Genomic DNA, 57,671 nt, shown 5'->3' on the forward strand with positions numbered 1-57,671 from the left:
ATACCCTCTCGTTTTTCAGACTGTGGGCAGCTTGAATCTTTTCTTCTGATGTTGTCCAGAGAGTGCCATCAATACCAGCTGTCTTACTTCCTTTAGATGTTGTGACCCGCCTCACTGCCAGCAATTTTGCACTGTTAGAATTAACGAGTAACCATTGCAGTGATTTAACTTTGCCGTACTGTTTATCACTTACTGCCTTTGCGATACGCATTTGCAGTCCATATACGTTCTTCTCAATACGGGACCAATAAATCTGGTTCCAGTCTGTATTTGAAAGGGCTGTGTCAGGTGCACCAGATATCAAAGCATCTGTCATTTGCTTTCCTCACTTCTATGAATTCTACAAACTCTTTCGCAATGAAAGACCAGTTGGACGTCAAGCTTCTTTTCAGACCAGGTATAAACCTGTATCCGATTCGTTACAAATCGGCTTTTGCTTTTTCCAACCTCCCAATCCTGCACTCTCATAGGTAGACCTTACGATCTACTGTCTCCGTAGTGGAGAAGAATACAGGGTTCCCAAGTTCCGTTGTTTGAGTGATGCTGGGTTAGGTGTCTGCTCTCGGCCGGAAAGAAACTAGTCGTGTAGGATGCGTGTGATTCTCCCAACTATCTTCGTACCTTTTGGTTCAAGCGTTTCAGCCAATTGCGCTTGTTGCGAATTACGACCTTTATCACAGATTCACTTATGTTCACCATACCAGCTACCTTGTAGTTATCCCGAATTTGGCTATCAGGTAGACTTTGATCCTTTCGGGCGTTATCATCTCACTACGAGCTCTTCACCCGTAGTTTCACTACTTTGTCAGAGAGGCTTATTATCTCCCCTAGGTTCATCTGACGACACAGATGGTTTTCGGTTACCCGATTAACAACTCAAAACAGCGACTTAGCTTGTCGCACCACACCTTTTCGCATTAGAATGCTAATTTGTAACCTATTGATTTATATTACTTAAATACGGCATAAATGAAGTGTAAAGAAAAATATTTTCCATAGGTTTAAAAACAATCAAAAAGGAGCGTAAAAGCTCTTTTATATGGCCATTATATAACCAATTATTTGCATCACAAATGCATCTTAGTGCATCACTGGTAGCGCTATTTGTTTTTCCTATACAATACTAGACTGTGTTATTGGTGCATCTTATAATGCATCAATCACTTCATCATATTTGCATCACCAAATATAAATTTAAAAGGATATTTTATGCCTAGAGTGACTGTTACCGTACCGAATGATCTCTATAAAAAGCTGACCAAATATGCTGGGGATAATGATGATTCTCTTTCTTATACCATTACCAAAATGACAGAAATCGGATTGATGGTGACTGAAAGTCAGCAGAATCAAAAAAGCCCAGAAGACAAGTATTCTGACATTGAAAAACATTGCTTTAAGCTCATGATTCAAATGAATGCCTTATTAAAAAATATGGCATCCAAGCAACTGGATTATGGCCAGGATGAATTTAAAAAATTAATGGATTTATCAATTAGCAAATACCAAGAATTGATGGGAATTGCGCCAGAAGAGCTTTAAAAATTTAAAGCTCAATATCCATTTCCTTTTGATTACGTTGAAGCTCTTTTGTTTTCTCGATTTCAAATGATCTTTGATGTGGTTCCTTACCTTTATTGGTATTTAAATAATCTACATTATAATTTTTTGGCAAGATGGCTTTACCCAATTGATTTTTAATCTCGATAAAATTATTAACATATTGTTCTAATTCGAGTGACTTTTCATTGTTCAGGCGAACCGCTATTTTATGAATTTCAGGGTTTATCTCGTTTAATCCAAGCTGATGTTTTACCTGGTTTAATCCTTGAGAACAATGTACATCATTCCAATCCGTTTTTTCTCGGCCAGGCAGATTTTGAGGCATAATTATTTTTATATCTAAACCCTCTCTCATTAAGGCTTCTTTTGCTTCTTCAGTTATTTTTGCGGTATTATTTTTGGAAGCCAAATCGTTATCTCCCGCAATAATCACCTCACTTGGGTAAAAGCTTTTAATAAGTGCGCTTAAATTTTTCAAGTTCGACAAACCAAAGGAAACCAAAACCGTAGCTTTTGGATTTGCCATGGCAATGGTTGCTCCTGTTTCAGGGCCTTCTGCCAAATACAATGGCGATCGCTTTTCACCCGTTTGCAAGACTCCTGCGCTGCCTTCTATTCTCCCTTTGGATAATTTCGCATTTTCCATAAAAGTATTTTTCTTAGCATTTTTTTCATCCAAATAAATCCGTTGGACGCCGGTTATTTCTCCTTGTTTGTTCTTGGCCGCTATCAATAAAGCGGGTATTTTATTAATTTTATCGTAGAGTGTTCCATTATCATCGATTGCTTTCCACAAAGCGCCCTTAGGCCAATACAAAACATTTAATTGTTCTGGATGCTCTATACCACGATGTTCTTTTAAATATTTTTTCTGCTAGTGTGCCAAAAATTGACATGCCGCCTTTGAGGATACTTTTTGCCGATATTATTTTGTTCTTTTCTTCGCGTAATTCGCTTAAATCGTTTAACTTCTTTTCTCTCTTCATTGGAAGAACACTGGTTAAGCCTGAAATACCAGCAATGATTGCCCCTTCCTTCAATGCATCCTGGAATGAAATCCCTCTTTCTTGCATCAATGCTGACAGTGGGTTACCTCCACAGCCTTCTGAAAAGTCATACCAAGAGCCCGCTTTACTGCCTTTCAAGGAAACAATAAGTCCGCCTGAGTAACGCATTTCCCTAGACGTTATTTTCTTTGGTGCGCCAAAAATAGCACGATACGTTTCGATAGGATTTGCGATCAATACTTCTGTGATTTTGGCTGCATCATAAAATCCTTTTGATTCGTTTAATTGAGCTTTGTAAACAATTTTATCAAGCACAGATGCTTTATAGGTATTATCTAATTCATATTGACTTAATAGTGATTTCTCATTTTTTGTAAATATCAGCGGTGATTTTTGTATTGTTTCAATAGCTTCTTGATATAGCGATCCATTTTTAGAAACGCGCTGCAAATCATTTTTAAATACAGCCCATGCTTTATGCCATTGGGTTGACTCCTTATGATTCATGCCTTCTATACGACGTTCTAATTGATGAAAGAGATTAGCTTTAGTTTCATTTAATTGATTAACGGTTTGTAATCTCGCCTTGTGCTGTCTTGCGTGCTGCTCTATTTTAAGTGGATCAAGTTTTTCCCGAACAAGCAAACCTTGAATGTCTGATTTTTGATGAATGACATAGGCAAGGCTATCTCGTTTTGCCGTTAATTGTTGTGCCTGGATAAACTTCTGCTGATTAAGTGGTAGGTCTTGCTCATTGTCGGAAAAAAAAGCTTTCCAGAGGTGACTGGCTCTTTGGCCAGTTATTTTATAGTCCATGCATTTAAAAAAATCATCTTTCTGCGTTTCATTCAACTCACTGATGAAGGTACGCCTCTCTTCAATCCGCATCAGGGTGTTTAGTACTTTGGTGCTAATGCCAAGCTCTTTGATAAATGGATAATGTCCTTTAATATCCGAGGCAATTACTAAAGCGGTTTCTCTTCTCTGCTCAAAGTTGGACGTAGCTTGTTTAAATCGTATAACCACTTCTCGTTTGTCATGGCTAGCTGCTTGTTGTTTGATTTTTTCTTTGTCTATCTTGAAAAAGTGCAAGATCTTGTCAAAAGAGTTGTTATTATGAACCGTTGCAGCAATTTGGTTTCTTAAGGCAGAGGCCTCTCTTTGCGCTTGCTCAATAGCCTCTGGAATTTCTTTCCCTTTTTCTAACGCATAAAGCATACTGGCGAAATGAATAGCTAATTCTTTATTTAGTGACTGATACGTTTTGATGGTATCAAAAAGAATTTTTTCTTGAGAGTTTAACCCCTCTTTAAAGTGACTCTCTTCATATCTTTTAGCATGTTGATTAATTTCACGCCATAACTCATCAAGTGGTCTTTTTGTCTTTTCACTCAGACGAATTAAATGGGGATGTACAGCTTTAGATTGGGTTTTAAGGAAAGCTGCAAACGTTTCTTTTGTTTTAAATGATTCTTCACTGAAAAACGAAGCCACAGTACATGCCATTTGATGCTTTTCAGCGTGAATGCTTAAGTTTTTAAGCCTGGCTCGTGCCCGTTCCTCCCCTTTTTCAATGCGGTATTGGGAAACACCCAATCGATTAAGTTTTCCGATGGAAAAATGATTCAGATAAGGCCTGTACCCTTCAATATGTTCAACAATTTTAAAAGCAAGGGCATCTCTGATTTCAGCTTTGCCCCAGGCTTTTTCTCTTTGTAAAGAATCTCGATTCCCTTGATGAATCGATTTCCATGCTTTTTGTGTGTCGGAGCAAGCCTCAAAATACGCTTTGACAGTTAAGACCTTTTTTCGCTCCTCATTATCTAAGCTCTTTAACAACTTCATTGTGGCAAATTTAAATGCGTCTTGCCGTATTGCACTTTCAGAAACAACCAGCTGATTTCTAGCCATTCGTTTGAGATGATCGCTTGTCACGATTTGCCAGGCTTTAATGCAAGCTATCGCTGTTTTTTGCTTATTTTTTGCATCCGTATATTGGTGTATTAAAGCTTGTTTTTCTGTCATTATTTCTTGATTGAAACTTTTTTTATCCGCAACAGTTGCCACATCAATGGCTTTCGGATTGGCTGAAAATTTATCTATGTGCATTTTTAGCGTGGTACTGTTTACATAATTGAGAGCGGATTTTTTAGTGTCGTCATTGAACTCAAGGGCTTTTAATAATTGGTTTCTATCATCGGTAATTAAGGTCATTCGGGATATGGCACGCGAAATTTGAACATAATAATTTCTAAGTGTTGCAGAAAATTTGTTGTAAGACTCCATGAGTCCCAAGGCATAGGTTTTATCCTTGCCCTGTACCTTCATATTGGTCAATACATAGCCATGGTCAAGATGCTGTAATTCCTTTGCATCACGAGAAAAGGTTTTTACTTGTTCGTCTTTTTCAAACTTCAACGTTATATTCTGTTCATCAATGGCAATGACAGAAGCTAAGGATGAATTCACAAGACCTGACTGGTTGTTATTGCGTGTAATTAACACCTTATCTTGTACGCAAAAGGCAAGGGAGGTTGCCTCATAAAATTCAATGGGGCGATTTAAGCCCGCACGCGAAGATGTATAAATAGGTAAATCCTTTAAATGAAGAACAACTGACTTACCTTCAGCAGTCAGCAATGGTACGGTTTTATTTTTCCGATGTTTTTCAGTCATGACGTTTACCGTCAGATAGTCACCTGGACGAATGCCTGATCTGGCTAGTTTTAGGTTGAACCGGAGCACATCACCCTGCTGATAGTATTGGGTATGATGATGTTGGATTTCTTCCATCGCGCGAGCCTTTAAAGTGTTAATCACATGTTCTTTACCTGTCAATGCTCCCTCTTTTTTTAAACCATCACGCATTATTTGGGTAATATCACGACGGTTCGCATGGGTCGGCGCAAAGACCAGTGTTTTCTCACGAACCTGTTGGGAGAGATTTAGCCAGTGATGGGCTATAGCCTCAATACGTTCATCATGGGATTTAAATTCTCTCACTTCATCAAGTTTTTGCAGAGAGTCGTATAAATCTCTACTAATTGCATCGCGTACCGATTCTTTTGTTCTGGCGTTGGTTTGCCGAATAATATCGGTCATTTGAATTGTATATATCCCATATTCCTGTGCCTGACCAAAAATACGGCCACATTTGACGCTTGATAGTTGAGAGTCATCGCCGGTTAACAAGAGTCTTGCCCCTTTTTGCTCAATTAATTTGATAAGTTCATGGCCTTGAGTGGTAGATAGCATAGAAGCTTCGTCCAGAATAAACAGGATATTTTTCAAGGAGTTTTTAGGTGCTTTCAAAAGCTCTTGGTGCACTATGGGAAACACATCTGAGCGAATGCCGGCTTTCTCACGAAGCTCGTTGACCGCAGAGCTTGTAACAGCCATTCCTCTTAGTTTAAATCCTTTGTTGCTTGCTAGCGCTTCAGTTAATTGAAGCATGGTGGTTTTTCCAGTACCCGCATAACCCTGAATTGCATTAAAGCGGTCGGTTGAGGTAAATACATGCATCAATGCATTTTTCTGGGAAACTGTTAAAGGAAATGGAAAGTTTTCTTCATAGGCAATCTGTGCTTGAAGTACTGCATGGGTATTGGCCATGGGTTTTAATATGCCTTGATTAGATTCAATGCGAGCAAGCGTTTCTGTTTCTAATGTTAATGCCCATGGGGTAGTGAACATGGAGCATCTCGTCATGGGATCGGTGGCCTGATAAAGTAATCCACTCTTAACGTGAGCATCAATCATGGTATCAATTGCCTTAATCGGAACAATCGTTCGTCCTGAGAGAGTATGTTTAAGCGCGGCTTCCTTTAGTTGCCTTAACTCAAATACACTGGTTTGCTGAGAAAGAGTTTCTATGGCAACAAAAACAGCTTCCTTAGCCTGCAATGAAATCAAGTCTTCCTTTCCATAAAAGCGCTCAAATAGTTTTGCTTTAATTGATGTAAAAAAGCCAAAGGCTTTCGGTTCTAGGTCAGCCTTGCGTGAAGTAACAAAAGCATACGCATCAAAGCCCAGCAACTCTGCCCGCTTTTGCCAATCTGTTCGCAACACATTGATATCATGTTCCTCTTTAGCACTTCGAGTTAATAGTGTGGCTTTGCTTGCAAGTCTTGCGCCTTCCCATCCCTTTTCCTTCATTTTTTCTTCAATATCAGCGCGCCGTGTTGAAAATTCCTTTAATACCCCTTCAGGCACGCCATCAATTTCAAACATCCCTTTTCCAACATCCCGCAGCCGATAACCTTGCTCTTTTAATAAATTAGCAAGTTCAGTGCGGTATAAAAGACCGGCATAACTCACATGTTGTTGCAATTGTTCAATTACTCCAAAATTTCCATTTATATCAGAGGCAAGCGAACGCGCTTTGCCATCCTCAGAAGTAAAAGTAATGTTCATGGTGACGCCATGCGTATGCAGTGCTGGATCGTTTGCACGTGAGGAGGGTTGCCTAAATGCAGCTACCACTAAATTACCGGTATCTACATAATGTACTTTACCACCAATAACCACGCGAGCTTGCGCAAATTCTTTTTCAATAAGACCGATGGCTTTTTCAACAGCCTTGTCATGTAGTTGAGAAAGCATGCTGTCCGCTCCAAGTCCTGACAAAATGGAAACACTTTTAGGCGCTGAAAAAGTCATGTCAAAGCCAGGGCGGTGTTCTCCTTTCTTATTCTTTAAGACTTGACCATTAGGAAGATGTCCTTCAAGAAAAGCTAGCATTTGCTCTTTCTCAACAATACCTGTTAGCCCAAGTCGTTCGCTACCCTTACCTAACCATCTTAAGGCTTCGGCATCACCTGCATAATAATTAAAAGCAGCTGTATAATAATCGGCAGCGCCCTGCGCTGATTTAAGCGGTTGTACACTTAACATCTTATCTCCTTGTTTCTAAACTTCAAATTCCACTTCAATGGGCTGTTTGTTGAGGTGTTTGGGGGATCCGCCTGTTTCGGCTTCCTGATTCGCGCTTTCTTTAACAATGTTTTGTAATACTTCATCGATAATGAATTGACGCTCAACAAACCCTTTCAAGTGTTTAGGTCTATCTTTAAGTTCGAGCGTCAGTTGCGTGATGGGATAACTTCCAGGAAGGCGAACAAAACACTTTAGATCCTCTAATTCCAAAATTTGTGGATAGGAAACAATGGGACGTGTAACACGCTGGCTGCCAAGCGAGATTCCATCACGAATACTATTAGCTCCATAAGAATAATTTTCTCGTGACTCTTCAATTTCTTCTTCTCCCAACTCGCTGGCAACCAAACGCGCCATATCTGCACTTGGGCTTCTAAAGAAAAAACGGGTGTTCAGCAGGTCAAACAATTCCTTAGCGCCGCCTGATTGACCATAAACTTTGGTGAGCTGAGAGAAACTTTGCATCCCTAATAAAAAGCAACCTCCGAATTTTCGGACTTCTGCAATGGTCTCTCCTAATAGTGGTAATTTGTGAAGGCTTGGCAATTCATCGCAAATGAACCAAATCCGCCGATCTGGATTAGGCGTAAGGCTTAACAACGTAAGGGAGGCCATGGCTAGCCACATAGACATTAAAGGCTTTAATGATTTATGTTGTTCGCCATTGGATGAAATAAAAAGCCAACCACTGTCCTGTTCATTTAATATGTAATCGCGAATAGAAAATGGGCTTGCCCCTTCTGAATTAAGTCCTGATAAGGTAGTAAGAGATTTTAAATAAGTGGTAATAACTGAACGAATGGAAATAGCCGTTTTTTCAATTTTACCGCTTACTAGAGTTGCAGCAGCCGTTCCTTTAAGATAATCCTCTAAATGAGAAAACTCACCGGTCAACAGCAATTTGAGCAGTTTCTCAACGGATCGATCTTTGTCTTTTCGCATTTTAGCTGCAACCGAGGAAAATACGGTTCTTGCAGCATTCACCCAAAAGGGATCAGAATCACCATGCATCGGAATAAGGCTTTCTGCCATGTTTTCAAAATCGGAATCCCGAGGTGCTTCAAGCCACAGATCCCAATTAGGACACCTCGCATCAAATGGATTTAGAATGACATCCTGATTTGAATCAAAATAATGCGGAATAAAGGCACATCCCTTATCATAGACAATAACCCTATCTCCCCTCTTGCGTAAGGCATCCATAATTTTCATAATGAGCTGACTTTTTCCAGTACCTACGGTTCCATGCACCAACAAATGTTGAACTTCGCTGTTCGCTTTGAGCGGAAACCCATCAATAGTGATATCAGAGTTTTCTTTTTTCTCTAGGATTTGTTGGATTACATTTTCCTTTGTGTCAATACGGCTGCCACGAATAAACTGATTAGCACGTTGCGCTTTTCCCCTGCGAATAAAATAAAAGGCAAGACAAAGTCCCAAAACAAATGAAAGTACGAATGCTGCCAGGGAAGATTTTCCTAGTAGATCCACTATGTGATCGGCATTCTCTTTGTAATAGGGATAATGCAAAATTGTATCCACGCTTTGTTGATAGTTTTTTCCGTGAAAGGGAAGCGTGAAGGTATGCTTTTGTCCTACGAGATTTAAGAAACTTGCATAGTAATAAGCAATGGCTTGGTGGAATTTTTCGGGAGATGTAACCAACCAGGTAATTAAGCCGGTTAATACGACCCAAAGAAAAAGGCAAACCCAAGCAAGCGTTTTAGTAATTTGATCCCACATCCGCAGATTGTGAAAGCTGATTTGCCCGCCGCGGAAGCATTGGGAAATAAACTTGAGGATTTTATTGATATTTCGGCAGAAAATATCAAAGAATCAAATTATATTGCTGTAATTAGTACAAGCAATTTGACGGAACCAGATCAAACTAAAGTATTAGGTTTTATTGAAAATGAGCACGATTGGAAGAAAAATACAGTTGGCTTCAAAGTTGATAGAAATTTTGATTGTAAGATATTGAATAATGAAAGCATTGTTATTGCTTCCGTAGACTCATTATCAACATATCAAGATGGAGATACAGTTCTTTTCCTATTTAATAAAAAATATATGATTGGCACCATGCATCAAGGCTTTATTAAACCAATTGATAACCTACTATTAAAAATAGACGTAAAAAATGCCTCGATGGTCGGCAAAGTTATGAATATAGAAACTAAATATATTAAGGACAAAAATACTGTGGTTTCTATTCTAGAAAAATTTAATTTAGGCACCTTATCTAATCTTATTAGTTCGCTCAGCCAGTCACTCCAGTCACATCCTGCTTAGAGTATATATTATTCGATTCATCATAATTTATTTCCCATTTGATAGGCGAGAAATCGGTATTCCAATCGATAATATCGCTTTTTTCTTCTCTTTTGATAATAGTGATTAAAGGTTTTGTAATAATTGAATATACAACTATTTCATATGTAATTTTAGTAAAATAGGACACCAAAATAAATTTCATCATGTATTCCATAGGCCATATCCCATAAAACGACAGGAAACAGAATAGTGTTGTATCCGTTATTTCTGAGATAAGGAGAGACTGGAATATTCGTTTAAATAATGACCTCCCCTTATTCTTTATTTTTAATTTCTGAAAAATAAATGACGATATGAAAAAAGAAACTGAAAATGCAATAGTCGAGGCAACGTATGTTCTAAGCATTCTTGAAAATACGGTTTCAAAATCATGTTGAAATTTCCAAAATGGTGATGGCGGCAAGATAATCACCAAATAGATGCAAATATCAAATAATACCAATGCAGCAATGCAAGACAGTAATATTCTTCGGGCGTTTTGATACCCATAAATATCCGTAATTATATAGTCAAATATGTAACTGAACGGATATAAAAGCATCGCTCCAGTTATTGTGAATCCGCCTATGCTTATTAACTTTGTCGAAAGTACGTTGCTTAATAAAATTATGGTAACAAATAAAATAGCAATTAAAACAAGATACTTATATCGTGGTAAAGCGTTTGCCAGGCTTAGCTTATTTAAAGTTTTAGATGCGAAAATTGTTCCAATAAGATATCCATCTTTTCCCGAGAAATTATTCATAAACTCAGGATTATCTACAACATCTTCGTAGTCCAATGTTGATGGCTTTTTATGACCACCATCTATGGGGCTATACAGTAAATTATTATTTACAAAATCGATATTTAACTTATATTTATACATTTTTTCTTAAGGCTATATAGTAGTAAGGCGCAAAACTGTATTCATCGATATAATTTATACCGTCTTTTTCACTACCGAGTGCTAAATGTGTCCCTAAATGCTTAAACCCTATTTGTTCTGCAAGGCGAATAATAAAATTCTCACTCCAATAATAATCATTAATTTCACAATCTATAGCTAGAAGCTTTATTTTAGCAAGATCACCATCCAAGGAAGGAGCCCTTCCAATTCCTTTAACGGTTAAGTAATTTCGAGTATAAAGATTTTTAGTGCCACTTATAATAATTACATTCCCATTTTTTTCTAAGGAATTAAAACATTTCTCCAGCTCTGTTTTTATTTCCTCTTCGGTAGATAAATGAAAAAACATTAAAATTGAAAAGATAGCGGTATATGTTCCATACGGGTATAACGTGTTTTCAGACGTATTTTCGAAATACATCGAATTATCTTTGAGGCTACTATTTTTCGCATTGTTTAATGCATTTTGATCTATATCGCATCCATTTATTTTTTTACAAAAAGTACTTAAAAAATTAGTTGATCTACCAGAACCACAGCCCAAATCTAAAACATAATCCAGATTTGTATCATATTTTGCAGCAAATTCCTCAACATCTCTAAATGCAAGAAATCCAGTACCAGTGATACTACTCTTCCCATACTTCTTAATTTGATCATCGCTAAACTTCAACATTTATTAAAATACCTCTTATTTATGATGTTAAGCTTCCTGCAAATGTCCCACCCCACATTTAATTAATACCCCGCAAATGTCCCATCTTTAAAATTAATCTTTCTAATAATCCTATTCAATTAATTCAATATAATCTTCCATAGATATAATGTTTCCCACTCCACTTTGTTTATTCTCTCTTATGAAACTATGAAAGCATCCTTTGGTTGCAGGGTGCTCTAACCTATGTTTTTGATACCAATTCTTGAGAATACTACTTTGAGTTTTTATATAATTCTCAAATTCACTAATTAAATCGCTTTTTTGATCTTCCGTTAAATTTGTAAGGTAGTTATTTACCTTCTTATTAACATATTGCCTGTAACGTTCTGTTTGCGCTTCTTGTTTTTCTTTCTTTTCTTTTTCTTTCGCTTCTGAGATCTTGCGTCGTTCATTGATTAATGCTTTACTTGATTTACTATGCTTATAATCTTTTTTAAGTGCTTCAATCAAATATCCAGCGAGCCCTCTAATCTTCCCCGCTATAAAACTTTCTGATTGAGTGATTATCTCCACTTTCTCGCGTATATAGTCGTTATCATATTTTGCATATGTCTCTTCAATCATTTGAGTTGAAAATCCAAATGTATTAATCAGAAGTTGCTTTAATTCTTCATCAATCGACAAGTTATTTAGGGGAATAGGGGATTCATCAACATTTTTTTCTAACTTGAAACGTATTCTTGTGACTTTTTGATTAACTCGTTCCATTTCAGGAAAAATACGAATGGGCGATACTGTGTTTACCTCATTCACCCCAACATCTAGAACTCTTTTCTTAAAGTCTTTAAACACTTGATATTTACCATCAAACACTCCCATTAGCTTTCTAAAGATATCTAGTGGAAACCATGGTGTTTGCGCTAGCCCTTTGTAGCGAATACAGTTTTCATACAGCGCCAAACCATAGCCTGATTTGAATTTTGAAATCAGTTCAATGTTTATTTGGCCATAAATCTCAGGTTGATACATAAGATCTTTCATCACCTGGCTGTATTCATAGATGCAAACCCCATTTGAAAGTTCAGCAGATGCCAATATTGAGCTAGCCTTCCATTTTTTTTCTTGTCCAGTGGAGCAATCTATAACGTTCCATTCGATAGCTATTGTTATTAGTCCGATCAAGGCTTCTTTGAGCTTTGCAGTATCTTTGCTATTGTAACCAATCAGTTGATATAAATCTTTTCCTTTGATTTCAAACTGTTGTTTGTATGGAAGATCTGGATAAGCATTAAAGAGCAAAGCATTAAACAGCTTTCGCTGCACCAATGACAAATTATTAGAGCAATGTATCGCGTTAACATGTTTTTTGAGTTCGGGACTCTTATTATTTATTGCTATGCTTCCCATACGTTTCTCCATGCTACCTAACAAGTAATCCGAGTACTCGGATTCACTCTCAATCCGAGTACTCGGATTCTGCAATAATTTGTTCTAAATAATTAGAAACGTGCTTACACATATCTTCCACATTCACAAAACTAGCAATATCTTTGTTTAGTACAATCGATGGAAGCCCTCTATAATCTGACTTGAAGGTAAATAGTTTTTTTCCATTTTCAGAGGTGTAAGACTTGGCATTACTTGAACTTTTAGATTCAGCTTTGTGTTGTAATGTCTTCTCTTCAAATATCTTCTCTAATTTAGCCTGTGAAGTGATTGTTCTACCTAACTGATTAGCAATAGAAAGCATCTTGTTATAGTTGTCTTTAGACTTATTAATTAATTGAACAATCTTTACAGCAAGCTGTTTAGAGAGGGCGTGTATATCTGGAATAGCACGCACAATATCCTCTGGAATTTTTGAATAAGCCATTAATTCATTAAATGTGGAATAGGAAATACGTAATTTTTCCGAAAGTTCTTTTTCGGTTTTAAATACATTATCTGACAACAATCGTCTATAAAGCATCGCATTGGAATAATTACTAACATCATTTCGTAATTTGTTCTCAGCATCTTGAGATGCAATCGCATCTTGTACATTGGGAATATCTTTTCTAATTACAAGAAAAGGGATCCCAAGCCGCATACAAGCAATATGCCTTCTTCGACCAAAAATTACTTCATACTTTATTTTCCCATGAGGATTAGGATGATTTCTCACTAAAGCAGGCTGTAATTGTTTGTTTGATTTAATAGAATCAATTAGTCCATCAATATCACCTAACTCGCTTTCTTGGCGGTTAGCGTATTTCCATGGTTCGCATTCTTCTGGGTTTACATAAATTAATTCCTGCTCAGCAAATTCAATCCCAGCCTGAGTTTTAAAATAAGATGGAGTTTTAGGGGCCGCTTGTTTTAAAACAACTTCCTCATCAGCAGCTTCTATTTTTTTTACTTGTCCACTTTTCATTAGCATGCCTAATGGGCCAGAATTATGAACGTTTCGCTTACTATTATCCATGTCACTCTCCACTTACAAAGGATGCTTTAGATTGCTTTTCCCAGATTTCTTTAAAGTTATTAATAATTTCGAGGTTCACATCATCTAAATGTTGCAAAGCTCTGCGGTAAGCTTCACGGCTGCCACGCGGTTTTGAAACATCATAAATGGTTCCAATTTCATTAGCTGCTTTTGCCACTTCAACGGTTTCGCACATATGATTTGTGAGAATATATCTACCAAACTGCTCTCGCATCATATTTTCCATCTGTAATGCTTCGTTACTTCCGCTGTGTTTAGAAATAAGTATTCGCAAATACTCCAATTTTTTGGAAGGTAATTCTTTAAACATATTTCGTAAGGTAGCCGTGTACATAATAAAACTTGAATAATCGTTCATACTTGGAGGAATAGGAATAATGATTCCATCGCAGGCAATGATTGCGTTGAGCGTTAACAAACCAAGATTAGGGCCGCAATCGATTAAAATAACATCATATTGATTTTTAATAATCTTTAATGACTCTGATAAGCGAATAAAAGGAGAACCTAAGCGCTCATGGTTGTTTTCTTTTTCGTTAGGTAAAATCAGATCACAATCTTGTATAGCCAAATTAGCAGGAATGATATCCAGACCATCAAAATGCGTTTTTAGTATTACATTTTTGATGTTGTTAGGATTTGAGATTAACACATTGGTTATTGTGTCTTCGTAACGAAGTTCCAAATCTGGGATTAATCCTGAACTAATTAAAGTTGCTGTTCCTTGCGCATCGAAATCTAACAGAAGAACCTTTAAACCTTCGATAGCAATCTTTTTTCCTAAATCTACTGTAGTTTCAGTTTTCCCAACCCCGCCTTTTAAATTAGAAACAGCTATGGTTAAGCATTTCGAACCCTTTGGTCTTTTGTATCGAGTTTCTGCCTTATCTCTAAGCGCATTAATGGCAGCCAATGTATATTTTTTTACCTTTCTGCCATTTTCAGAGTCTTCGATTACTACGCCTGGTATATCATCTGAAGATTCTAATAATTTTCTGAATGTAGGATCAGAAACCTTTACCATTTTTGCGGCTTCAATTGCTCCCCAAGTTCTTGGTTTTTTTCTTTTTTCGGGATTAATTACAAAATTTCTTAATGTCAGTAACATTTCGTTACCCGCTTGATAGAACTTATCCATTAACTGTTCTGGATGATCTGTACCATACGTAATGATTTGAGGATCAAGCATGATTTCCCTTTTATTAAAAAAATTAATTTTCACATTTTTTATAATTTATCTGTGATTTATTGAAAATGCAACAGAAAATTAAAATTTCTATTTACTATAGAAACACAACGTGTTTTAATTTTTTTAAGATCATTTTATTAGTTGTTTAGAAGTTTAATAGGTCAATGTTCTTAAGGTTTGTAAGAGAGTCTGGGGGACATTTACGGGAATTGTGAGGGACGTTTACAGGGTTGGCTGCGGCGTTTACGGGATAGGGTGAGACGTTTTCAGGAAGTAAAAATAAGAAAAATAACTGATGGTGCGACGTTTACAGGTAGGGTGGGACGTTTGCAGGGATAATTGAGGAGAGACACTTGTGTCAAATTTAGAATTGAAGGGATTGAAGTTGCTTCGAGCCTTAGACAATTCATTCCAGGATGGAGAATCTATACCCAGCGAATCGATAACTCATTTAGCTGTTGAGTTATTAAATTCTGGAAAATATCAGCCTAGGAAACAATTTGATGAATCTATCTTAGACGAGCTCGCAAACTCCATAAAAGCCCAAGGGATTATCCAGCCACTTATTGTTAGAAAGATTGCAGAAGAATGTTATGAGATTATTGCTGGTGAGAGACGTTGGCGAGCAGCAAAAAAAGCAGGATTAACTTATGTGCCGGTTATTATTAGAAATATTGATGATAATGTTGCTCTCGCATTTTCACTGATTGAAAATATTCAACGTGAAAATCTTAATCCGATTGAAGAGGCGTTAGCATTAAACCGTTTTCGCGAAGAGTTTGAAATGACTCATGAGGACATAGCACAAATGATAGGGCGCTCTAGAGTTTCGATTACTAATACGCTTCGCTTACTATCCTTGGATTCTAGAGTAATAGAGATGTTAAACGAGGGTAAGATTGATATGGGGCATGCCCGATCACTTTTGAAACTTTCGTCAGAACAGCAATATCAGGTTGCATGCACCGTCATTGAGAAACAGCTGAATGTGCGTGACACGGAGGCATTAGCAAATCGATTGAAGTCATCAGGGAATGAGGGACGTGAGAAGACTTTTTCTTTAGCTACACCACATGACAAGTGTGAGGAGTGGAGTACCTATCTATCTCAACAATTTACAACAAATGTTTCTGTAAAAGTAAATACTGAGGGTAAGGGAAAAGTGATTATCGAAGTGAATTCCGCTAGCGAGGTTGATTGGTTGATCAAGCTAATGAGCGGAAGAGGATAGTTATCCACAAAATCTGTTGATAACGTTGTGTGATATTCGTGGGTTATAATATAGTTAAGCCTTTTAATGAGAAAAAAGAGCGTGTTTAATTTTTGGATTAATGATGAGACCATTGCGTATTTTTATCAGTAGCGTACAACAAGAATTTAAAGAAGATCGTCTAGAGTTATGCCGCTGGTTGAAAAATGATCCCTTAATGCGTCGTTTTTTTGATCCATTTTTATTCGAAGAATTGCCTGCCCATGATAGAAGAGCAGATCAAGTTTATCTGGAACAAGTACGTGCCTGTGATATTTATATTGGTCTTTTTGGCAATGATTATGGCTTTGAGAATGCAGAAGGTGTTTCCCCTACTGAGGAAGAATACAACCTAGCTTCCGAGGAACACAAGACCCGATTAATTTTCATAAAAGGAAATGAAGAAAGTAAACGCCACCCTAAAATGAAAACCCTTATTACTCGTGTAGGAACTGAATTAATTAGAAGGCGTTATCAATCTATCTCCGAGCTTATCTCGGGTGTTTATGCTGCCTTAATACATGATTTAGAGGAACGAAAATTAATTAGAAATAGCCCTTTTGATGCCGCCCCATGCAGAGGAGCAACATTATTAGACTTGGATGAAGAGGGAATAACAACTTTTTTACGCCGAGCAAAACGCGGACGCGGATTTCCATTGTCTGTCGAGGCGACTTCTTTTGAATTATTGTCCCATTTGAACTTGCTGGATGACGATAAGCCTACACATGCAGCAATGTTACTTTTTGGAAAACAACCACAACGGTTTGTTATGTCATCCGAGGTAAAATGTGCTCATTTTCATGGTACAGAAGTAGCTAAACCCATTCCCTCATATCAAGTATATAAAGGCACCTTATTTTCACTGGTCGATCAAGCGATTGATTTTGTAATGTCCAAAATTAATCTTTGGGTGGGAACCAGAGAGGGAGGGGCCGAAGTACCTGTTGCCTATGAAATTCCGCAGGAAGTTGTGGCAGAAGCGATTGTCAATGCCGTTGCTCATCGTGACTACGATAGTAATGGAAGTGTGCAAGTTATGCTGTTTGCAGATCGATTGGAAATTTGGAATCCAGGTGGACTTCCTCCATCATTAACCTTAGAAAAATTACGTCATCCACATGGTTCTGTACCAAGGAACCCTTTACTTGCTGAACCTTTGTATTTAACGAAATATATCGAGCGCATGGGAACTGGTACAGGCGATATGATTCGCCGCTGCCGTGAGGTTGGACTGCTAGAGCCTGAATTTTCTATATCTGACGGATTCAAGACAACCATTTGGCGTAAATCATCATCATCGACGACCGGACAAGTTACCGGACAAGTTACCGGACAAGTTACCGGACAAGTCGATCCATGGATTGAGCGGGTACTCAGAGCATGCGAATTAAAAGGAGAGCTGAAAAGTATAGAACTGCAAGAGGTTGCTGGGATCAGGCATCGTGAGACTTTTCAACGCAATTATCTTGATCAATTGCTCAGGGATGAGTTAATCGAGCGTACTATCCCAAATAAGCCTAAAAGTAGATTGCAAAAATATCGCTTGTCCCAAAAGGGAAAAATTTTATTAGAAGAGTTATCTAAAAATAAAAAATAGAATTAAGCAGGTGTTAGAAAAGAGAAAGAGATAAAAATAATTATTAAAGTGACTTTGTTTGAATGATTTCCTGTTTAAGTGAGCAGTGTTTAGAAAATATCAACGAAGGGCAATTTTTATGCCTTTAAGTAAAAAAATTAACTTCCATATTTTAGTTTTAAGCGTTGTTCTCACTATAAGCAATGGTTTTGGTTACATAAAAAACGTCGTTTCATTAAGCGCCATTAAAATGCGTATATAATAACTCTGTATATTAAATAATCATTAAGCATAGATAGATTCGATATTAAAAGGGAAGATCAGCCAAGCCAAAACGGTAAGCCAGGGTATCATTTAGAAAATAGCCATATTAGCAATGCGTTTCAGGCGATCCGGGTTATCTTCAACATAAATTGCGGTAGTAACAATGTTGGCATGACCTGCAAGACGAGAGACTGCTTTTATATCAGCGCCTTGCTCAATTAGTCGGGTAATGAAAGTACGTCGACCAGAATGGGAGCTTGCCCCAATGATTCCTGCCTTATCATAGAGTGACTTGAACCATTTTTGCAAACTATTAGGCGTAAAGCGACTTTTACGTTGGGTCTGAAAAAAGGGTTTTTCTAGTGCAACATGTTTTAGAGTATCCAGATGTGCTTGGAGTGCTTTGCGGATTTTTTCATTGGCAAGATAAGCATAACGCTGTTTTTCACCTTTGGTCATTGAGCGCTTCAAACAAATCTCTTCAAGTAATTGATAGTTGTAATCGGCTACATCTGCAATAGTGAGAGAGGCAATTTCTTTCACTCGAAGTCCAAGTCCAAAAGAGCAAAAAATAAGTGCTACATTTCTAATAGCAAACTGCCCATCTTTGGCAACAATAAGCAGTCGCTTAAACTCCGTCTCACTTAAGACCCTGGCTTTTCCTTCTTTTGGCATAAAAGACTCAATATTTTCCTGTTTTAATGATATTCTAAATAAATTAGGCTGTCTTGGCAAAAGCAAAAATAAAACTGTTGTTTATAGTAGAACTTTAGTATGAATACACTCATCGATGCAGCAATAAAATATCTTTCCAATCATTATTGCAGTGAAAAAGAACTCATAAGGCAATTGGAGAGGGATTTTTCGCATGTGCCCGAGTTAGATGCTCAGATTCATGCAACCATAGCTCGCCTTCGGGAATTACATTTAATTAATGATAATCGTTTGGCTGAATCATTAAGTGCCCGTTATATCCATAAAGGGAACCGTTTTATTCAACAAATATTAAAACAAAAGGGCGTTAAAGAAGAAGTGATTGAGCAAGTCTTAGAACATATTGAACAGGAAGAAGTTCGCGCTCTGGATGAAGCTCGGAAAAAATTGCGTGGGTTTAAAAATGAGGCCGATGAGGCGATAAACACAAAATTGGCTCGTTTCTTAAGTGGCCGAGGTTTTTCCCATGCTACGATAAAAACCGTACTTAAACAGTTAAGTGAAGAACAGACCACTTAAAGTTTTAGATAGTGTAGTGGATGAGTACAACAATCATTTGCATCCTTAAGAAAAGAATACAGTAAATTAAACTCTGAATGAAATGATAAACTTACAACGCATCATGATTATTGGTCGACCAGGAAGTGGTAAGTCCACTTTTTCTGTTAAGTTGCAAAAGAGTCTAAATATTCCCTTGTTCCATTTAGACAAATATTTTTTTATTGCCGATTGGGTGCCACGAGAATATGAGGATTTTTTGTCACTCCAAAAAGAATTAGTTGCTAAGCCTTGCTGGATTATTGATGGTAATTCCAGTAAATCATTCGAGATACGTTATCGCGAAGCCGACATGTGTTTGTACTTTAATTTACCCAAGTGGCTATGTTATTGGCTGGTATTTAAGCGCTTGTTTTATAAGGCTTCAGAAATTGATGATAGAGCCGCTGGTTGCAATGAAACGGTACGATGGTCGCTATTAAGTTATATGTGGAACTATGAACAACGGATTAACCCTTTATTAAACGTCTTAAAGAACCAATATCCAAAAGTGAAATTCATTGAGCTCCGTAGTCCATATGATGTGGCGCACTTGATGCGTGTGCTTACACATAAAGAAGAGTACAGTATTGTGACAGGATTTTAATAAATGATGCCGACGAATGTGATAATACTCTTGATGGGTATTGCAGGTACTGGTAAAAAAACTATAGGCGAGGCAATTACAACACTGGCTCCTCAGTTTCGATTAGCGCATCACCATGCTTGGATCGATCCGGTTCTAAAACTTCTAGGGAACGACGCTCAAGTATTTTGGTCTCTTGATGATAAAGGATGGGCAGCGCTTAACAAGGTCCGAGATGTGATTTTTGATACGATGACTAAGGTTTGTTCTAAAGAAACGAGCTTTGTTATTACCTATGAGCTTTTAGCGAATAACTCTTGGCATCAGGAATTTTTTAATCAAGTACAAACCGTTGCTCAAAAACGGGAAGCCGTGTTTGTTCCTGTACGATTGATTTGTAATGATGCAGAGCTTGTTAAACGTTTAACAAGTTCAGATCGAAAAGGCTATTTTAAAACACAGGATGAGGCACTCATTACAAAAAGACTGTTTGAAGAAGACGTTTATTTTAGCAAAGAGCTGTATGAAATGACTCTAGATGTGAGCTGTCTTTCCGCAGAGGAGTCAGCGCGTCGTATTTTGGATTGGACTTCCTTAGTTTATGGGAGTAAAAATCAGAGTCTTGAATTTAAACCATTGGGTCAAAAAGATTTGAACTTAATGACCCAATGGTTTGCAGAGCCTACAGTGAAACAAGGGTACGCACGAAATCAACCGTTTTCTTTGGAAGATATTAGTGCAAAGTACGCACCTCGCATTGAAGGCATGGATCCAGTCCCGAGTTTTATTATTTATTTGAATCAAAAACCAATTGGTTTTATTCAATATTACTGTCTGACCGATCATTTACCCGAAGGAATTTCAGGAAATAATGCTTCCTTGTTTGACGAGGCAACACCTGAACAATTAGCTGGTCTCGACCTTTTTATTGCAGAGCCATTGTGTCGTGGAGTAGGGTTGGGCAGACAAATTATAAGGCGTTTTATTGCCGAACAACTCTACAGATTTAAAGCTGTTGTGGTTGATCCACAAATTGGAAACGAGCAAGCCATTGCGTGCTATCAAAAATCCGGGTTTCTTCCCACGCAATACAGTGAAGACGCTAATTATTTACTCATGATAAATATGCTTTCTTATAGAGGATCCTATGACTATTCTTGAAACTCCCCGTCTGATTTTACGTACATGGAGAGAAGCGGATCTTGATCCTATGTCACTTATTGATCAAGATAAAAAGGTATGCCAATTTTTACCAGGAATAGGGAACAGGAGTGCTACAAAAGCAGGCATTGAGCGGATTATCGCACATTATAAAAAGAAGGGATTTTCTTTGTATGCTGTTGAACTAAAAAATACTGGGGAAATGATAGGATTTTTAGGATTAATGACACCTTCTTTTGAAGCGCACTTTACCCCTGCTGTTGAAATTGGCTGGAGACTTTCCTCAACCCATTGGAATCAGGGTTATGCTACGGAGGGAGCAAAAGCGGTTTTGCATTATGCATTTACCTCTTTAAATCTTCCCGAAGTAGTTTCATTTACAGCAGTGAATAATCTAGCTTCAAGACGTGTTATGGAAAAAATTGGTTTACAACACAATACAAAGGATGATTTTGATCATCCCAAATTGGAGCACAATAGTCCATTGAGACGACATGTGCTTTATCGATTATCCAGAGCTAGTTATCTGAACAACAAGAGTGTCCAAGAATGATTTGGGAGACCACATTAAAAAAAATTACGGATGAAACGGCGAATCGCGCTGCTAATAGGTGGGTAAAAAATCCTACCCATCTTAAGCTTATCAATAATCAAATTAACTGTGTTTATCGATTTGAATCTAAGAACCAAGGCTTTTACCTTCGCATGACCCATGAAAAAATACGAAAAGCTCGTGAACTTTTGAGTGCCATTGATTTTCAGAAGCACTTATTTTTGTGTGGTACGCCTATTTGTGAGCCGGTTGCATCCCAAGAAGGAAATGATGTTGAAACGGTACACCAAGAAGATTTGGAATTTTTTGTTCATGTTTGCCGTGAAGTGCCGGGGCAAATCATGCATTTTGATTATTCAGATAAAAAAGCTTATCTAACATGGGGAAGGGCTCTAGCGCTATTGCATCAAGCCTCGCAAAGTTATGTTGCATCAGAGCATCATTTTTTAACTTGGGAAGATTTGTGGCGTGAGACTGGGGATTATGCGCGTCAAGAAGAGGCTCTGATCCAGGATTTATATCAAACCATCACGACTCGCTTCAAAACTTTTTCAATCAACTCAGCTAGTTTTGGCCTAACTCATGGAGACCATCGTCCTGGGAATGTGCTTTATGATGGGAGACAAGTTCATCTGATTGATTTTGATGAGCCAGTTTATCATTGGTATCTTGCCGATATTGCCAAACCTTTTTTGGACTTATGCAATAAGCCATGGCCTCTATGGAAACCACTGTTTGAATGGTTTATAGAGGGGTATAGGCAAATCCGGCCATTGAGTTCAGACGAATTAAAAGAAATGAATCATTTTTCGCAAATGAAAAGCTTGGATATCTACCTTTGGTGTAAATACAACTGGTTTGAAGAAACAGCGCCAGGAGGAAAGCCACGGGAGGAGTGGCTTCATGACTTAAAAACTATGGCATTAACGCCTTTGTTTTATGTACCATAATCGATTAAGGCGATTTATATTGGAGTGGGTAATGAATAATATCATGGATGCGCGATAGTTCATTGGTTGGATTTCGGTAGCCATGCGGTTGATTGGCATTAAAACGAAGCCCTTCTTCTTTAGAAAGCGTTTTCCAGCACCCGCCTAACAAAAGCTCAATCGTTCCATCCACAACAATGACATGCTCAATGACTCCATGTTTATGTGGAGGTGAAAGATGTTCACATTCGGGCAATAACTCAATAACAAACAACTCAAAATGGAGTTGTTCATCAAAAGGAAACAAGGGAAGTACTCGTATTTTTTCATCATCTGGATGTAAAGTTTCAGCATGTCCTGCCCTATAAATAGGATTGGTTGAATTATCCAAACTGTCTTCAATAAACGATGAAAAGGAGGCTTGAAAACCGCTCGCTATTTTCCATAAGGTAGAAATCGTTGGGCTTGATTCTTCTCGTTCAATTTGCCCAAGCATCGCTTTAGAAACACCGGTTTTAAGCGCTGTTTTGTCTAAACTCCAACCTCGTTCTTGTCTTAATGATTTTATTGTTTTTGCAATACGTTTTGAAATTTCTTGCATGATGTCTCTTAATAAAAAGCTTGTGCGTTTTAGCGCACGAGTATATACTGGTTTATTATGCGTTATAACGCACGAATTGTGAAGTAGATTGTGGAGGACTGTATGGTTTTTAAAAACAAACTGGTCGCGGTGCTTAATAAGCGTATTGAGCCAGGAAAAGTGATGAATGCGCTTGCTCATATGTGTATTGGTTTAGGCGCTGTGATTGGTGAAGAAGAATTGCGTTTAACCGATTATCGAGATGCAGATGGAGGTTCTCACCCTTATATTTCAGAAATACCCTTTATCATTCTTTGTGAGAACTCCAACAAAATTAGAACATTACGCCAGAATGCCTTAGCAAAAAATGTTCTTTTTAATGATTTTACCGATACGATGACTGTGGGTACCTGGCAAGAGCAAATTGAAAGAACGGCACAGGTTAAAGAGAGTGATCTGATTTACTATGGCATTGTTTTGTTTGGGGATTGGGACGTAGTGACAGAGCTCACTAGGAAATGTTCTTTGTGGCGATGATAAGTGAGTGATCATGATGAATAAAGGTAAAAATTTAAGTAAAAGCGCCCAAATCATACAGGATTTTTTATCTCAAAAGGGTCTATCGTGTGAGGTCAAGGAACTTGATTCGAGCACACGCACTGCAAAAGATGCTGCTGATACTTTGGGTTGTGGTGTTGCTCAAATTGTGAAGTCACTATTATTTTGCACTGAAAAAACCAACAAGCCGGTATTGGTATTAGCAAGTGGTGTTAATCGTGTGAATGAGAGCCTGATTGGGAATCTCATCAATGAATCTATTGGGAAGGCTGATGCAGATTTTACACGAGAAATAACTGGTTTTGCGATTGGTGGGGTCCCTCCAGTTGGCCACAAAAATGTTATTAATACGGTTCTTATCGATGAAGATTTGTTATGCCATGAAGTCCTCTGGGCCGCAGCAGGAACGCCCAACGCAGTATTTTCATTATCTCCAGAAGCACTTAAGCAGCTAACAAATGGGATAGTGGTAAAGATTAGAGAGTAAGTTATGCAAAAAATATTTTGGGATAATCCCTATCAACGCCAATTAATGACTAAAGTAGTGTCAGTGAATGAGAATCGACTACTTTTTGCAGAGACTATTGGTTTTTCGTTTTCCGGTGGTCAAGAAAGTGATACAGTTCGCGTGAATGGCCTGATGGTCACTCATTCTGAAATAGAAGATGACTTGATTTATTATACATTACCTTCGGAGCATGGGCTTTCTGAGGGCGATGTTGTCTTTATGGAAATTGACTTCGTTCGTCGCTACAAATTGATGCGTCTTCATTTTGCTGCTGAATTAATCTTGGAACTTGTCCAAAGAATGTTTCCTATTGAAAAAATAGGTGCTCATATTGCTGAGCATAAGGCTAGAATCGATTTTAACTATCAGCACAATATCTCGGATATCTTTGACACTCTCTTGCTTGAATACAATCAAATTATTGCAAAAGATATGCCTATACGCACTGGGTTTTCTGATGAGAAGAGTCAAAGACGTTATTGGGAAATCGAAGGATTCTCTAAGGTTTCTTGTGGTGGAACACATGTAAAATCAACCGCGGAAGTGGGCTATATTACGTTAAAAAGGGCGAATGTGGGTAAAGGTAAAGAGCGAATTGAAATTTATCTGGTACAATAAATCAGCCTAAACGTAGAGTGTTGGATGTTAGCCAAAAAAGAAGCTATTAATACCATAGGAATTACGTGTGAATGCACAAGAAATTACAGTCTTAAATGATTTAAAAAACGACATAAACCAATTGCTGGGATTTCATGAAGAAACACCAAGGATTAATTATGGTCCTTGTGGTGCGTTTGCCAAATTATTTTTTGATGCGTGGAATAGCCGATTTCAGGATAAAGTGCATATTGTTTTTGTGATGGTGATATCCCATGAAGAGTGCTGGCATATTGCATTGCGCATGCCTTCAGGAGAACTTTACGATGGTGGAATTGGTCTTCATTGTGAAGAAGTTTATGGAGATGGTTATTTATTTGAAGACATGATCGAATATGATCATGAACGTTTGGAAAAATGGTCTTATGGTCTTGAACGTGAGTATCCACGATTTTGTCCTGACTTTAATAAAGAAGCGGTTAATTCATTAGTTATTCATCATCTAGATCGATTGAGATCTCAAGGAAGTTGACATAATGCATTATTCATCCCAAGAAGCAATTCAAAAATTAAGTAATGAGCATTACTCAAAACTGCGTTTTTTTTTGGACTAGCACTGTTTCTTGAGAGGAAGGAGCGCAAGCCCTGATATTTGATGAGAAATTCGCTATGAAACAAGAACACCAACTGATTTATGAGCTAGAAATTTCTCTTTTAAGGTCGGAAATGAGAAAATCTATTGCGCAACTGAAACTATTGATTGCTGATGAGTTTATCGAGTATGGGGCCTCTGGTTCAATTTACAATAAGAACGACCTACTTGATTCTCTTCCAGAAGAAGAGTCACGAAGCTATATAGTTAATGATTTTTCAGTATTGGAGGTGTCGCCCGAAGTCATGTTGACAACTTATAAGGTTACTGTTGACTCAAAAAGCTCTTTGCGTTCTTCGCTCTGGCAATACAAACACAATCGTTGGCAAATGGTTTTTCATCAAGGCACGCCTTGCCAAGAGGAATAATTTATTTTTACAGGTATTAAGATGATAACAATAGCCTATCTAAAACATCACTCCGAATGCATTCCGGCGCTTGCTAAGATTTGGCATGAAGTATTAGGAAAAATTTGGGTTCCTGATGTGCCCATTTCACGTGTAGAAGAAAATTTAAGAAATCATTTAAACATCGAACAGTTACCGCTCACTGTTGTTGCTTTTGATGAAGACAAGCCTGTTGGGATGTGCTCTTTACGCGTGAATGATGGGATACATCCTGAATTAACTCCATGGCTAGGTTCGTTAGTGGTATCGCCAAGCCATCAAAAACAAGGCATTGCAAAACAGCTTATTCACCGAGTCAAAGAAGAGGCTGAAGCATTAGGGTTTAAAAATCTTTATCTTTTTGCTTTTGATCCTGCCATTCCAGAATATTACAGTCGTCTTGGTTGGCGCACGATTGGCATGGACGAATTTAAAGGACATCCTGTCACCGTTATGGAGATAATGTTGTGAAGATTAGACAATTGTTTGATGCGGATTGGCATCCATGGAAAGAAATACGTTTAGAAGCTCTGACCAACTCACCAGAAAGTTTCGGCTCTTCTTATGAAGAGGAAGTGTTTATGTCCGATACTGATTTTCAAAATGGATTAAGCAAAGGGTATGTATTAGGTGCCTTTGTTGATGATTTATTAGTGTCTTGTGCTGGATTCTATACGCTTAATTCACTTAAAACAAAACACCGTGGTGTACTTTGGGGTATGTATACTCGACTTGAATACAGAGGGAAAGGTATTGCAACAGCATTAATTCAAACCCTGATACAGCATGCAAGAACCTGTGTCACTCAATTGCACTTAACCTGTGTAGTAAGTAATTTTGTGGCTCGCGCTTTTTATCAAAAGCAAGGGTTTCGAATTTATGGCACTGAACCTAAAGCGCTTAAAATTAATGATACCTTCTATGATGAATATTTAATGGTATTGGATTTTAAAGAGGAACCTATGAAAAAACTAGATACCTATCAGAGCCTGTGTACTGAAGTATATGATTTAAGTAAACCTAATGCACCACAAAATGAGTACTCATTCTATCGAAGCTATGCTGTAGAAGCTAAGGGCCCCATTTTAGAACCTATGTGCGGCACAGGTCGATTTTTATTACCTTTGGTTGAAGAAGGATTTGATGTTCATGGCTTTGATGCAAGTCAGCCAATGCTAGAACGATTGCATGCAAAAGCTATTAGCAAAAACCTTAAGCCAAAAGTCTGGCATGGTTTTATTGAAGATTTAAATCAATCCAATCAATATTCTTTAATTTTTATACCCAGTGGTTCATTTGGCCTCATCACAGAAAAGGCGGATATCCAAAAAGCCTTAAAAATCATTTTTGAACATATGGAAGATAAAGGACTCTTTGTATTTGAAGTAGAGACACGTCAAGCCGTGCCTAAAGAATTAGGTATATGGAGAGGCTCAAGATGGCCTAAAGAAGATGGAACACTTATAGTCTTAAGCCAATTAGCCACGCTTGATAATGATGTTTGTTACTCTATTGGCAAATATGACTTGGTTGATAACAACTGTGTAGTGCAAACAGAGGTTGAGGAATACAAAATTCGCATTTATCAAGACCCTTCTTTCTTGCGCAATTTGCTTACTGAGGTTGGTTTCAGCAATGTGCGGATGGTTAAAGGATTTGACCGAAACTCATCACCTGATGAAAAAGACGAAAGTATTGTTTTTGAATGTAGAAAATAATTGAGGATAAAAATGAATATTCTATGTCCAACACCACTGCAAAAAGGAGACACCGTCGGGATTATCTCACCGTCGAGCCCTATTATGGAACAGGATATAGAAGCGGGAGTGCATTTATTAAAGTCGCATGGATTTAAGGTAAAGTATGCAAAGCATATGCTTGCATCAGAACGATTTTTAGCGGGAAAAGACAGTGATCGTGCAAATGATGTGATGGATTTCTTTAAAGATTCTGAAGTGAAAGCAATTATTGCAACCCGAGGCGGACAAGGTTCACAACGTCTTTTACCTTTTTTGGACTATGAATTAATTCAGAGAAATCCAAAACAATTATACGGGTTTAGTGATACCACCGCGTTGCAATTAGGCCTATTTAAAAACAGTGGCTTAGTAAGTTATACAGGATTTACTTTGACTATTCATTTGAGTAACCAGGTTAAAAAAACATTACTTTCCTCTTTATTAGGCCAAGAGTACATGATTTCCAAAGGAATAAAGGTTCATGCAGGTGTTAGTCGAGGTCCTTTACTTGGTGGAAATTTAACTCTGATGACTAATTTAATGGGCACACCTTATCTACCTAGTTTTAAAGAAAGTATTTTGTTAGTAGAAGACGTTGGTGTCGAGCCCTATAATATTGATGGCATGCTCTCCCAACTAGATTTAGCAGGAATTTTTGATGAAGTTTCTGGCGTTATTTTTGGTACATTTGAACACTGTAAAAGTAAGAAATCGAATCAGTACGATGGTACGGTAGAAGATGTAATCAATGAATGGGCTTCAAAAATAAAAGTACCTTGCATTAAAGAGTTTCCCTATGGGCACGGTAAGCAAAATTGCATTCTTCCAATTGGCAAAGTAGTTACTTTAGATGCAGATAATACTTGCGTTACAATTCAAATTTAAAAAAAATAACTACTACTGATGAGAACATTGTTTTAATAGAGGCATAAATGAGTACACAAGAAATACCCAAAGAGTATCAACATATCTCTCCAGCAGGTGCTGAAGTTCGATTGCTGATGAATAATCATTTAGGTGGAATGGCTCACTGTACTTTAAAGGTGGGAACAATTTCCAAAGCAGTTCGTCATAAAACTGTATCTGAATTTTGGCATATCCTTTCTGGGGAAGGAGCTATTTGGCGTAAGTTGAACGATGAAGAGAGCATTACTCCTTTATCTGCTGAAGTCAGCATCGATATTCCCTTGGGAACACATTTTCAATATCGAAGTGATGCAGCAGATTTGGTGTTTATTTGCGTTACTATGCCACCTTGGTCAGGCAGTGATGAGGCAAGTTATATAGAGCATGGTGCCTGGCCTCCTACAGTGGAATAAATGAGATGACTTTAAAATTATCGTTTTTAGAAAATCCAAACCCTGATGATGTTCAAATATTAACGAATGGGGTTAAGGAGTACGCCAAACAACAAAGAGGATTCGAATCCTTAGATTTCTTTGCATGCTTTATTCGCGATGCAGATAATAGCATTATTGGTGGTTGTAGTGGTGGAACCCTCTATGGAGGTCTTCATGTTGATAATCTTTGGGTGGGTGAGTCCATCAGACATCAAGGATGGGGAACGAAGCTCCTGCAAGCGGCATTGAGGTATGGTAATGAAAAAGGTTGTGCTTTTGCAACAGTTAATACTATGGATTGGGAAGCAATAGAATTTTATAAAAAATTAAGATTTGAACTTGAGTTTGAACGGCATGGGTTTCAGAAAAACTCTATATTCTATTTTTTGCGGAAAGAATTTCAGGCAAAAAGAGAAATCGGACTCTTAAATGGTGATTCAGTCTCGAGCTTAAGTCAAAAACCAAAACTGCCTGTATCAGAATCTGTGGTTAGAGAAGAGGTTGTTTCAAAAAACAATGCGCCTTATTTTAAGTGGGGACAAGGTTCTGATGGATGGTGGTTAAAAAATGATGGTCAGTTTAGTGTTATTTATGAAACGATGCCTGCAGGAAGTTGCGAGGTAAAGCATTATCATCAGGAAACAGAACAATTTTTTTATTGTTTGCAAGGGCAATTGGTTATTGAGTTTGAAAATGATGAACAAGTGTTACAGGAACAGGAAGGAATAAATATTAAAGCAGGGGCAATCCATAAAGTGAAAAACAGTTCCGGAAATTTGGTTTCTTTTTTGGTGATTTCATCTCCTAATCTAATCGGGGATAGAGTCAATCTGGAGTCATAAAGTGTCTTCTGAACTGATTATCCGCAAAGCATTAATTGATGATGTTCAACATCTTCACCCTTTAATGGAGCAATTGGGTTATCCGCAATCGCCTGAAGAGTTGCAAAGGTGACTTGAGCTATTTACCAGTGAACTTCATTACGGTGTTTTTCTTGCGGAAATTGCAGGAAAAGTTGTTGGTTGGATTGCTTGGTCTAAGAGTTATCTTTTTGTTTCCGAAACAACAAGATTTCATATTGAAGGCCTTGTAGTCGACCAAGGATATCGTAATCAAGGAATAGGTAAAAAGCTTATGATTACTGTTGAAGAATTTGCCAGGAAGTTTAGTCCCTGTATCATTGATTTGACATCGGGGCTTAGGCGAGCCAAAGAGGGCTCCCATGATTTTTACAAATCGCTTGGATATCAGAATGAAGGCCATATGGCGAAACTGTATTTAAGGAAAATGCTGTGAATATCAAAGAATTACACTCTACTTTAAAAGTTGAGACAGCAACATTAGATGATTATCCGACCATCCAAAACATGGCACGATTTTATGTATATGAGCTCTCGCGTGACTGTGGTTTTATTTCAGATGATTGGGCTTTGCCTTCCGATGGTCTGTATGAGAGCTTTGACTTTAAAAATTACTTTGAAGAGCCGGAAAGAAAAGCCTTTCTGATTAATGTGGGTAATGAATTAGCAGGTTTTGCCCTATTAAATCAAGAAGGAATTTACCCGGATACTGCATGGAATATGGGCGAGTTTTTTATTACTGCTAAGTTTCAAGGTAAAGGTTTAGGTTATTTAGTTTCCTCTGAATTATGGAAAATGCATCCAGGCTTATGGGAGGTTTCTGTGATTCCAGAAAATAAGCGAGGGCTTAGTTTTTGGCGCAAAACTATTTCAAAAATTACAATGGGCAATTTCCAGGAAGAAATTAAAACAATCAATTATGATCCGCATCAACCACAACGAGTTATTTTTCGTTTTGATAGTACAGCACATGAATGCAGCAAGCCTTTAGAAAGCAAGAAAGAATATCAAATCCAATTTGTTGATGAACTTGATGAGGCCACAGAAAAACGAATGACTAAAGGATTCATTGCCTATGAAGCCCAACATGGTATTGATGTTAATTATCGACGTTTTTCAGTGACCATTTCTGCTGCCCAAGGAGAGGTTTTTGGAGTGATTAATGCCTATACAGCATTTTCTGAAATTTATGTAGATGATATTTGGGTGGACAGTACTCATCGTGGTAAAGGGTATGGCAGGCAGTTATTGCTTGCTCTTGAACATCACTTCAAAGGTCAGGGCTTTAATAATATCAATTTGGTGACCAGTGCTTTTCAAGCTCCAGAGTTTTATAAGAAGTGCGGTTTCATAGCAGAATTTACCAGAATCAATAAAAAAAATCCCAAGTTAAGCAAAACCTTTTTTGTTAAATTTTTTAACGAAGAGTCAGAGACACAAGGCATTCTTAAGGCGACTCATAGTGAATAGAAGTCAACTAGAAACAATCTGTAAAAAATTAAAGATGAACCAACTTTTTGACTTGCCTCAAAGAGTCTATGGCGGTCTTTTACATAAAATGTGGTGTCTGAAGTGCAATGGCTCGCCGTTTGCTGTAAAACAACTCAATAGCAGCATCCAATTGACTGAAAAAGTTAAATTCCAATATGAATTGACAGAAGAGATAGCTTTCCAATTTTCCCAGCGTACTTTTCCCGCAGTTCATGCTCTAAAATTAGAAAATAATTACTTAATTCTTTCAGAAGATGAGGCCTTTCTTGTTTATCCTTGGATAACAGCAAAAGCATTGGATAAAGACGCTATATCTGAGATGCATGCTCTTAAAATAGCCACTCTTTTGGCTAAAATTCATCGTATTAATCTTAATATTCCCCAGCTAAGTGCTCAAGAATTTGATATTCATCCCAATGAAAAAATTAGTGTGTTAATAGACCAGTCAGCAAGCAAAAATTTGGTGTTTAAGGAGCAATTAAAAAGGAATCAACGAGTAATAATTGAGCTTAACGATATCTATCAAAAAGCAATACCTATTCTACAAAGTAGTAGTGTAGTAAGCCATGGTGATTTGGATCAAAAAAATGTTTTATGGGATAAAAATGCTACTCCATTTCTCATTGATTGGGAGTCTGCGCGAAAACTTAATCCCACTTATGAAATAGTCAATTGTGCTCTTGATTGGAGTGGAATTACTACTCCGCTGTTTAATAAAACTTTATTTATAAAAATGCTAAAAACATATGCGTCTTCTGGAATAACAATAAATCAGGATCATTTGGAAGCTGCTTTTTATGGTGTTCTTGGCAATTGGATCAATTGGCTAGTATATAATATAAACCGTTCTTTTAGTTCTGATAAAGAGCAGCAGGACATTGGTATTGAGCAGGTGCTTCAGGTTTTACCTACTATTATTCAAGTCAAGGCAAGTATTCCAGAATTAACTCAATTAGTAACACATGAATTAGGAATAACCTTTTAACTTTCGCCAACTTTGATTACCATACTGCACGAAAGTAACTTAAGTTTCAAGGAATGCTTCATGACGAACATCAACAATAATAAAGCTGCATTAGTGACCGGAGCCAGCCATGGAATTGGTCTTGAACTTGCTAAAATTCTTTTAGGTGACGGCTGGGTTGTCTATGGAACAGGACGGGATGTGAGCAGTTTAGAGGATACTAAAGCGCTATTTCCTCGTTTTGTTCCCATTCAATCGGATTTTACTCGCAATAGTGATATTGAACAGGTTGCTAAAATTATTAATGATTCTGGAATATCGCTTCATCTTTTAGTTCAAAATGCAGGAATGAAAAGTCCTCCACGTCCATTAACCGAATATGATTGTGACAGTATTGATGAAGTGTTTCAGGTTAATTTATTAGCTCCAATGAAACTTACGGCACTACTTGCGGTACGGATGCCTGAGAAGGCTCGGATTTTATTTGTTACATCAAGAGCAGCTACTCTGAAACTTAAAGAAAGTTCAACATACTGTGCCAGCAAAGCGGGTTTGGATGAAGTAACTGCTATTGTGAGAAAAGAGTTAGCAGAGAAAAATATTGGTGTGTCTTGTGTTATTCCAGGGGAAGTGGATACAAGAATTCAAAAAATTTTAAGAGAAACAACTTCATTTCATTTACATAAAATGTTTGATGAAGCTTATCAGTCCGGTCAATTAATAAGCCCGGAAACTTGCGCGGAATTCCTTAAATGGTTTCTTTGCGACTTATCTTTTGATGAATTTAAGCAAAGCAATATGCCTGTTTCCATCTATGAAGAATGGCATCATCCATTTTGGCTTAAAGATAGGAATCAGTTACCTCCTTTTCCTTTCTAATTTGTTTATGAACTTTTACGAGCATTTCCAATAAAAGTTTAACTTTGGAGAATAGATGCTTCGTTTGTTCTGTTCTTTTTTCAAGGCATACTCTCTTATGGGGGATATGTCCCCACTCTTTCTATAATTGTTTCCTCAAATAGATCCGATCATGCCCCTCTAAATAATTTTTAATTGTCCCTAAATGCTGATAGCCTTGTTTTAAATAAAATCTTTCTGCCTGAAAAGAAAAAGTATTTAATGTTGATGCTGGAATTCCTCGTTTAATTGCTTCGGCTTCAACGCTGTGCAATAGTTCAGCACCGATACCAAGGCCACGGTATTCTTCCTTAACCCAGAGGACATCAACGTATATTGAGCAGCATCATTCAATAGGATGGGGGAATATTATGCAGGGTACGCCATTTCTTTAAAAGGGATTGCCGCGTTGAAGAATATTTTTGCTCTTTAATGGATAATTGAAGAATTCTATCGGTCCTGAAGTGGCGAAAATCCTGCCTTAATTCACACCAAGCCACCATAAGATGCACTTCATCAAAAAAACCGAGCGCGATAGGCCAGAGTATTCGTGTCGAATGATTGTTTTGTAGATCTTGATATTCTACTTCCATCTTTCGCTCTAAACGTATTGCTTTGCGAATGAGAATAAGATCACTATCCTTACTTTCAATACATTTTCCTGGAGGGACTAACAGCCCCGAAGCTTCCAGTTGCCGTTTTAAATCAGAAGGCAAAACTGCTGAAATTTTTGCAAGCACATTTTGAGCAGCAGTTTTAAGTTGAGTATCTGCTCGTTGTGCAACCCAACGTGATCCTAATACCATTGCTTCAATTTCATCATCTGAAAACATTAAAGGAGGTAACATAAATCCAGGTTTTAGCACATAACCGACACCGGGCTCACCTTCGATTGGCGCGCCAAAGGATTGTAAGGTTATTATATCTCGGTAAAGAGTTCGTAGGCTCACGCCTAATTCTTCTGAAAGATTTTTGCCACTAACGGGTAATCGATGACGTCGTAATAATTGAATTAAATCAAATAAACGTTCAGTTCGGGACATGTTGTACTAATTACTGCTGCCAAATTATGTCAGTAGTATATCATGAATGCTCATAGAAATACGAAGTCGCTTATTTTGGTTATTACTAATGACAACGAATTTTTTGGGTTAATGGATATTCTCAAGAAACGTTCTAAAGCCATCTGCAATCGGGCTATTCTGATTGGTATAATAGGCTTGGTAGGCTTGTCGATCCACACTCAGTATAAACTGATTAGATGCGAGTATATTCCAAAACAGCCGGATTTTTTTGGCTAAAAGGAACGCACTTAATAGCTGTTCCTTTGTCGCGAATTCTAACCAATTTTCAAGGCAAGCATCTTGAAGTTGCTGGTAGATTGAATCATCTTCTGTTACTCCATGGTGAGTAATCGATTGTTCCAGAGAGGTATGCAACGAAAAAAATGGATGAATGATAGCCGTCTCGCCCCAATCAACAAACGTCATTTTTTTAGTATTTGGATCAAGAAGAACATTCTTATCATGAAAATCGTGATAACCTATGGTTTCAGGGATCCTAAAGCTTGCTAATAATTTGCACTGAGCTGAAAATTTCAAACTTAGACTGTGTAATGTTTGTAATTCTTTATCCGTTAGACCCTCTGCTTTTAAAAAAGCAGTTTGCTTTAACATGTGATCATAAAGAAAAGGTAATTGATTTAATCGCCAATCAGGTACGCCTAGTTTGAGAAACCTTGCGATGCAATCTTCTGCTCTGCGTTGGATTGCGGCATATTGCTTTATTGCTTGGAATAATAGCTCTGGCATGAAATTAGTTTTAAGCGTTTGACGCAAAGAAATACCTGCATCTCTCATTAGAAAACAATGTAAATCATTGTTGATCTCGATTACATCAGGCACATTGGCATGGAATTGGGAAGATAAAAGCCGAATGATCTTGGGCTCATTGGATAGAAATAGGGATGGTGGTGTTTGTTTTAAATAAAAATTTTCTGTTGATGTTGCAAAGCGGATCACATGAGACCATGGTGTTGACAATACAATTTCTGGCGAGTGTTCTATTGAGTAGCCATTAGAAACTAGGCAATCGGTTCCCCATTTAAAAAGTGGTAGTAGATTATTCATTTTTGGAAGTCAAAATGAACAAAGAAATCTATGAGAAAAATATAAGTCTTACTTAACATAAAAAACATCCTTTTAAATGGTTACCAAGTGAATATTATACATAAAAAAGCGAGGACAGTTGGCTTGGGTTTCCAATAGAATAGTAAAAGTAGGGTAAAATAATGGAACAGCAAGATGATTTACTTGTATCTGTTTGGTGTAAAAAAAAGAATAATGCATTAATTCTTAGTTTGCTTATTCAACCAGGTGCCAAATGCAATCAAGTAGTATGTACTGTTGGAGAGGAACTAAAGATAAAAATCGCGGCACCTTCTACTGAAGATAAAGCCAACATGGAATTAGTGCGATACCTGTCTGTCTTATTCAAAGTCCCTAAAAGTCAAATTAAAATAAAGAGAGGCCTTAAGTCTCGACACAAGATCATTGAAGTCATTGGTTGTGGTGTTGATGCTCTTCAGTGGTGTAAAATTTAAAGAATGATTTTAAATAATGAGCCTAAAATGCTGGATACAACAATAATTGAGAACAATTGGCGCTCTCGTGGCTTTAGTTTTGAGCTTTGGGAAGATCACCCAGGTCAAATTTGGAAGGATTTTAGGCATGAAACAGATGAGTTATTCATGTTGCTTGAAGGTGAAGTTATTTTAACCGTGGGCAATAAAACGTTAAAACCTGCTATTGGAGAAGAAGTATTGATTCCAGCAGGAGTAGATCATACGGTTCAAACCAGTTCCACCACAGGAAGCCGTTGGTATTATGGTTACAACCTACGTTTCGCACCAAGATAAACGATTTTTATAATTATTCTGTTCAATAGCCAGGCAGGAGAAGCCTGTGCCACGCGCAGATTCTGCGGCAAGTCCATAGATTTCAAGAGCATACTGACCAAAATAAGAAATGATTTGTTGATGTACTGGTTTTAGATTAGTTACCACACGATGTTTTTGATCGTTTGTCAGGATGGTTACAACAGCTATCACGTTCATCAGCTCAGCAATCCATTTCATTGTGGGATTTTGTACTGGCTTACCCAGCTGATTGGGAAGTGCTTCATCATGCTCCTTTAAGCATTGCCTGATGTGAGCTTGAGCAAAATTGTACACCATGAGACAAAGCGTCATTACCATCATCAAGGCTGTAATTCGCTCAGGTGTTTTAAGGAAGAAAGAGTCCAGTTCGAAGGCATTGTTTTTCATGAATTTAAAGCTTGATTCGACACAGGATTGCTCTTTATATTGTTGAAGCATGGCATGATTATTCAATAGCGAGCTATCACATTGATTACTGGCCAAAATAAAGCGTCCCAGTGTTTCTTTTTTAGCACCCACCCTCTCCAGACAGGTAGAAAGACAGGCTTGTATTTGATATCCAATCACCATTTTTTGAGCTCCAGGTTTTGGGCGACCTTTCCCTGTATGGCGTTCAACAGGTAGAATCTCATAATGAATTTGGTGGTATTTGAGTGATTTGATGAGCGGTTTTAATGCCTGCTTTGCATCGTCAGGACATTGAAAGACCTGGTGACCAAGATGCCATAAGGATTTAATGAGCTCTTGAGATTTTTTATCCAAATGCCTCTGAAAAGTCTTTAGCTCTCGCAACCTCGCCTGTTGCGACTCAATCAAAACCCAGCGTTGTGGAATACCATAAAGAACCGTTTCATGAACACTTCCACGATAGTTTGCATCAAACGGCTCCCAGGTCAGAGCATCACAAGGCTTGTTCAACAATACTTTGGCTTCATTAAGCTGTGCAGGTACTCGGGTTATCCAAAACACGTTATTGAGGCTTGCCAACTGCTCTGGAACATAAAAGGCGGCATCAACCACAAAACAAAGGCCATCAGGCATCCCATGAATACTTTGTGTAAACGCTTGCACCCTCCTAACCGTCTCTTGGAAACTTGTTTTATCACTACTATTCCCATCTAAGGCCTCCATCCATAAGGGGATATTCGCAGCTCCTCCTTGTACTAGTGACAGCATCACTTGCTTTAGATCAGAGCGATTCGCTTTGGAATATCCGTAGTCTGGTTGCGCAATCCCGGGCGCGGCCTCTTCTGTGTCATAGCGGCCGTAAAGAACAAAGCTTGTACTGTCTAAATGCAGTCTCTGGCTTAGTAAATTTTTTTCTCGGGCAATCTCAAAAGCCAATTCCGAATAAAGCCTGGTCACACCGTATTCTGCGATTTTATCCAGGCAGCGACCAAGACTGTCATCATTCAGGTGTGCCGCGTCTAGTTCTGAACCAAGCAGTTGAGCCACAGGCTTATCTTGGAAAAAATGCGGCGTCATATACAACCGGCTATTCATAAAACCCAACCCATTGATAACCATCGCCGCTACTCGACGACCATAGCTTACCACGCCTCCTTTTTTTTCATTTAACTCAAGGCGTGCATCAATTCTCTCTATTATCCCTAATTCTCTAATCGTTGCTGCAACAAGTCCTAAATGCCCCAATTGCTCTGAACTTACTGTATCTCGATTCAGCATCCTTCTCTCCAATAGGTCTTTGGGAGACAAGGGTACCTGATTCTTCTCTTGTGGGCTGTGATCTTTTTCTTATATCGGCTTGATCTTTTTCTCAATTTAACTAATGCGATAATTCCTTGGGGATAATTCTAATTTTAGCTTTTTCATGCTGCGGAATGTCCGTTACAAAATAAGAAAGTAAGGGAATGACACAAAAGAAAATATCATTAGAAAATGATGCTGTTCTGCAATTCATTGTTGATGAATTAATATCTTTACATCATTGCCATACAATTATTTTATATGGCTCGCGCGCACGAGGAGACTTCACAGTAACCAGTGATTATGATGTTGCAGGGATTAGGGAAAAAGGAGATAAGCAACGAATTGCACGCTTTGATGAAGCACATCAAGTTTATCATGATATTTTTGTTTATCCCGAGAATGCTTTTGATTCAATTTCTGATGAACATTTATGTATGTCAGATGGCATCGTTGTTCTTGAAAAAGCTCATTTTGGCACAGAGTTATTAAAAAATCTCTCTGCTTTTTTAATATTGCCTGAGTCCCTCCCTCCTGATGAAATTACAGCACGTAGAGTGTGGTATCAAAAAATGCTAGCAAGGGCGTATACTAGAGATTTAGAAGGAAAATATCGCCATATTTGGTCAATCTTCACAATTCTAGAGGATTATTTTGTATTCAAAGAATTGCGTTATCAAGGTCCAAAAAAAGCATTCAAGTATTTAGAAACAAACGATCCAGAGACTTTATTATTATTTGATGAGGCCATAACGAATATCGATAATTTGGATGCCTTAAATAGGCTAATTACAAGAGTTATAAAGATAGACAGAACGTAGGATAATTATGCCAGAATTAGATATTGAAATTATCAAAGATAATCCAGAGTACTTTCTTGTGAAAAGGCATCTATTATTTTTATTTAGAGTGACTAGTAATGAAATTTAATATTTATATTAAAATTTTGACTGCGTTCTTTGTGATTTTTTTAATTCTTGTTTTGGCATTTTTTAAATATTTAAAGTCAGTTGAGACAAAGATAGTTGTTAATGCTGGAAAAACGACCTCGCAAGGGCTTTTAATTAGTTTAGAAAAAGAGTTAATTAATGACCCGAAATCAAACTGGGATGCGATAATAAAGAAGAAAACAGATAAGGTTATTCATCTTATAGCAATCGACAGTCTAAAACTCACCCTGGCGCAGAATAATCAATTAAATAATGGTGAAATCATTTTTTTATCAGGCACAACCTATCAATTTCTCAACGAGGTAATTGTAGAACATACTGCGTATAAAAAAATTGGTAATACCCCATATGCATTAGCTTACAATTTTTCAGATCCTGGCGAAATTATTTTTAATTATATGAATCCTGTTTTAAAACAAATCGTTCAACATTTATTATCAAAATCAAAAAATACCTGGAGTAATGAACTGTTACATTTAGAAAAAATATATGGTTTCCCTCTTCATGTTTATAAAACTAAAAGTAAATACTTACCAGGTAATATAATTAATTCTTTATCAACAAAGCGTCTAGTATTTGAAACAAATAAAAACTCGTCACAAATTGTTATTCTCTATTATAGTTTTAGTGGTGGAGTACTCAAAATTGGCCCACTAAGCTATCTGCCAGTTATGGCAAGAATCAGTGATGTTATGTATTATTTTATAGGAACTTTCTTTTTTATATCCCTTTGTCTTATTGCCTTATTTTCATTGCTTTTTGTTAGAAATATGAAAAAGGTGTATCAGATAACTAAAAATTTCAGTCAAGGGAACTTTGATTTTCATCGGAAAATAGGTACTACCTCTGTTTTGTATGGGCTGTATAGAAATATCATCCAAATGGGTGAGCAATTAAAAGAACTGATTGAATCACATAAACAATTGTGCCGGTTTGTCGCGCATGAAATTAGGACCCCTTTGTCAACCATACAAATGGCGACGGATAGTATCAAAAGGAAAAACGCTGAAGATGCATTGCTCAATAAACAGATAAACAGCATACAAGAAGATATTGCAGATATGAATCGGCTCGTCAGCACTTTTTTGATTTACTCAAAAATGCATTCAAACGAATTGAAATTAAAACAGTCTGAGACCGATATAATAGTATGGTTAAGAAAGTTATTAGAGTCTTATTCTTCCTCAACATTTGAAATTACATTTCATTCTAATGAGTTAAATTCTTTGAAAGCATACATAGATGAAAATATTTTAAAACACGCTGTTACCAATTTGATTACAAATGCCATGAAATTTGCAGAGCACACTATTTCTTTAACCATTTCGCTGGATAATAGTCATATTTTACTTCACGTAGACGATGATGGCCCAGGCTTGCCGGAGGAGGGTGCGGATGACATTTTTTCTGAATATACAATTGCTGAAGACGCAGGAATTGGAGATAAACATATTGGGTTAGGATTAGCTATTGTTAAAAAAGTTGTTAATCTACACGGAGGAAAGGTCATGGCTACACAATCACCGTTATTAAAAGGTGCTCGATTCACCATAGTACTTCCAATATATTCTTAACGATTAAGATTTTAGTTTTGGAAGTTGGTCCTCAACTGTAGCATCTTTTGAAGTATCCATCTCTTGTTTCATCTCAACCAGTGCGTCGATAACCGCTGTTAACTGGAGTTTTGCATTTTCAAAACGTTTAGGGATAAATTCATCTTCCTCACCATCAATCGCTTCTCCAGTTCCAATGCCTTTTTCAAGAGCGCTGATAACCACACTAAGCTCTGATTCAAACGCCGATAATAGTTCATTACTCCCCGTTGCAGATTGCAAGATTACATGCAATTTTTCCACTACATCTTCAGGAATATAAAGAGTGCCTTCACTGCATTTGCTATATTCACGTTTCGCAATAGGTAATGAAAGTAGTTCATCAGCCTTGTGTTGACTCATCTGAAATATTTGTCTAACAGATTGTTTTAGTTCTATGGGAGTTGGTGGCGAATTGCTAGATTTCAAAGATGCGAGAAGCTTATCACTAGCAGTTACTCTCCCATCTTTGCTATGTTCTTGCGCTGTCTCGATAGGAGTCTGTCCTTTTTCATTTCGCACTTCAAGACTAGCACCACATTCTAATAACTTTTTAATGAGATGTAACGGCTCTTTTCTATAATTATAAAAATTCTGTACCGCATAGTGCAAAGCCGTCATGCCTTTTTTATCAGCACTATTAATATCAGCGCCATGTTTTAATAATAAAGCAATGACGCTATCATTACTTGGGCCACCAATAAGGACTTTTCCACAACTTACCATTGCCAGGTTTAACAAAGCTTTATTAGCTAGAATTGACTCTAGCAAGTCTTCATGACCTTTAAATACAGAAGGTTCTTTTAAACCTAAGAGAAGTTCCAGTACATCTCTATCTGTCAGTTGTTCTATAGGGTCCGCCCGACCTAAGATATCACGGACACGTGTTAAATAATTTTCTTGCTCTTTACCTAATATTTGGTTTTCCTGTTCAACAAACTTTGCAACATCTTCTCCTTCAAATCGCAATTCTGAAAAATCATCAATTTTCTTTAAATCTTGAATAGTTAGAATATCTCGATTTAAAGCGATTTTTGCTATCAGTTCATCGGCTCCGTCTTTACCTAGAATTGCACGGGCATATTCTATGGTGTTTACTTTTAATTCTTTAGCTGTTTGTGTTGAGGCAAATAAAGATTTTCGAACGGCAACTTGATATTCACCATGATGAAAAATAACACTGTTTCCAGCCTTCCAAATATTTCCTGCCATCGATGTGATTGGGGATGCCGGCGAAAGGGATCGGAAGCCGGTCTGTACATCTTGCGCATTCCATGGTCCAGTTCCACCAAACGTGATTTCTGGATGTTTCACTGATACTCTTTCTAAAAATGTTTTTTCCTGTGAGTTTGCTGCAGCATTAAGTTGATTGTCTGTATTACAACCTTCTAAAGTCACAAAAACTTCACCATGATGTGCGGGCAATGCTCGTTTAAAACCATGTAATAAATTATCAAAATTTTCATCATATAACTGCTCACTTGGGCCATGGCAATTACCCATACCATATTCGCCACCACCAGCATGGCCCATAATAAATAATTTTGGGTTCTTCTCAAATATATTGTCTAGTTCTTCCGGTAAGTCTCGTTTGAGTTCATCCAAACTACTATAGATTTTTGGGGATTTATCACACTGATCGAAAAAATAATACTTCAAATCAGAGCCTTCTAAATAGACGCCAATTGGAACAAATTGCTTGAACCGTTGTTTTAAGTGAGGATTTATCACCACACCTCTCTGATTTTCAGGCAGCGGATGATCTGGATCTGGTTTATATATTAAGATTTCTATTGCAGCGTCTTTCATGGCTCATCTCGACTATTACTTAAAATAATAGGTTGATTTTATCAAAAACACTCGGCTCAAATGTATATATATTGTACAAACGTTCTAAAATGATACTTTTGTCGAGGGTAAATGATTATAGATTTGCGATATATTTGGTGATTCTTTCATAAATGGACGAAAAATCTCAAGGTCGAGGCAAAAGAATTTTTTACTATTTTTCATAAGACTTACATAAGATCGGTGGCTGTGATCTGTATTTATTCCCAAGCCGCTGATACAAATATATATCCTTTTTTATGGATTGTTTTTATACGATAGGGCTTTTTATTATTATCATTCAATGCTTTTCTTAAACGTGATATTTTTAAATCGATACCTCTATCAACCCCATCATATTCATGCCCAGAAAGAGCATACATAATGCTATCTCGACTCAGCAACCTATCATGGTTCTTAACCAACAAAGCAAGCATTTCAAAGTCACTGGTACTTATTGAAATTTCTTCATCAAAGAGATGAACATTCTTAGTACTAAAATTGATAGAAAAATTGCCAAATTGAAATTGATTTTGATTATTAACTAAATTGGGTCGACGTAACAATGCCTCTATTCTTGCTTTCAAAACCTCGTCTGCAACAGGTTTAGTTAAGTAGTCATCTGCTCCTAAATTTAAAGAGGATACTTCACTTTCAATATCATTAATTGCTGTTAGCATGAGTATTTTCCCCAAATACTCATCTCTAATGGTATGGCATATTTGATCTCCATTCATGCCAGGAAGCATTATATCTAATATTACTAGGCAAGGTTGCTCACGAATGATGCGATAGACCGCTCTATCACCACGTTTTTCAATAGAAACATCATAACCTGCTTCTTGTAAGCTTTCTTTGAGGTAATTGGCTAACTTAACGTTATCTTCTACAAGCAATATTGATTTATCTTTCATTCGTTCTGTCTAAGCCTCTTTAAATAAGAAAACTCTCTAAACAAATTTAGTCTGAATTGATTTTTAAGTTCAGTGTTACATAGATATCAGTAGGTAAGCAAACACACGGCGCATCCGTACATTTTATATACAATTGATTTGTTTTAACTCGATATAATGATAGCTAATGGGCGAATCTGTGGAGATAAATTATGAGCGCTTATGTTAAAAATTTTGATGAACATAAAGAAATCAAATCTTCACGTGACATTTGCAAATCATTAAAACCTGTTCCCACAGCATATATGGACAATAAACATTGTGAGCATTGCTATCCCGAAAAACGTTCTCATTTTCGAAGAAAATTTTTTAATTTATTCCATTATTTTATATTCAATCCATTTATCTATCTTTTATCTAAACTCTTTCTCCTATCAGAGCATGATTTTTTACGATTCAATACCCTATTAAATCAGTTGGTCATTAATATTTTTCAAAAACTAAAACTATATACCAAGACTCAGACCATTGATAGGAAACAATTCAATAACAGTGTCCTTGCATTTTGGGATGAAGCACAAAAAATAGGGCTAGAGCTGTATAATTTTAAGGAATCTAACTTGCATACTCTGTATTTTAAGTTGGTCTACAATAGGAAAAAATATTATTTCATACAGACTCCAATCTCTCTTATTTCTCAAAAAAATACACGCTTTGATGAGGATACTAAATATGATAATAAATGGATCCTCAAGAAAAAATTATTAGATAGCCAAATTCCCTGTCCCTTAGGGAGGGTTTTTATTTCCAGCAAAAAAGCCTACAACTATGGCATTTCATTGGGATTTCCTCTTGTGGTTAAGCCATTATCTGAATCTCTAAGTATTCACACTTCATGTACTATTCAAACTCCAAATGAATTAAAAGAAGCGATAAACATAGTAAAGCAAGTTGATTTTCGCGTGCTGGTTGAAAAACACATACCTGGGGATGTTTATCGGTCATTAATTATTAATGATTCATTAATCGCTTGTGTGAGGCGACAACCTGAGAGCATTGTTGGCGATGGTGTAACTACACTTCAAGAGTTAATTGATAAAAAAAATAAAGTTACGTGGAAAGAAGGTCATGGTAAATATCCATATAAAATTACTCCAAATAGCAACTTGATGAAAATTTTGTCAGCCCAGGGAGTTGCTCTTAATACGGTAATAAACAAGGGACAACAAATCTTTATTGCAAAAAAAGTTACTATGAGTAGTGGTGCAAAAATCAGTGATGTTATCGATCTGATACATCCTGAGAACAAACTATTATTGGAAAAAGCACATAAAATCCTCAATATACCGCTTACGGGTCTTGATTTTATTTGTCAGGATATTTCTCTTCCATGGCATAAGCAACAATTTGGAATTATTGAAAATAATAGTTTCCCTTACATTGAATTACATCTCAATCCGTCTGATGGGAAAGGAATTAATGTAGCAGGTAAAATTTGGGACTATGTACTCGATGTTTTAAGTCAAAAAAACGAGTAACCCAATAAATGTACAATTCATATACAATTTGGTTTTTTTAACTCGGTATAATAACAGATAAGTAAATCTTTATTCGGATGAAACCATTATGAACTTGCACTGGAGTATTCTCATGAAAAAAGACAAAGAAAAGCATCAGCCTGTCCTTGAATCCATAACGGCAGATGAACCCAAAACCTCTTCTATAGCATTAGCTTTACAACAATTTAGAAAGGAAGCAGAAAAAAAAGAGGCTGCTGAGGAAGGTGCAAAAGTACGCTGTCCGACTTGTTTTAAAGAAATCGCACCTAAGCGCCTTTGTTCCGGACATGGCGCAGGTGGTAGCGGAGGTGATAGTGCCACCTCTGATAAGAAGACATCTGAGGAAAAAGCGAGTCCTGGTGAAGATAAATTCCTAACTAAATCAGGCAAAGTAGTTGGGTCTGAAGATGAATTGGTAGGAGTGTTTGGTTCAGAAGAACTTGATTTAGAGTCTGGTTTTGACCCAGAAATAATTGAAAAATTAATTGCTGATGGGAAATTGTTGGTTGATAGTGATCGTGAATCAATGACTCTTAAGCTTGAATTACAATGTGATCCTAATGAATTAACTCCAAAGCAACGACATGAATTAAAAAAATTCATGGAAGCTATTATAAAAGAATTCAATGATTTTAAAGAAGAAAATAATCTTTCCGATGATTGCATACATATTATTCAGGATGAGGAAGGAAACATACGTTCTCTTCGTATTACCATGCCCACACTCGCCTTATACGATACATTTATCCAAAGGCTAGCAAATAATTTAGTGCCCATACCCACTCCGAAAGCACAAGAAAAGGATGAGGCCACAAAAGAAAAAGAACAAAGACTTGCTCCAAATCCACTTTCGATGGAACCCAAGCCGTCTAATAGGTCCTCTAAACAAGAGGAAATTAAGCAAAATAAGGATATAGAACCTACAAAGACGGAAAATGAGGAGGAGCAAGCAACCTTTAATCCATCTCCATTTAATATGAAACCTTGGTAAAGCGAGTGTGAATAACAGGAAATAAACCACGAAATAATCAGGTTGTTTGTTTTTCGTGGTCTATTTCGTGCTTTAGAAAATTTTTACTTCTAGGATTATTGAATCTCCAGTATTTTTTAATCGATGTATCCTTTAAGGAACAAATATAGACTCTACCTGTAACAGGTATTGTTTTATGTCCTAAACTCAAATACTTTGTCATTTAATGTAATTGCTACATGGCTACACGATCATCAAATCATTGAGGCTATCTAGATCAAATTATCTATGAAATCATAGGATAATGTGATTTTTGCTATTGCAAATAAGGTCGGTTATTTGTAGCAAAACATATGCTACCAACCTGCTACATAATGCTACATTTCAAGGAATCAAAAACACATCCTGAAATAGACAAAAGAGGATGTCATTAGTTCTGGATTGGGTTTTCTTTGTAAGTTTTATCTTTATTTGGCAGGATTTTTTAAACTTTAAATGGCAGGTTTAGCACCATATAATGCATGATAAAAAATATCCGTATCAAAATGGAGCTAGTTTTGCGATGTTTTGCAAACATTCAGGTTTGTTTTCTGCATAAATAGCAGTTGTAATCGTGCTGGAATGGCCGGCCAAAGATGATACTGCTTTGATACTGATGCCCTGCTCAAGCAATCGGGTAATAAAAGTGCGACGACCAGAATGAGAGGTTGCACCAATTATACCAGCTTTATCATAAAGAGATCTGAACCATTTTTGCAATGTACACGGAGTAAATTCTTTTTTTCGCTGCGTTTGAAATAATGGTTTATTAAGATCAGAACCAACCATGGTTTTTAAGTGATCGGTAAGTGCGGCATAAACCTTTTTATTGGTAAGATAAGCATAATGTTGCTTTTTGCCATAATGTATTGAGCGTTTCAAACAAATTTCATCAAGAAGTCTGTATTGCTTATCTGCAACATCTTTAATAGAAAGCGATGCGATTTCTTTTGCTCGCAGCCCTAACCCGAATGAGCAATATACAATCGCAATATTGCGAATGGGGGATGAGCCAATTTTTGCTGCATTTAGTAGTTGGTCGAATTCAAACGCATTCAAAATCTTTGCCTTACCTTTTTTTGCCATATCAACACCACCATTAAAATAGATTAAGTATTACCAATTAACAAACATTCTCTTGCTGCCAATACCACTTCATTAGTGATATATTGCAATTGATTCAACTTTAACAATCGGTCAATTTGCATAAATAGCCGATTCAATAATCGGAAATTACCATTAGTGATGCGCATAATGGATGCCATCGCCTCATGATCAGAAAATTCATTTTGCTTTAATTTAAGCCCTAACTTTTGCCAGTTGTGCTCCAAGGTAAACAACATTTCTTCCTTGGACAGTGGTTTATATTCATGAGAAAATCCTATCCGTGAATACAGTTGTGAATACCTTGATAGTCTTTTTTCCAAGCCGGGCATGCCAATAAATACGATGGAAATACCCCGATCGTCGTACAATGATCTCAGTAACTCTAACGCGGCAAAACCAAGTCTTTCCGTTTCATCAATGATGATTAGCTTGCAGTAATTCTTGGATGATAATTTTATCGTTTTGATAAAATTCTCTTTTTCATCTTGATTTAATTGGGTTTGCTCATCGACCATCTTATTTACTTGTGCGGCATGAACCACACGATCAAAATAACAAATGTTTTGATTCAAGGTATTTAGCATTTGAAGAGAAGACAGTGGGGCAATGGGAGTATAAAAAACGGTACTGCAGCTATAAAGTTCGGTTGGTACATGACGATTATCTTCAATTGCATATCCATTCGGGTTTGCAGACAAGATTAGCTTACGCTTGCTGTAATGTTCTGCAGATTGCGTTTTACCAACCCCGGGAGATCCATAACAAATGCCAATGTATTTATATTCGACACAAGCATCACAAAACTCCTCAAATCGCTGATATCCCTTGGTTTCTAAAAACATATCATCCATGGTAGGTAGCTTATTCATGCTTGTACCTCTTTATTTTGACATGGCTGTCTTTCTTTTGTTGTTCGATAGGTGGTATTGGCGTTGGTTTTTCGGTAATTTTTGTTGGATTTTTTAACAAGGCATCTACAATTGAACACCGCTCGCTGATATTGTCTCGTAATTCTTTCCTTCGAGCATTTCTCGCCTGGATAATTTCTTTCAAACTGACTGTCCCTGTGTCTAATTCTTGTGAAATTGCGCGGCACAAAAAACTACCCTTGTGAAACACGCGAATTTCGGCAAGATCCCTTGGATCATAACGAATGATGACATCCTCGCCCACAAAGCCCGCAAGGGTTGTAGAAAAATAACGGAATCCTTGAAATTTTATGCCATCTCTGTGAACTCTTCTTGGTTTTGCTACCATCAATAATAATGAATCCAGCGACTCTTGAGTTTCAGGGAGCTGAGGCAAAAAACAATTGCTTTGCCATTTAATGATTGGCGCAACTTTGGTTGAACTATGTGGCTGATTATTGTATTCATCCAACATAAATAATTTTAGTTTTAATTCAAGTTCTTCAAGCGTCAAGCATTCATTATTTTTTACAGAAGTACCTGGTTGCACGTACCCAGGCAAGTCTTGAAGAACGCGTTGATTTATAGTTGCAAAAAAGCGCTCAATCTTTCCACGACCACGGGGTTTACCGATAGTCGAAAAAATTAATTGTATTTTCAATGAGACACAAACTTCTTCAATATGATGTGATGTAAAATCGCAACCATGATCGGTATACATGATTTCAGGAATGCCGCAGATAGGCCACTGTCTCTCATTTTTTATCCATATCGCCTGACGTAACGCTAACGATGTTTGTAGTGATGAGGGAGCATGAAAACTTAAAAAATATCCAGCAATGCCCCTACTGTAATCAACATAATAACGGTGAGCCAGGGTCGTTTAATCCCACCTTTATCATCAAGCACGTAGATATCAAGCAATGTGTGGTCCGCTTGCCATATTTCATTTGCCCTCGACGCCTCTCTGATATAAAGAAGATCATATTTTTGCTGGTATGGTTTTATACCATCATGCGCAAGACTGATGAGATCAGGGGAGATATTATTAATAATCTTTGAAACAACGGCATAGCTAGGTATTGGCAGCCCATTATCTTTGGCATGACGCACTATTTGTCGATGAATTGCAGCAATGGTACGTTTTGGTTTTTGCAGAGCCAACCCTTCAATTACTTGTGCCAAATTTTCTGTTAGCTCGCGATGGCTCCCTTTATCATTACGAGCTTTTGATTTTAATCCGTCGAACCCATTGACTTTGTATTGGTCAATCCACCGATGCAAACTCCTAATGGAGATACCTGAATCCTTCGCGATAGAAATCAGAGTCGCCTTATCTTCTAAATACAACTGAATGACTTTAAATTTATCAAAAGCACTTTTTCTACTCATATTTACTAAAACAACTCCAGGACAGAATTTGGCTTGCACTTTATGTTCAAGAGAAAAATATTTTGATTATAAAATACCTTATTGGTCGAATATGATACTTTAACTTCATTATTTTGTATACTATATAACGACCGTTTTTATGCATATGTTTTGTTGCCCCATTACACTTTATAAAAATATATTATTATGTATAATTAAATCTATTATTTAAGGTTAAACTTTAACGGACTATTATTTGAGTAAATTATGGCCAAAACAATCGCATATATTCGTGCTTCAACTGATAAACAAGATTTGAATAATCAAAAGCTTGAAATTTTTGAATTTGCTAAAAAAAATAAACTTGAAGTAGATGATTTTATCCAAATGACTATCTCGAGTAGAAAAACTAGTAAAGAACGCCGCATTGATGAAATGCTTTCAGTATTGAATGATGCCGATACCCTTATTGTCACTGAACTAAGTCGATTGGGAAGAAGCACTGCAGAAGTAATCGGGTTAGTAAATGAATTAATCAAAAAACAAGTCCGAGTAATTGCTATTAAGCAAAATCTGGATATGAAGCAACACGACATGAATTCTAAAATCATGATTACCTTGTTTTCACTCTTTGCTGAGCTTGAGCGCGATCTCATCAGTCTTAGAACTAAAGAAGCTCTTGCTAGCAAAAAATTGCAAGGAATTCAATTGGGAAAACCTAAAGGCACAATTCAAAAAAGTAAATTTGATAAGGATGCTGATAAAATTAAAGAGCTCTTAGCATTAGGTTTATCAGTGAGGAAAATCGCAATTTTTTTAGGTTATAGCAATCATATTGGTCTCAATACTTATATTAGGAAAAGGGAAGTACGCAAAGCTCTTATTGGAATGAGTGACTGATACAGCGTGTAATTATTACCTGAATAAAATAGATTATGGTGATGCTTGAGGATATGGGATTAAGCAAGTCTGGTTATTAACGGAGAAATTTTATGAGTTGTGAATGTCAGCAAGCTATTACTATAACAGATAAAAAAGTCTTAATAATTGCGCTAATATTAAATTTTATCATGTTTATTATAGGTTTAATCGCGGGAATTATAGCTCAGTCTACTGGACTCATTGCAGACTCGCTGGATATGCTTACTGATGCCTCTGCATACTCGTTAGCTCTTGTAGCAATAGGTCGCACTGTACGCTTCAAAGAAACTAGTGCTTTGGTAAGCGGTGGATTTGTATTTATTTTGGGCATCGGTGTATTGATTGATGTTGGTCGAAGAGCTTTGTTGGGTAGTGCTCCCGAAAGTACAATTATAATAACTATTGCCTGTATTTCTCTCTTGGTAAATGGTGTGGTTTTATATTTACTGCGCCGATTCCGAAAGGGAGAGATCCATTTGCATGCAACCTGGATTTTTACTCGCGCAGATGTTATTGCCAATCTCGGTGTCATTTTATCTGGAGGATTGATACTATTCACAAAATCTCGTTATCCTGATCTAATCGTCGGTTTCGCTATTGCCTTGTACATAATAAAAGAAGCTTTTGAAATCTTTGGTGTGTATCGCACATCTCAAGCTATTTCTAATAAACCAAATTAATGTTTTAAGAGACAGTATTAATACATCTATCAAAATAATAGGATTTAATGCCAATTAAAATTTGAATTTTTCTGCCAAATAAATATAAAACTTACACTTTTGGCATAAAATCTCAAAGAGGTCTTAAAATAAGGGATTAGATAGTATTTTAAGACCTAACGGCAAAATAGGCAATAGGGAAAATTGTTACAACCCTTATAAACACTGTAGAGGTCTAGTAATCATTCTTTCTAGACCTCTTTTAAATTACTAAGTTTATCTCTTTTGCCTATTTTTGTAAGTTACTACATTTATTTGTCAGGAAAATTTAAAATCTACCAAAACGGCAAGGAACAAACGTTTTTCTTTATAATCCTGTCTTCTTTTTTCACTCGTACCCATTTGTATCCTTAGCTTTTAAGCTGATTAGCTCGTAGGATTTACTTTATAAAACCAGTGTCGTCGTAACCAAAATGCCACATTCACCAGTGAAATTAGCACAGGCACCTCAACAAGGGGGCCTATAACTGTTGTGAATGCGATGGCAGAATTAAGTCCAAAGGCAGCAATAGCTACAGCAATAGCCAATTCAAAATTATTACTGGCTGCTGTAAATGAAGTTGCCGTTGTTTTTTCATAGCTTGCGCCGATGATTCTTCCCATTGCAAAACTGACAAGAAACATCACAATAAAATAGAGACCCAGCGGAATGGCAATACGAATCACATCAAATGGAAGTTGTAACACCATCCCGCCTTTCAAAGAAAACATCGCCAAAATTGTAAAAAGGAGGGCAACAAGGGTAATAGGAGAAATTTTTGGTAAAAAATTGGTTTCATACCAAGCCAGCCCTTTTCGCTTTATCAATACAAAGCGAGTCAGAAATCCCGCAAAAAAAGGAATACCAAGATAAATAAATACACTTTCCGCAATTGTCATAAAATTTATGTGAACTATTTGCCCAGTCATGCCAACCAGGGATGGTAATACTGTTAGAAAAAACCAGGCATAAACACTAAAGAAAAACAATTGAAAAATACTGTTAAATGCCACTAATGCCGCAGCATACTGATTATCTCCTTCGGCCAGTTGATTCCAGACAATTACCATGGCAATACACCGTGCCAAGCCAATGAGAATGAGTCCGGTCATGTATTCGGGATAACCATGTAAGAACAAGACAGCAAGTCCAAACATGAGAAATGGTCCAATAAGCCAATTTTGAATCAATGATAATAGAAGAATGCGCCAATCTTTAAACACCAACGGCAATTCTTCATATTTAACCCGGGCCAAAGGAGGGTACATCATTAAAATCAATCCGAGTGCAATGGGAATATTGGTGGAGCCAATAGATAAGGAATTGATAAATCGTGGTGTTCCGGTAAAGAGCGAGCCGATCCCGACGCCTGTGGCCATGGTCAGGAAAATCCAGAAAGTTAAATACCTATCTAAAAAAGAAAGACGCTTGGTGTTGCAAGTGCTCATGACAGCAACTCCTTTTCTATCCGTTGTTTCAGTTGACTAAATACATCTTCAAATAATGTATTGATTTGAATTTCAGAACCTTTTACTTTAGCAGGATCTGGGATACTCCAATGGAGTTTCTTAGGTTGACCAGGGAAAATGGGACAGCTTTCACTAGCCGCTTGGTCACAAACAGTAATGACTAAATCAATAGATTCTGATTTAAATTCATCCCAGGATTTACTGCGAGGTGTATTTGGTTGGATACCATGACGAACAAGAGTTTCTATCGCTTTCGGATGTACGTTTCCAGTCGGGATGCTACCTGCGCTAAAAGCCAGATAGCGACCATTCGAGTAATAATTAGTTATTGCCTCAGCCATAATGGACCGACAAGAGTTACCTGTACAAAGAAATAATAATTTAATTGGCTCAGTACCCATCAACCACAACATCCTATTGTTTTTGATTGTGTATCACAGCAAGGGGTTGATGTTTTTTTGGAAGGCATTGAGCACGAGCCCTCTGTTGTATTATCTCCAGAAAAAAATTGAGCATCCTCCATGGTATGATAGGCTTCCCATGCAATTCCATTAGGGTCACTCACCCATGATTTTACTGATTTGGCATAGCAACAGGTTGTTTCACCATCGCTATGGGTTGAAATATTAGCTTCTGAAAATTGGTTTCTCAGTGCTTCTAATTCAGTGGCATCATCCACTTGAATTCCTAAGTGTTCCACACCATGTTTTCCAGAACGAGTTGAAATGGCAAAATTAATACGCGGATTTTCCAGCATCCATTTGGCATAATCGGATTTAACTTTTACCGGATCTGCTCCAAATAAGGCATTGTAGAAACGAATGCTATCAGCAAGGTTGTTAACGCCAATATGAATATGAAAACGTTTCATGACTTACTCCTTTTTAGAATTACAGCAATCAGTTAATTCAATAACTAGACAATCTTGTGTCCCGGGTTGAATTTAAACTTGTTGTTTACTGCAACAATCTTGAACCATGAAGGCGATAAAGTCGCGCATTAACTCAAAATTTGCAGAATAAAATACATACCGCCCTTGACGATAGGACGTGACAATTTCGGCATTGGACAAATGGCTTAAGTGAAATGATAGGGTATTGTGTAAAATACCTAACTCATCGCCAATTGCGCCTGCCGATAACCCTTCTGGTCCCGCTTGAACAAGTAATCGAAACACTTGCAAGCGAGTTTCCTGAGAAAGAGTATCAAATATTTTTAGTGAATTTTTTATGTCCATATTTCTAGAATAGTAGAATTATTTTATTTAGTCAATCTGCCATTTAAAGTTTGAATTTTCCTGCCAAATAAATATAAAACTTACAATAACCCTTGTAAAAACTGAAGAGGTCGCAGCACTAATCTATGCTCATCTTTGGATGAAGCACAGTAAAACTCTCAGTTATTGATTTTAGTGTGTATTGACTACGATCTACTTTTTTAGGAAGATAGCCAGTCGGTTTAAAACTAACCTATCCTCTTGCACCCGATCTAGGGAATGGTAAATCATTTACTCTGATTCATTAGGGAAGCCAAAATGCAGATTTCGGTGTAAGGCCCTAGTTGATGAGGACTTATCATGTAGTTCCTTAATTTGTAAAAAATAGGGTGCTATACTTAAAAATTTCCTTAAAAAGGTGAAATATCACATTCATCACTTAACAGTCACAGCAAAAATTTACGGACATGAAGACTGGAATACTATGAAAGCAAATCTTGATAAAAATATGGTTAATACATCTTCTGAAGAGATGTGATGCTAATTTAATAGATCAGTTAGAAGAGTTGAAAAGTTTTGTTCTGTCGAAAATAGAAACCACCAGTTGTAATTTCTCAAAAAATAATAGCGCGTTGAGCTAAATGATTAGTTTTAAAGGACGACATTATCCATTGATGACAGTGAGGTGGAAGCTTTCTCATCCCCTAATCTACCAAAATATTGAATAATTTGATAGAAGAGCGTGGGCGCTGATTTAGATCATTCAACTGTGCAGAAATGGGTTGTTCATTATGCGCCACAACTTGAGCAGAGATTCAGAAAAAGAAAGAAACCTGTTGAAACAAGTTGGAGGATGGATGAAACGTATATTAAAGTGAATGGTAAGTGGGTTTACCTATATCGGGCTGTAAATAAAACAGGAAACACGATTGATTTTATGTTGTCAACGCGAGATCGCTCTGCTGTATTGAGGTTTTTAAAAAAGCCATTGGTTCCAGTGGGATGCAAAAAACAGTTAATATTGATAAATCAGGTTTCAATAAAGCAGCACTGGAGCATATTAACAAGTTACTTTTATCCATGGACTATGGCATTTTATTAATTGAAGTAAGGCATATAAAGTATCTCAATAACATGGTTGAACCAGATCATCGCGGCATTAAAAATATCACCAAATATATGCTCGAATTTAAATCATTTGAAGCCGGAGAAGCAAGCATTGCAGGAATTGAGTTGCCTCAAATGCTTAAAAAAGAACAGATGGAAAACGCAGGAGATACACCACCTTGGAAGTGGTTTTATGGGTTGGCTCCCTAATTACGCCCAGAATAGGTACTTCCTCAAGGAGGTGAAAAATTTTCGACAGAGCCCTTTTTAAGAGTTCAGGCATAGGCAAGGTGCGACTGGGAATTTTATCGGCCAGGACTGTTTGTGTGACTAAAGCCAAAATAAATCCACTATAAATAGAAAGAAGAATTCTTTTTTTCATGAATGCATCCTCTGCGGGTAGATGGAGTAATCTCCCATCAATGCAATCCTATTTTTATGTTGTAAATGGATATACACTGATTATATTCAAATTACTTTCAGATAGGGAAATACCATGATTAAAAAATTTACTTTTGTAACCTCATATGCATTAGTGCTCTTTTCTTTAATGTTTTGTTAACTTCCTGCACCTCTGTTACGAGTAAAGAGGATTCAAAAAACACTAAACCGCCTAAGCGAGTATTTGGTGGGTATCATCCGCATGGCCACGGACATCATTAAACCGGCATGAATTAAAGTATTGGGATTAAGAAAAACAATACAGGATTACTATTAATGCATGGGTATGGTGTGAAAATATTTTTGATATAAAGACAAATAGACCCCATTGTTTTCAAGGTGTTTTAGTGCTTTATTGATTTGATTTATTAACGCCAAAGCGTTCATTTTAGCCATAATTCCATAACCAATGCCTACAGGAAAGGGCTTTCCCAATCCTTTAAACAAGGTGTTATTATTGGCTATCCAATAATCAGCCGAAAAGTCATCCACCAATAGGGCATCCACTTCGTGTTGATTTAAGGCAGTTATTAGTTGATTGGTCGAGGGATATTCTTTAATCGAGTTGGTTTTAAAATCCTGAGTGATTAATTGTTTAAATAGAGAGCCTTTGATAATGCCTATTGTTTTATTGTTAAGGTTTTTCAGCGCCTTGATGGAGTTGTTTTTTGTGGTAACAAAACGTGCTTCACTGGCGAGATAAGGAAGACTAAAAAGAAAGGCTTGCTGGCGTTCCTTGGTGATGGTAATTGCGGCAATTGCCAAGTCAATTTTACCTGCATTTAAGTCAGTAAACAATGTGTTAAACAGCATGGGTTTAAATTGACATTGGGCTTTAATTTGCTTGCATAATTCAGTCATGAGCTCGATATCAAATCCAAAGAAATGATTTTGATCGGCACTCATTGAAAACGGTGGATCGTATGCTACTATCCCGATGGTTAATGATTGGGCCCTTAGCTCAGCAGTTAAGAGCATGAGTAAAACAAAGAACAATCGCATGAACATAAGATAAATAGGACGATGGGTCATAAAGAGCAGTGTATATCAATATGAGAATCATTTCAGTGGATTAGCATTAGATTTTTCTTCATTCTTTAGCTATAGGATTTATCAAGACTTAAAATCAAGGTACACTGGAACAACAAAATTTGTTATGGATTACTTAATAGGTAGGGAATGCGTTATTTAGTTTATTCAGTCCTCCTTTGTAGTGCAATGAGCTTTGTAATGAACGAAGGGCTTGCGGCTACTCCTTTGACGTTCAAACAAGCCCTGAGCATTGCTTATCGCAATAACCCCGACCTACAAGCTGAAATGGATAAGGCGCGCGCGATGCGCGGCACTTTTATTCAAAGCGGCCTTTATCCCAATCCTCAAGTGGCGCTAACCGCAGAAAATTTTGGCGGCTCTGGTTCTTATTCAAGCTTTGAAGCGGCAGAAACTACCGCATCTATTACACAACCCATCCCTTTGGGAAACCGGTTACACTACCAACAAAAAGCCACCTACGGTGATTACCTGGCTTCCTTAGCGCAAATTCAGGTGTATAAGGCAACACTGTACATTAATGTGGGGATGACTTATGTGGATGCGTTGTATGCAGGGCAGTGGCATCAGGTCACGAAAAAATTAACTCGATTAAATCAAGAGATTGTGGTGGCCATTGATAGACGCGTAAAAGCAGGTGCGGGTGCGGAACTGGATTTGCGCCTGGCTCAAGTACGCTTAGGCGATGCGCGTATTCAGGAGAAAAAGGCAGGCAGAGACGCTCTAGCGCAACGTGCTAAATTATCACGACTCTTAGGCGATGGATTAAGAGTAGACCGCCCCTTAATCGACAAAGGCCTGCCTGATGTGACCTTAAAGTGGTCGCAATTAATCAAAAAACTGCCGCAAAACCCCCTGTTGCAACAAATACAAATTCAGTTACAGGCCAAGCGTGCCGCTATCACGGCGGTTAAAAAAGCAGTATGGCCTGACTTAAACATTCAATTAGGAGGTCGGCATTTTTCGGATGATGACAGCAATGCCGCAGTAGCATCAGCTTACGCCCAAGTTCCTGTGTTTGATAGAAACCAAGGAAAAATCCTCACTGCTGAGGCGCAATACACCCAAACAGCCCATATGTACCAAGGCGCACGTCTTGATGTACGACAGAACGTCTACACCGTGTACTTGCAAGCCCAACAAAGTCAATACGAAGCCAATCTGGTGACTAATTCCTTGCTTCCTCTAGCGCGAAAGTCCATTACCTTAGCCCAAGAGGGGTATAAGATGGGACGTTACACCTACATTGAATTATCGCTTTCTTTAAACACCTTATTTGAAGAGGAACGCCATTATCAGCAGGCCCATGCTGATTTTCATAAAACATTAATTCAACTCACGGGACTTTTGGGCCTTCATCCGACCAAGGAGAGTAAATGAACTGCCTGTCACTAAAAGCCTTTCTCACCCTTTTTTTATTTCTGGTAAGTTTGAATGCGTCGATTACGTGGGCCAATGAGGCCAGCACGGGTGAGAAAACCGAATACGTGGCCGAAAAAGGACCTCATGGTGGTCGTTTATTAAATCAAGAGAACGTAAGTCTTGAGCTTGTTCTCTTTAGCCAAGGGATGCCGCCCCATTTTCGTGCGTATATTTATCAAAACGATAAGCCGGTTTTGCCTAGGGACACTAAGCTTACTGTTGCGCTTACACGATTTAATCAAAATAAAGACCTCATTACTTTTGCACCCAACGATGGCTTT

At 37.3% G+C, this 57,671-nt stretch carries 57 protein-coding genes and 5 pseudogenes (1 of these 62 running past the window's edge); 35 read left to right on the top strand and 27 right to left on the bottom strand.

What is annotated here, in order from left to right:
- Positions 1-316: reverse transcriptase N-terminal domain-containing protein (locus tag DYC89_RS15490; protein WP_181879464.1), on the bottom strand; the 316-nt coding region annotated here is incomplete at its 3' end.
- Positions 317-1,209: 893 nt separating this feature from the next.
- On the opposite strand from DYC89_RS15490, the gene DYC89_RS15495 reads away from it, so the two are divergent.
- On the top strand, positions 1,210-1,542 hold the full coding sequence (locus DYC89_RS15495) for a hypothetical protein (protein ID WP_115222802.1): 333 nt from the start codon (positions 1,210-1,212) through the stop codon (positions 1,540-1,542).
- Positions 1,543-1,546: 4 nt separating this feature from the next.
- Here the strand turns inward: DYC89_RS15495 and DYC89_RS15500 are convergent, their stop codons facing one another.
- From DYC89_RS15500 to traD, 3 genes are read right to left on the bottom strand one after another with little or no spacing between them, the layout of a single operon-like run.
- Positions 1,547-2,380, bottom strand: coding sequence for a toprim domain-containing protein (locus tag DYC89_RS15500; protein WP_115222803.1), 834 nt, complete (start codon positions 2,378-2,380; stop codon positions 1,547-1,549).
- The gene (gene mobF / locus DYC89_RS15505) at positions 2,367-7,463 is read right to left on the bottom strand and encodes a MobF family relaxase (RefSeq protein ID WP_115222804.1); all 5,097 of its coding nucleotides are present in this window, start codon (positions 7,461-7,463) and stop codon (positions 2,367-2,369) included. The genes DYC89_RS15500 and mobF overlap by 14 nt, the downstream gene beginning before the upstream one ends.
- A gap of 15 nt (positions 7,464-7,478) precedes the next feature.
- The gene (gene traD, locus DYC89_RS15510; RefSeq protein ID WP_245954063.1) at positions 7,479-9,248 is read right to left on the bottom strand and encodes a type IV conjugative transfer system coupling protein TraD; all 1,770 of its coding nucleotides are present in this window, start codon (positions 9,246-9,248) and stop codon (positions 7,479-7,481) included.
- Between the two features lie 9 nt (positions 9,249-9,257).
- Here traD and DYC89_RS15515 point away from each other — a divergent pair, with 9 nt between their 5' ends.
- Entirely contained in the window at positions 9,258-9,797 is a 540-nt protein-coding gene (locus tag DYC89_RS15515; protein WP_147285518.1) for an XRE family transcriptional regulator, read from the top strand.
- Here DYC89_RS15515 and DYC89_RS15520 read toward each other — a convergent pair.
- From DYC89_RS15520 to DYC89_RS16760, 6 genes and pseudogenes are all read right to left on the bottom strand, one after another.
- The gene (locus tag DYC89_RS15520) at positions 9,766-10,707 is read right to left on the bottom strand and encodes a queuosine precursor transporter (RefSeq protein ID WP_115222807.1); all 942 of its coding nucleotides are present in this window, start codon (positions 10,705-10,707) and stop codon (positions 9,766-9,768) included. The two genes, DYC89_RS15515 and DYC89_RS15520, sit on opposite strands and share 32 nt — an antisense overlap.
- Positions 10,700-11,404 (bottom strand): methyltransferase domain-containing protein, encoded by a 705-nt coding sequence (locus tag DYC89_RS15525; RefSeq protein WP_115222808.1) that lies wholly within the window; start codon positions 11,402-11,404, stop codon positions 10,700-10,702. The genes DYC89_RS15520 and DYC89_RS15525 overlap by 8 nt, the downstream gene beginning before the upstream one ends.
- Before the next feature lie 111 nt (positions 11,405-11,515).
- Positions 11,516-12,793 carry a replication initiation protein gene (locus DYC89_RS15530; RefSeq protein ID WP_245954064.1) on the bottom strand — a complete coding sequence of 426 codons (1,278 nt, stop codon included), beginning with the start codon at positions 12,791-12,793 and terminating at the stop codon, positions 11,516-11,518.
- A gap of 49 nt (positions 12,794-12,842) precedes the next feature.
- Positions 12,843-13,850: a ParB/RepB/Spo0J family partition protein gene (locus tag DYC89_RS15535; protein WP_115222810.1), complete on the bottom strand. Its 1,008-nt coding sequence runs from the start codon at positions 13,848-13,850 to the stop codon at positions 12,843-12,845.
- Between the two features lies 1 nt (position 13,851).
- The gene (locus DYC89_RS15540) at positions 13,852-15,060 is read right to left on the bottom strand and encodes an AAA family ATPase (protein WP_011212458.1); all 1,209 of its coding nucleotides are present in this window, start codon (positions 15,058-15,060) and stop codon (positions 13,852-13,854) included.
- 56 nt (positions 15,061-15,116) lie between these two features.
- Positions 15,117-15,188 (bottom strand): annotated as a pseudogene (locus tag DYC89_RS16760) (hypothetical protein); the annotation flags it as partial.
- A gap of 227 nt (positions 15,189-15,415) precedes the next feature.
- On the opposite strand from DYC89_RS16760, the gene DYC89_RS15545 reads away from it, so the two are divergent.
- Positions 15,416-16,291, top strand: coding sequence for a ParB/RepB/Spo0J family partition protein (locus DYC89_RS15545; protein WP_115222811.1), 876 nt, complete (start codon positions 15,416-15,418; stop codon positions 16,289-16,291).
- 100 nt (positions 16,292-16,391) lie between these two features.
- Positions 16,392-17,909, top strand: coding sequence for an ATP-binding protein (locus DYC89_RS15550; protein WP_245954065.1), 1,518 nt, complete (start codon positions 16,392-16,394; stop codon positions 17,907-17,909).
- A gap of 333 nt (positions 17,910-18,242) precedes the next feature.
- On the opposite strand, the gene DYC89_RS15555 is transcribed toward DYC89_RS15550, so the two are convergent.
- Positions 18,243-18,827: a tyrosine-type recombinase/integrase gene (locus DYC89_RS15555; protein WP_115222813.1), complete on the bottom strand. Its 585-nt coding sequence runs from the start codon at positions 18,825-18,827 to the stop codon at positions 18,243-18,245.
- A 99-nt stretch (positions 18,828-18,926) separates the two neighbouring features.
- Here DYC89_RS15555 and DYC89_RS15560 point away from each other — a divergent pair, with 99 nt between their 5' ends.
- The 5 genes from DYC89_RS15560 to DYC89_RS15580 all read left to right on the top strand — a co-directional run bounded on the left by DYC89_RS15560 (position 18,927) and on the right by DYC89_RS15580 (position 22,653).
- Positions 18,927-19,385 carry a regulatory protein RecX gene (locus DYC89_RS15560; RefSeq protein ID WP_115222814.1) on the top strand — a complete coding sequence of 153 codons (459 nt, stop codon included), beginning with the start codon at positions 18,927-18,929 and terminating at the stop codon, positions 19,383-19,385.
- A gap of 82 nt (positions 19,386-19,467) precedes the next feature.
- The gene (locus DYC89_RS15565; protein ID WP_115222815.1) at positions 19,468-20,010 is read left to right on the top strand and encodes a DNA topology modulation protein; all 543 of its coding nucleotides are present in this window, start codon (positions 19,468-19,470) and stop codon (positions 20,008-20,010) included.
- Positions 20,011-20,013: 3 nt separating this feature from the next.
- Complete coding sequence (locus DYC89_RS15570) at positions 20,014-21,150, top strand: GNAT family N-acetyltransferase (RefSeq protein WP_115222816.1); 1,137 nt, start codon at positions 20,014-20,016, stop codon at positions 21,148-21,150.
- Positions 21,137-21,703 (top strand): GNAT family N-acetyltransferase, encoded by a 567-nt coding sequence (locus tag DYC89_RS15575; RefSeq protein WP_115222817.1) that lies wholly within the window; start codon positions 21,137-21,139, stop codon positions 21,701-21,703. Before DYC89_RS15570 ends, DYC89_RS15575 begins: the two co-directional genes overlap by 14 nt.
- On the top strand, positions 21,700-22,653 hold the full coding sequence (locus DYC89_RS15580) for a phosphotransferase enzyme family protein (protein ID WP_115222818.1): 954 nt from the start codon (positions 21,700-21,702) through the stop codon (positions 22,651-22,653). The genes DYC89_RS15575 and DYC89_RS15580 overlap by 4 nt, the downstream gene beginning before the upstream one ends.
- Before the next feature lie 4 nt (positions 22,654-22,657).
- Here the strand turns inward: DYC89_RS15580 and DYC89_RS15585 are convergent, their stop codons facing one another.
- Positions 22,658-23,233 carry a helix-turn-helix domain-containing protein gene (locus DYC89_RS15585; RefSeq protein WP_115222819.1) on the bottom strand — a complete coding sequence of 192 codons (576 nt, stop codon included), beginning with the start codon at positions 23,231-23,233 and terminating at the stop codon, positions 22,658-22,660.
- Between the two features lie 102 nt (positions 23,234-23,335).
- On the opposite strand from DYC89_RS15585, the gene DYC89_RS15590 reads away from it, so the two are divergent.
- The 15 genes and pseudogenes from DYC89_RS15590 to DYC89_RS15655 all read left to right on the top strand — a co-directional run bounded on the left by DYC89_RS15590 (position 23,336) and on the right by DYC89_RS15655 (position 33,186).
- Positions 23,336-23,749 carry a DUF2000 domain-containing protein gene (locus tag DYC89_RS15590; protein ID WP_115222820.1) on the top strand — a complete coding sequence of 138 codons (414 nt, stop codon included), beginning with the start codon at positions 23,336-23,338 and terminating at the stop codon, positions 23,747-23,749.
- 16 nt (positions 23,750-23,765) lie between these two features.
- Positions 23,766-24,257, top strand: coding sequence for a YbaK/EbsC family protein (locus tag DYC89_RS15595; RefSeq protein WP_115222874.1), 492 nt, complete (start codon positions 23,766-23,768; stop codon positions 24,255-24,257).
- A gap of 3 nt (positions 24,258-24,260) precedes the next feature.
- The gene (locus DYC89_RS15600; RefSeq protein ID WP_115222821.1) at positions 24,261-24,896 is read left to right on the top strand and encodes an alanyl-tRNA editing protein; all 636 of its coding nucleotides are present in this window, start codon (positions 24,261-24,263) and stop codon (positions 24,894-24,896) included.
- A 67-nt stretch (positions 24,897-24,963) separates the two neighbouring features.
- Positions 24,964-25,407 carry a hypothetical protein gene (locus DYC89_RS15605; protein ID WP_115222822.1) on the top strand — a complete coding sequence of 148 codons (444 nt, stop codon included), beginning with the start codon at positions 24,964-24,966 and terminating at the stop codon, positions 25,405-25,407.
- A 137-nt stretch (positions 25,408-25,544) separates the two neighbouring features.
- Positions 25,545-25,895 (top strand): DUF4440 domain-containing protein, encoded by a 351-nt coding sequence (locus tag DYC89_RS15610; RefSeq protein WP_115222823.1) that lies wholly within the window; start codon positions 25,545-25,547, stop codon positions 25,893-25,895.
- A gap of 21 nt (positions 25,896-25,916) precedes the next feature.
- The gene (locus DYC89_RS15615; protein ID WP_115222824.1) at positions 25,917-26,384 is read left to right on the top strand and encodes a GNAT family N-acetyltransferase; all 468 of its coding nucleotides are present in this window, start codon (positions 25,917-25,919) and stop codon (positions 26,382-26,384) included.
- Positions 26,381-26,833, top strand: a pseudogene (locus tag DYC89_RS16765) (N-acetyltransferase family protein); the annotation flags it as partial. The gene DYC89_RS15615 and the pseudogene DYC89_RS16765, both read left to right, overlap by 4 nt.
- A 42-nt stretch (positions 26,834-26,875) precedes the next feature.
- Positions 26,876-27,631, top strand: coding sequence for a class I SAM-dependent DNA methyltransferase (locus DYC89_RS16770; protein WP_245954079.1), 756 nt, complete (start codon positions 26,876-26,878; stop codon positions 27,629-27,631).
- A gap of 12 nt (positions 27,632-27,643) precedes the next feature.
- Positions 27,644-28,537, top strand: coding sequence for a S66 peptidase family protein (locus DYC89_RS15625; RefSeq protein ID WP_115222826.1), 894 nt, complete (start codon positions 27,644-27,646; stop codon positions 28,535-28,537).
- A 47-nt stretch (positions 28,538-28,584) separates the two neighbouring features.
- Positions 28,585-28,971: a cupin gene (locus tag DYC89_RS15630; RefSeq protein ID WP_115222827.1), complete on the top strand. Its 387-nt coding sequence runs from the start codon at positions 28,585-28,587 to the stop codon at positions 28,969-28,971.
- 5 nt (positions 28,972-28,976) lie between these two features.
- A complete protein-coding gene (locus DYC89_RS15635; RefSeq protein ID WP_115222828.1) occupies positions 28,977-29,834 on the top strand; it encodes a GNAT family N-acetyltransferase in 858 nt (285 codons plus the stop codon).
- 145 nt (positions 29,835-29,979) lie between these two features.
- A pseudogene (locus DYC89_RS16775) lies at positions 29,980-30,288 on the top strand (GNAT family N-acetyltransferase); the annotation flags it as partial.
- Entirely contained in the window at positions 30,285-31,322 is a 1,038-nt protein-coding gene (locus DYC89_RS15645; RefSeq protein WP_115222829.1) for a GNAT family N-acetyltransferase, read from the top strand. The pseudogene DYC89_RS16775 and the gene DYC89_RS15645, both read left to right, overlap by 4 nt.
- The gene (locus DYC89_RS15650) at positions 31,315-32,328 is read left to right on the top strand and encodes an aminoglycoside phosphotransferase family protein (RefSeq protein WP_115222830.1); all 1,014 of its coding nucleotides are present in this window, start codon (positions 31,315-31,317) and stop codon (positions 32,326-32,328) included. The genes DYC89_RS15645 and DYC89_RS15650 overlap by 8 nt, the downstream gene beginning before the upstream one ends.
- 60 nt (positions 32,329-32,388) lie before the next feature.
- Complete coding sequence (locus DYC89_RS15655; RefSeq protein ID WP_115222831.1) at positions 32,389-33,186, top strand: SDR family oxidoreductase; 798 nt, start codon at positions 32,389-32,391, stop codon at positions 33,184-33,186.
- A 121-nt stretch (positions 33,187-33,307) separates the two neighbouring features.
- On the opposite strand, the pseudogene DYC89_RS15660 reads toward DYC89_RS15655, so the two are convergent.
- The 3 genes and pseudogenes from DYC89_RS15660 to DYC89_RS15670 form a co-directional block, all read right to left on the bottom strand.
- Positions 33,308-33,544, bottom strand: a pseudogene (locus DYC89_RS15660) (GNAT family N-acetyltransferase); the annotation flags it as partial.
- Between the two features lie 10 nt (positions 33,545-33,554).
- On the bottom strand, positions 33,555-34,247 hold the full coding sequence (locus tag DYC89_RS15665) for a helix-turn-helix transcriptional regulator (protein WP_115222832.1): 693 nt from the start codon (positions 34,245-34,247) through the stop codon (positions 33,555-33,557).
- A gap of 108 nt (positions 34,248-34,355) precedes the next feature.
- Positions 34,356-35,333, bottom strand: coding sequence for a phosphotransferase (locus tag DYC89_RS15670; RefSeq protein ID WP_115222833.1), 978 nt, complete (start codon positions 35,331-35,333; stop codon positions 34,356-34,358).
- A gap of 161 nt (positions 35,334-35,494) precedes the next feature.
- Here DYC89_RS15670 and DYC89_RS15675 point away from each other — a divergent pair, with 161 nt between their 5' ends.
- Entirely contained in the window at positions 35,495-35,806 is a 312-nt protein-coding gene (locus tag DYC89_RS15675) for a DUF167 domain-containing protein (protein ID WP_115222834.1), read from the top strand.
- A 27-nt stretch (positions 35,807-35,833) separates the two neighbouring features.
- Positions 35,834-36,121 carry a cupin domain-containing protein gene (locus DYC89_RS15680; RefSeq protein ID WP_245954067.1) on the top strand — a complete coding sequence of 96 codons (288 nt, stop codon included), beginning with the start codon at positions 35,834-35,836 and terminating at the stop codon, positions 36,119-36,121.
- Here DYC89_RS15680 and DYC89_RS15685 read toward each other — a convergent pair.
- Positions 36,101-37,828: an IS1634 family transposase gene (locus DYC89_RS15685; RefSeq protein WP_115220201.1), complete on the bottom strand. Its 1,728-nt coding sequence runs from the start codon at positions 37,826-37,828 to the stop codon at positions 36,101-36,103. The genes DYC89_RS15680 and DYC89_RS15685 overlap by 21 nt on opposite strands.
- Positions 37,829-38,013: 185 nt before the next feature.
- On the opposite strand from DYC89_RS15685, the gene DYC89_RS15690 reads away from it, so the two are divergent.
- Positions 38,014-38,670 (top strand): nucleotidyltransferase domain-containing protein, encoded by a 657-nt coding sequence (locus tag DYC89_RS15690; protein WP_115222836.1) that lies wholly within the window; start codon positions 38,014-38,016, stop codon positions 38,668-38,670.
- A gap of 98 nt (positions 38,671-38,768) precedes the next feature.
- The gene (locus DYC89_RS15695) at positions 38,769-40,373 is read left to right on the top strand and encodes a sensor histidine kinase (RefSeq protein ID WP_115222837.1); all 1,605 of its coding nucleotides are present in this window, start codon (positions 38,769-38,771) and stop codon (positions 40,371-40,373) included.
- Positions 40,374-40,376: 3 nt separating this feature from the next.
- Here the strand turns inward: DYC89_RS15695 and DYC89_RS15700 are convergent, their stop codons facing one another.
- Positions 40,377-42,200 carry an ankyrin repeat domain-containing protein gene (locus tag DYC89_RS15700; protein WP_115222838.1) on the bottom strand — a complete coding sequence of 608 codons (1,824 nt, stop codon included), beginning with the start codon at positions 42,198-42,200 and terminating at the stop codon, positions 40,377-40,379.
- A gap of 239 nt (positions 42,201-42,439) precedes the next feature.
- On the bottom strand, positions 42,440-43,132 hold the full coding sequence (locus DYC89_RS15705) for a response regulator (protein WP_115222839.1): 693 nt from the start codon (positions 43,130-43,132) through the stop codon (positions 42,440-42,442).
- A 191-nt stretch (positions 43,133-43,323) separates the two neighbouring features.
- Here DYC89_RS15705 and DYC89_RS15710 point away from each other — a divergent pair, with 191 nt between their 5' ends.
- On the top strand, positions 43,324-44,649 hold the full coding sequence (locus DYC89_RS15710; RefSeq protein WP_115222840.1) for a hypothetical protein: 1,326 nt from the start codon (positions 43,324-43,326) through the stop codon (positions 44,647-44,649).
- Positions 44,650-44,761: 112 nt separating this feature from the next.
- Positions 44,762-45,661 carry a hypothetical protein gene (locus DYC89_RS15715; RefSeq protein ID WP_115222841.1) on the top strand — a complete coding sequence of 300 codons (900 nt, stop codon included), beginning with the start codon at positions 44,762-44,764 and terminating at the stop codon, positions 45,659-45,661.
- A gap of 519 nt (positions 45,662-46,180) precedes the next feature.
- On the opposite strand, the gene DYC89_RS15720 is transcribed toward DYC89_RS15715, so the two are convergent.
- From DYC89_RS15720 to DYC89_RS16785, 4 genes are all read right to left on the bottom strand, one after another.
- Positions 46,181-46,765: a tyrosine-type recombinase/integrase gene (locus DYC89_RS15720; protein ID WP_115222842.1), complete on the bottom strand. Its 585-nt coding sequence runs from the start codon at positions 46,763-46,765 to the stop codon at positions 46,181-46,183.
- A gap of 23 nt (positions 46,766-46,788) precedes the next feature.
- Entirely contained in the window at positions 46,789-47,655 is an 867-nt protein-coding gene (locus DYC89_RS15725) for an AAA family ATPase (RefSeq protein WP_220271795.1), read from the bottom strand.
- The gene (locus DYC89_RS16780; RefSeq protein WP_245954068.1) at positions 47,648-48,415 is read right to left on the bottom strand and encodes a Mu transposase C-terminal domain-containing protein; all 768 of its coding nucleotides are present in this window, start codon (positions 48,413-48,415) and stop codon (positions 47,648-47,650) included. The genes DYC89_RS15725 and DYC89_RS16780 overlap by 8 nt, the downstream gene beginning before the upstream one ends.
- A gap of 101 nt (positions 48,416-48,516) precedes the next feature.
- Complete coding sequence (locus DYC89_RS16785; protein ID WP_245954069.1) at positions 48,517-49,086, bottom strand: helix-turn-helix domain-containing protein; 570 nt, start codon at positions 49,084-49,086, stop codon at positions 48,517-48,519.
- Between the two features lie 246 nt (positions 49,087-49,332).
- Between DYC89_RS16785 and DYC89_RS15735 the strand changes: the two genes are divergently transcribed.
- Complete coding sequence (locus DYC89_RS15735; RefSeq protein WP_115222843.1) at positions 49,333-49,965, top strand: recombinase family protein; 633 nt, start codon at positions 49,333-49,335, stop codon at positions 49,963-49,965.
- A gap of 92 nt (positions 49,966-50,057) precedes the next feature.
- Positions 50,058-50,666 carry a cation transporter gene (locus DYC89_RS15740; RefSeq protein ID WP_115222844.1) on the top strand — a complete coding sequence of 203 codons (609 nt, stop codon included), beginning with the start codon at positions 50,058-50,060 and terminating at the stop codon, positions 50,664-50,666.
- 405 nt (positions 50,667-51,071) lie between these two features.
- Here the strand turns inward: DYC89_RS15740 and arsB are convergent, their stop codons facing one another.
- From arsB to DYC89_RS16790, 4 genes are all read right to left on the bottom strand, one after another.
- Positions 51,072-52,133 (bottom strand): ACR3 family arsenite efflux transporter, encoded by a 1,062-nt coding sequence (gene arsB, locus DYC89_RS15745; RefSeq protein ID WP_115222845.1) that lies wholly within the window; start codon positions 52,131-52,133, stop codon positions 51,072-51,074.
- Positions 52,130-52,555, bottom strand: a complete 426-nt coding sequence (locus tag DYC89_RS15750; protein WP_115222846.1) for an arsenate reductase ArsC — start codon at positions 52,553-52,555, stop codon at positions 52,130-52,132. Before DYC89_RS15750 ends, arsB begins: the two co-directional genes overlap by 4 nt.
- The gene (locus DYC89_RS15755; protein WP_115222847.1) at positions 52,555-53,025 is read right to left on the bottom strand and encodes an ArsI/CadI family heavy metal resistance metalloenzyme; all 471 of its coding nucleotides are present in this window, start codon (positions 53,023-53,025) and stop codon (positions 52,555-52,557) included. Before DYC89_RS15755 ends, DYC89_RS15750 begins: the two co-directional genes overlap by 1 nt.
- 72 nt (positions 53,026-53,097) lie before the next feature.
- Positions 53,098-53,391 carry an ArsR/SmtB family transcription factor gene (locus tag DYC89_RS16790; protein ID WP_281271391.1) on the bottom strand — a complete coding sequence of 98 codons (294 nt, stop codon included), beginning with the start codon at positions 53,389-53,391 and terminating at the stop codon, positions 53,098-53,100.
- 620 nt (positions 53,392-54,011) lie between these two features.
- Here DYC89_RS16790 and DYC89_RS15765 point away from each other — a divergent pair.
- Positions 54,012-54,687, top strand: a pseudogene (locus DYC89_RS15765) (IS6 family transposase).
- A gap of 504 nt (positions 54,688-55,191) precedes the next feature.
- Here DYC89_RS15765 and DYC89_RS15770 read toward each other — a convergent pair.
- Positions 55,192-55,950 (bottom strand): transporter substrate-binding domain-containing protein, encoded by a 759-nt coding sequence (locus DYC89_RS15770; RefSeq protein ID WP_245954070.1) that lies wholly within the window; start codon positions 55,948-55,950, stop codon positions 55,192-55,194.
- A 198-nt stretch (positions 55,951-56,148) separates the two neighbouring features.
- Between DYC89_RS15770 and DYC89_RS15775 the strand changes: the two genes are divergently transcribed.
- Both DYC89_RS15775 and DYC89_RS15780 read left to right on the top strand, forming a co-directional pair.
- Positions 56,149-57,348, top strand: coding sequence for a TolC family protein (locus tag DYC89_RS15775; RefSeq protein ID WP_425451571.1), 1,200 nt, complete (start codon positions 56,149-56,151; stop codon positions 57,346-57,348).
- On the top strand, positions 57,345-57,671 hold the 5' portion of the coding sequence (locus DYC89_RS15780) for an efflux RND transporter periplasmic adaptor subunit (RefSeq protein ID WP_115222849.1). It continues 918 nt past the right edge of the window; the window shows 327 of its 1,245 coding nt (coding positions 1-327); the start codon lies at positions 57,345-57,347; its stop codon lies beyond the right edge, outside the window. Before DYC89_RS15775 ends, DYC89_RS15780 begins: the two co-directional genes overlap by 4 nt.

The sequence above is a fragment of the Legionella donaldsonii genome (assembly GCF_900452385.1).
GTDB lineage: Bacteria > Pseudomonadota > Gammaproteobacteria > Legionellales > Legionellaceae > Tatlockia > Tatlockia donaldsonii.

Bases quoted from the DNA above. Each gene is read 5' to 3' on its own strand.
- DYC89_RS15495 (WP_115222802.1), top strand. From the start codon at position 1,210: ATGCCTAGAGTGACTGTTACCGTACCGAATGATCTCTATAAAAAGCTG.
- mobF (WP_115222804.1), bottom strand. From the start codon at position 7,463: ATGTTAAGTGTACAACCGCTTAAATCAGCGCAGGGCGCTGCCGATTAT.
- traD (WP_245954063.1), bottom strand. From the start codon at position 9,248: ATGTGGGATCAAATTACTAAAACGCTTGCTTGGGTTTGCCTTTTTCTT.
- DYC89_RS15520 (WP_115222807.1), bottom strand. From the start codon at position 10,707: ATGTATAAATATAAGTTAAATATCGATTTTGTAAATAATAATTTACTG.
- DYC89_RS15525 (WP_115222808.1), bottom strand. From the start codon at position 11,404: ATGTTGAAGTTTAGCGATGATCAAATTAAGAAGTATGGGAAGAGTAGT.
- DYC89_RS15530 (WP_245954064.1), bottom strand. From the start codon at position 12,793: ATGGGAAGCATAGCAATAAATAATAAGAGTCCCGAACTCAAAAAACAT.
- DYC89_RS15535 (WP_115222810.1), bottom strand. From the start codon at position 13,850: ATGGATAATAGTAAGCGAAACGTTCATAATTCTGGCCCATTAGGCATG.
- DYC89_RS15540 (WP_011212458.1), bottom strand. From the start codon at position 15,060: ATGCTTGATCCTCAAATCATTACGTATGGTACAGATCATCCAGAACAG.
- DYC89_RS15550 (WP_245954065.1), top strand. From the start codon at position 16,392: ATGATGAGACCATTGCGTATTTTTATCAGTAGCGTACAACAAGAATTT.
- DYC89_RS15555 (WP_115222813.1), bottom strand. From the start codon at position 18,827: ATGCCAAAAGAAGGAAAAGCCAGGGTCTTAAGTGAGACGGAGTTTAAG.
- DYC89_RS15560 (WP_115222814.1), top strand. From the start codon at position 18,927: ATGAATACACTCATCGATGCAGCAATAAAATATCTTTCCAATCATTAT.
- DYC89_RS15565 (WP_115222815.1), top strand. From the start codon at position 19,468: ATGATAAACTTACAACGCATCATGATTATTGGTCGACCAGGAAGTGGT.
- DYC89_RS15570 (WP_115222816.1), top strand. From the start codon at position 20,014: ATGATGCCGACGAATGTGATAATACTCTTGATGGGTATTGCAGGTACT.
- DYC89_RS15575 (WP_115222817.1), top strand. From the start codon at position 21,137: ATGACTATTCTTGAAACTCCCCGTCTGATTTTACGTACATGGAGAGAA.
- DYC89_RS15580 (WP_115222818.1), top strand. From the start codon at position 21,700: ATGATTTGGGAGACCACATTAAAAAAAATTACGGATGAAACGGCGAAT.
- DYC89_RS15585 (WP_115222819.1), bottom strand. From the start codon at position 23,233: ATGCAAGAAATTTCAAAACGTATTGCAAAAACAATAAAATCATTAAGA.
- DYC89_RS15590 (WP_115222820.1), top strand. From the start codon at position 23,336: ATGGTTTTTAAAAACAAACTGGTCGCGGTGCTTAATAAGCGTATTGAG.
- DYC89_RS15595 (WP_115222874.1), top strand. From the start codon at position 23,766: ATGAATAAAGGTAAAAATTTAAGTAAAAGCGCCCAAATCATACAGGAT.
- DYC89_RS15600 (WP_115222821.1), top strand. From the start codon at position 24,261: ATGCAAAAAATATTTTGGGATAATCCCTATCAACGCCAATTAATGACT.
- DYC89_RS15610 (WP_115222823.1), top strand. From the start codon at position 25,545: ATGAAACAAGAACACCAACTGATTTATGAGCTAGAAATTTCTCTTTTA.
- DYC89_RS15615 (WP_115222824.1), top strand. From the start codon at position 25,917: ATGATAACAATAGCCTATCTAAAACATCACTCCGAATGCATTCCGGCG.
- DYC89_RS16770 (WP_245954079.1), top strand. From the start codon at position 26,876: ATGAAAAAACTAGATACCTATCAGAGCCTGTGTACTGAAGTATATGAT.
- DYC89_RS15625 (WP_115222826.1), top strand. From the start codon at position 27,644: ATGAATATTCTATGTCCAACACCACTGCAAAAAGGAGACACCGTCGGG.
- DYC89_RS15630 (WP_115222827.1), top strand. From the start codon at position 28,585: ATGAGTACACAAGAAATACCCAAAGAGTATCAACATATCTCTCCAGCA.
- DYC89_RS15635 (WP_115222828.1), top strand. From the start codon at position 28,977: ATGACTTTAAAATTATCGTTTTTAGAAAATCCAAACCCTGATGATGTT.
- DYC89_RS15655 (WP_115222831.1), top strand. From the start codon at position 32,389: ATGACGAACATCAACAATAATAAAGCTGCATTAGTGACCGGAGCCAGC.
- DYC89_RS15665 (WP_115222832.1), bottom strand. From the start codon at position 34,247: ATGTCCCGAACTGAACGTTTATTTGATTTAATTCAATTATTACGACGT.
- DYC89_RS15670 (WP_115222833.1), bottom strand. From the start codon at position 35,333: ATGAATAATCTACTACCACTTTTTAAATGGGGAACCGATTGCCTAGTT.
- DYC89_RS15675 (WP_115222834.1), top strand. From the start codon at position 35,495: ATGGAACAGCAAGATGATTTACTTGTATCTGTTTGGTGTAAAAAAAAG.
- DYC89_RS15680 (WP_245954067.1), top strand. From the start codon at position 35,834: ATGCTGGATACAACAATAATTGAGAACAATTGGCGCTCTCGTGGCTTT.
- DYC89_RS15685 (WP_115220201.1), bottom strand. From the start codon at position 37,828: ATGCTGAATCGAGATACAGTAAGTTCAGAGCAATTGGGGCATTTAGGA.
- DYC89_RS15690 (WP_115222836.1), top strand. From the start codon at position 38,014: ATGACACAAAAGAAAATATCATTAGAAAATGATGCTGTTCTGCAATTC.
- DYC89_RS15695 (WP_115222837.1), top strand. From the start codon at position 38,769: ATGAAATTTAATATTTATATTAAAATTTTGACTGCGTTCTTTGTGATT.
- DYC89_RS15700 (WP_115222838.1), bottom strand. From the start codon at position 42,200: ATGAAAGACGCTGCAATAGAAATCTTAATATATAAACCAGATCCAGAT.
- DYC89_RS15705 (WP_115222839.1), bottom strand. From the start codon at position 43,132: ATGAAAGATAAATCAATATTGCTTGTAGAAGATAACGTTAAGTTAGCC.
- DYC89_RS15710 (WP_115222840.1), top strand. From the start codon at position 43,324: ATGAGCGCTTATGTTAAAAATTTTGATGAACATAAAGAAATCAAATCT.
- DYC89_RS15715 (WP_115222841.1), top strand. From the start codon at position 44,762: ATGAAAAAAGACAAAGAAAAGCATCAGCCTGTCCTTGAATCCATAACG.
- DYC89_RS15720 (WP_115222842.1), bottom strand. From the start codon at position 46,765: ATGGCAAAAAAAGGTAAGGCAAAGATTTTGAATGCGTTTGAATTCGAC.
- DYC89_RS15725 (WP_220271795.1), bottom strand. From the start codon at position 47,655: ATGAATAAGCTACCTACCATGGATGATATGTTTTTAGAAACCAAGGGA.
- DYC89_RS16780 (WP_245954068.1), bottom strand. From the start codon at position 48,415: ATGTATACCGATCATGGTTGCGATTTTACATCACATCATATTGAAGAA.
- DYC89_RS16785 (WP_245954069.1), bottom strand. From the start codon at position 49,086: ATGAGTAGAAAAAGTGCTTTTGATAAATTTAAAGTCATTCAGTTGTAT.
- DYC89_RS15735 (WP_115222843.1), top strand. From the start codon at position 49,333: ATGGCCAAAACAATCGCATATATTCGTGCTTCAACTGATAAACAAGAT.
- DYC89_RS15740 (WP_115222844.1), top strand. From the start codon at position 50,058: ATGAGTTGTGAATGTCAGCAAGCTATTACTATAACAGATAAAAAAGTC.
- arsB (WP_115222845.1), bottom strand. From the start codon at position 52,133: ATGAGCACTTGCAACACCAAGCGTCTTTCTTTTTTAGATAGGTATTTA.
- DYC89_RS15750 (WP_115222846.1), bottom strand. From the start codon at position 52,555: ATGGGTACTGAGCCAATTAAATTATTATTTCTTTGTACAGGTAACTCT.
- DYC89_RS15755 (WP_115222847.1), bottom strand. From the start codon at position 53,025: ATGAAACGTTTTCATATTCATATTGGCGTTAACAACCTTGCTGATAGC.
- DYC89_RS16790 (WP_281271391.1), bottom strand. From the start codon at position 53,391: ATGGACATAAAAAATTCACTAAAAATATTTGATACTCTTTCTCAGGAA.
- DYC89_RS15770 (WP_245954070.1), bottom strand. From the start codon at position 55,950: ATGACCCATCGTCCTATTTATCTTATGTTCATGCGATTGTTCTTTGTT.
- DYC89_RS15775 (WP_425451571.1), top strand. From the start codon at position 56,149: ATGAACGAAGGGCTTGCGGCTACTCCTTTGACGTTCAAACAAGCCCTG.